This is a genomic window from Stenotrophomonas sp. YJH_SMC_21, assembly GCF_059369555.1.
Genome location: NZ_JCAFSU010000002.1, coordinates 451,181 through 506,957, shown reverse-complemented (window position 1 = coordinate 506,957; position 55,777 = coordinate 451,181). Strand labels below are relative to the sequence as shown.

General features: G+C 67.6%; 53 protein-coding genes and 1 tRNA gene (2 of these 54 cut by a window edge). 25 read left to right on the top strand and 29 right to left on the bottom strand.

Annotated features, from left to right (window positions below; translation table 11 throughout):
• Positions 1-48 carry the start of a thiolase family protein gene (locus AC5P67_RS05230; RefSeq protein WP_111189523.1) on the bottom strand. It extends 1,128 nt beyond the left edge of the window, so only the first 48 of its 1,176 coding nucleotides appear in the window; the start codon lies at positions 46-48; the stop codon falls past the left edge of the window.
• 183 nt (positions 49-231) lie between these two features.
• Here AC5P67_RS05230 and AC5P67_RS05225 point away from each other — a divergent pair, with 183 nt between their 5' ends.
• Positions 232-3,078: an autotransporter serine protease gene (locus AC5P67_RS05225; RefSeq protein ID WP_262094673.1), complete on the top strand. Its 2,847-nt coding sequence runs from the start codon at positions 232-234 to the stop codon at positions 3,076-3,078.
• A 45-nt stretch (positions 3,079-3,123) separates the two neighbouring features.
• On the opposite strand, the gene AC5P67_RS05220 is transcribed toward AC5P67_RS05225, so the two are convergent.
• On the bottom strand, positions 3,124-4,221 hold the full coding sequence (locus tag AC5P67_RS05220; protein ID WP_100438806.1) for a Glu/Leu/Phe/Val dehydrogenase dimerization domain-containing protein: 1,098 nt from the start codon (positions 4,219-4,221) through the stop codon (positions 3,124-3,126).
• A gap of 279 nt (positions 4,222-4,500) precedes the next feature.
• Between AC5P67_RS05220 and AC5P67_RS05215 the strand changes: the two genes are divergently transcribed.
• A complete protein-coding gene (locus tag AC5P67_RS05215) occupies positions 4,501-5,577 on the top strand; it encodes an HDOD domain-containing protein (protein WP_111118437.1) in 1,077 nt (358 codons plus the stop codon).
• 3 nt (positions 5,578-5,580) lie between these two features.
• On the opposite strand, the gene AC5P67_RS05210 is transcribed toward AC5P67_RS05215, so the two are convergent.
• The 3 genes from AC5P67_RS05210 to AC5P67_RS05200 form a co-directional block, all read right to left on the bottom strand.
• Entirely contained in the window at positions 5,581-7,173 is a 1,593-nt protein-coding gene (locus tag AC5P67_RS05210) for a phospholipase D family protein (RefSeq protein ID WP_197634515.1), read from the bottom strand.
• A 130-nt stretch (positions 7,174-7,303) separates the two neighbouring features.
• The gene (locus AC5P67_RS05205; protein ID WP_197634514.1) at positions 7,304-8,002 is read right to left on the bottom strand and encodes an RNA pseudouridine synthase; all 699 of its coding nucleotides are present in this window, start codon (positions 8,000-8,002) and stop codon (positions 7,304-7,306) included.
• 47 nt (positions 8,003-8,049) lie between these two features.
• Positions 8,050-8,550, bottom strand: coding sequence for a M48 metallopeptidase family protein (locus AC5P67_RS05200; RefSeq protein WP_005414217.1), 501 nt, complete (start codon positions 8,548-8,550; stop codon positions 8,050-8,052).
• 62 nt (positions 8,551-8,612) lie between these two features.
• On the opposite strand from AC5P67_RS05200, the gene AC5P67_RS05195 reads away from it, so the two are divergent.
• Together AC5P67_RS05195 and AC5P67_RS05190 are read left to right on the top strand one after the other, a co-directional pair.
• Positions 8,613-9,170, top strand: a complete 558-nt coding sequence (locus AC5P67_RS05195; protein WP_062607877.1) for a DUF2058 domain-containing protein — start codon at positions 8,613-8,615, stop codon at positions 9,168-9,170.
• A gap of 170 nt (positions 9,171-9,340) precedes the next feature.
• A complete protein-coding gene (locus AC5P67_RS05190; protein ID WP_005414219.1) occupies positions 9,341-9,607 on the top strand; it encodes a DksA/TraR family C4-type zinc finger protein in 267 nt (88 codons plus the stop codon).
• 511 nt (positions 9,608-10,118) lie between these two features.
• Here AC5P67_RS05190 and AC5P67_RS05185 read toward each other — a convergent pair.
• Together AC5P67_RS05185 and AC5P67_RS05180 are read right to left on the bottom strand one after the other, a co-directional pair.
• Positions 10,119-10,712 carry a mechanosensitive ion channel family protein gene (locus AC5P67_RS05185; RefSeq protein ID WP_005410571.1) on the bottom strand — a complete coding sequence of 198 codons (594 nt, stop codon included), beginning with the start codon at positions 10,710-10,712 and terminating at the stop codon, positions 10,119-10,121.
• A 36-nt stretch (positions 10,713-10,748) separates the two neighbouring features.
• Positions 10,749-10,928 (bottom strand): hypothetical protein, encoded by a 180-nt coding sequence (locus AC5P67_RS05180; protein ID WP_024958248.1) that lies wholly within the window; start codon positions 10,926-10,928, stop codon positions 10,749-10,751.
• Between the two features lie 126 nt (positions 10,929-11,054).
• Here AC5P67_RS05180 and AC5P67_RS05175 point away from each other — a divergent pair, with 126 nt between their 5' ends.
• From AC5P67_RS05175 to AC5P67_RS05165, 3 genes are read left to right on the top strand one after another with little or no spacing between them, the layout of a single operon-like run.
• Complete coding sequence (locus tag AC5P67_RS05175; protein ID WP_133050371.1) at positions 11,055-11,633, top strand: RNA polymerase sigma factor; 579 nt, start codon at positions 11,055-11,057, stop codon at positions 11,631-11,633.
• A complete protein-coding gene (locus AC5P67_RS05170; protein ID WP_065183439.1) occupies positions 11,630-12,163 on the top strand; it encodes a hypothetical protein in 534 nt (177 codons plus the stop codon). Before AC5P67_RS05175 ends, AC5P67_RS05170 begins: the two co-directional genes overlap by 4 nt.
• 10 nt (positions 12,164-12,173) lie before the next feature.
• Entirely contained in the window at positions 12,174-13,055 is an 882-nt protein-coding gene (locus AC5P67_RS05165; protein WP_005410567.1) for a DUF4097 family beta strand repeat-containing protein, read from the top strand.
• 49 nt (positions 13,056-13,104) lie between these two features.
• Here the strand turns inward: AC5P67_RS05165 and AC5P67_RS05160 are convergent, their stop codons facing one another.
• The 3 genes from AC5P67_RS05160 to AC5P67_RS05150 all read right to left on the bottom strand — a co-directional run bounded on the left by AC5P67_RS05160 (position 13,105) and on the right by AC5P67_RS05150 (position 15,183).
• Positions 13,105-13,287: a hypothetical protein gene (locus AC5P67_RS05160; protein WP_005410566.1), complete on the bottom strand. Its 183-nt coding sequence runs from the start codon at positions 13,285-13,287 to the stop codon at positions 13,105-13,107.
• An 11-nt stretch (positions 13,288-13,298) separates the two neighbouring features.
• Positions 13,299-13,592: a YkgJ family cysteine cluster protein gene (locus tag AC5P67_RS05155; protein ID WP_053462562.1), complete on the bottom strand. Its 294-nt coding sequence runs from the start codon at positions 13,590-13,592 to the stop codon at positions 13,299-13,301.
• A 229-nt stretch (positions 13,593-13,821) separates the two neighbouring features.
• Entirely contained in the window at positions 13,822-15,183 is a 1,362-nt protein-coding gene (locus AC5P67_RS05150; protein ID WP_012480950.1) for an Hsp70 family protein, read from the bottom strand.
• 182 nt (positions 15,184-15,365) lie between these two features.
• Between AC5P67_RS05150 and AC5P67_RS05145 the strand changes: the two genes are divergently transcribed.
• Positions 15,366-15,701, top strand: coding sequence for a zinc ribbon domain-containing protein YjdM (locus AC5P67_RS05145; RefSeq protein WP_005414225.1), 336 nt, complete (start codon positions 15,366-15,368; stop codon positions 15,699-15,701).
• 6 nt (positions 15,702-15,707) lie between these two features.
• On the opposite strand, the gene AC5P67_RS05140 is transcribed toward AC5P67_RS05145, so the two are convergent.
• Positions 15,708-16,859, bottom strand: a complete 1,152-nt coding sequence (locus AC5P67_RS05140; protein ID WP_043035446.1) for a transglutaminase-like domain-containing protein — start codon at positions 16,857-16,859, stop codon at positions 15,708-15,710.
• A gap of 240 nt (positions 16,860-17,099) precedes the next feature.
• Here AC5P67_RS05140 and AC5P67_RS05135 point away from each other — a divergent pair, with 240 nt between their 5' ends.
• The 4 genes from AC5P67_RS05135 to AC5P67_RS05120 all read left to right on the top strand — a co-directional run bounded on the left by AC5P67_RS05135 (position 17,100) and on the right by AC5P67_RS05120 (position 19,964).
• A complete protein-coding gene (locus tag AC5P67_RS05135) occupies positions 17,100-17,702 on the top strand; it encodes an HD domain-containing protein (protein WP_005410561.1) in 603 nt (200 codons plus the stop codon).
• A 34-nt stretch (positions 17,703-17,736) separates the two neighbouring features.
• Positions 17,737-17,925: an oxidoreductase-like domain-containing protein gene (locus tag AC5P67_RS05130; protein WP_012480947.1), complete on the top strand. Its 189-nt coding sequence runs from the start codon at positions 17,737-17,739 to the stop codon at positions 17,923-17,925.
• The gene (locus AC5P67_RS05125) at positions 17,922-18,539 is read left to right on the top strand and encodes a DUF998 domain-containing protein (RefSeq protein WP_043035448.1); all 618 of its coding nucleotides are present in this window, start codon (positions 17,922-17,924) and stop codon (positions 18,537-18,539) included. Before AC5P67_RS05130 ends, AC5P67_RS05125 begins: the two co-directional genes overlap by 4 nt.
• A 78-nt stretch (positions 18,540-18,617) precedes the next feature.
• Positions 18,618-19,964 (top strand): virulence factor family protein, encoded by a 1,347-nt coding sequence (locus tag AC5P67_RS05120; protein WP_223846435.1) that lies wholly within the window; start codon positions 18,618-18,620, stop codon positions 19,962-19,964.
• 98 nt (positions 19,965-20,062) lie between these two features.
• On the opposite strand, the gene mprF is transcribed toward AC5P67_RS05120, so the two are convergent.
• Complete coding sequence (gene mprF / locus AC5P67_RS05115; protein ID WP_005414230.1) at positions 20,063-22,627, bottom strand: bifunctional lysylphosphatidylglycerol flippase/synthetase MprF; 2,565 nt, start codon at positions 22,625-22,627, stop codon at positions 20,063-20,065.
• A 192-nt stretch (positions 22,628-22,819) separates the two neighbouring features.
• On the opposite strand from mprF, the gene AC5P67_RS05110 reads away from it, so the two are divergent.
• Entirely contained in the window at positions 22,820-23,167 is a 348-nt protein-coding gene (locus AC5P67_RS05110; protein ID WP_005410556.1) for a RidA family protein, read from the top strand.
• A gap of 140 nt (positions 23,168-23,307) precedes the next feature.
• Here AC5P67_RS05110 and rnfB read toward each other — a convergent pair whose 3' ends face one another.
• The 9 genes from rnfB to AC5P67_RS05065 form a co-directional block, all read right to left on the bottom strand.
• Positions 23,308-23,721: an Rnf electron transport complex subunit RnfB gene (rnfB, locus tag AC5P67_RS05105; protein ID WP_012480943.1), complete on the bottom strand. Its 414-nt coding sequence runs from the start codon at positions 23,719-23,721 to the stop codon at positions 23,308-23,310.
• A gap of 24 nt (positions 23,722-23,745) precedes the next feature.
• A complete protein-coding gene (locus AC5P67_RS05100) occupies positions 23,746-24,336 on the bottom strand; it encodes an HAD family hydrolase (protein ID WP_005414141.1) in 591 nt (196 codons plus the stop codon).
• Between the two features lie 78 nt (positions 24,337-24,414).
• Positions 24,415-26,481: a methionine--tRNA ligase gene (metG, locus tag AC5P67_RS05095; protein ID WP_043035451.1), complete on the bottom strand. Its 2,067-nt coding sequence runs from the start codon at positions 26,479-26,481 to the stop codon at positions 24,415-24,417.
• Between the two features lie 102 nt (positions 26,482-26,583).
• Complete coding sequence (locus AC5P67_RS05090) at positions 26,584-27,027, bottom strand: DUF2147 domain-containing protein (RefSeq protein WP_005410552.1); 444 nt, start codon at positions 27,025-27,027, stop codon at positions 26,584-26,586.
• A 550-nt stretch (positions 27,028-27,577) separates the two neighbouring features.
• Positions 27,578-27,982, bottom strand: a complete 405-nt coding sequence (gloA2, locus tag AC5P67_RS05085) for an SMU1112c/YaeR family gloxylase I-like metalloprotein (protein ID WP_005410551.1) — start codon at positions 27,980-27,982, stop codon at positions 27,578-27,580.
• Entirely contained in the window at positions 27,979-29,049 is a 1,071-nt protein-coding gene (locus AC5P67_RS05080) for a serine hydrolase domain-containing protein (protein WP_062606126.1), read from the bottom strand. The genes gloA2 and AC5P67_RS05080 overlap by 4 nt, the downstream gene beginning before the upstream one ends.
• 16 nt (positions 29,050-29,065) lie before the next feature.
• Entirely contained in the window at positions 29,066-31,006 is a 1,941-nt protein-coding gene (locus AC5P67_RS05075; protein ID WP_100438799.1) for a DUF885 domain-containing protein, read from the bottom strand.
• A 95-nt stretch (positions 31,007-31,101) separates the two neighbouring features.
• Positions 31,102-31,887 (bottom strand): queuosine precursor transporter, encoded by a 786-nt coding sequence (locus AC5P67_RS05070; RefSeq protein WP_049459669.1) that lies wholly within the window; start codon positions 31,885-31,887, stop codon positions 31,102-31,104.
• Entirely contained in the window at positions 31,884-32,579 is a 696-nt protein-coding gene (locus tag AC5P67_RS05065) for a DUF502 domain-containing protein (protein WP_005414135.1), read from the bottom strand. Before AC5P67_RS05065 ends, AC5P67_RS05070 begins: the two co-directional genes overlap by 4 nt.
• 76 nt (positions 32,580-32,655) lie before the next feature.
• Between AC5P67_RS05065 and AC5P67_RS05060 the strand changes: the two genes are divergently transcribed.
• Positions 32,656-33,972: a hypothetical protein gene (locus AC5P67_RS05060; RefSeq protein ID WP_012480936.1), complete on the top strand. Its 1,317-nt coding sequence runs from the start codon at positions 32,656-32,658 to the stop codon at positions 33,970-33,972.
• Between the two features lie 7 nt (positions 33,973-33,979).
• On the opposite strand, the gene AC5P67_RS05055 is transcribed toward AC5P67_RS05060, so the two are convergent.
• The 4 genes from AC5P67_RS05055 to trxA all read right to left on the bottom strand — a co-directional run bounded on the left by AC5P67_RS05055 (position 33,980) and on the right by trxA (position 38,794).
• A complete protein-coding gene (locus tag AC5P67_RS05055; protein ID WP_100438798.1) occupies positions 33,980-34,432 on the bottom strand; it encodes a DUF4442 domain-containing protein in 453 nt (150 codons plus the stop codon).
• A 73-nt stretch (positions 34,433-34,505) separates the two neighbouring features.
• Positions 34,506-36,131, bottom strand: coding sequence for a CHASE2 domain-containing protein (locus AC5P67_RS05050; protein ID WP_171968549.1), 1,626 nt, complete (start codon positions 36,129-36,131; stop codon positions 34,506-34,508).
• Entirely contained in the window at positions 36,128-37,783 is a 1,656-nt protein-coding gene (locus tag AC5P67_RS05045) for a FecR family protein (protein WP_171968550.1), read from the bottom strand. The genes AC5P67_RS05050 and AC5P67_RS05045 overlap by 4 nt, the downstream gene beginning before the upstream one ends.
• 153 nt (positions 37,784-37,936) lie before the next feature.
• Positions 37,937-38,794: a thioredoxin gene (trxA, locus tag AC5P67_RS05040; RefSeq protein ID WP_005410542.1), complete on the bottom strand. Its 858-nt coding sequence runs from the start codon at positions 38,792-38,794 to the stop codon at positions 37,937-37,939.
• 124 nt (positions 38,795-38,918) lie between these two features.
• On the opposite strand from trxA, the gene AC5P67_RS05035 reads away from it, so the two are divergent.
• From AC5P67_RS05035 to AC5P67_RS05000, 8 genes are all read left to right on the top strand, one after another.
• Positions 38,919-39,521: a DUF998 domain-containing protein gene (locus AC5P67_RS05035; protein WP_049451959.1), complete on the top strand. Its 603-nt coding sequence runs from the start codon at positions 38,919-38,921 to the stop codon at positions 39,519-39,521.
• Positions 39,522-39,626: 105 nt separating this feature from the next.
• Positions 39,627-42,269 (top strand): leucine--tRNA ligase, encoded by a 2,643-nt coding sequence (leuS, locus tag AC5P67_RS05030; RefSeq protein WP_197613958.1) that lies wholly within the window; start codon positions 39,627-39,629, stop codon positions 42,267-42,269.
• A gap of 136 nt (positions 42,270-42,405) precedes the next feature.
• Positions 42,406-42,990, top strand: coding sequence for an LPS-assembly lipoprotein LptE (locus AC5P67_RS05025; protein WP_005410539.1), 585 nt, complete (start codon positions 42,406-42,408; stop codon positions 42,988-42,990).
• A gap of 9 nt (positions 42,991-42,999) precedes the next feature.
• Positions 43,000-44,037, top strand: coding sequence for a DNA polymerase III subunit delta (gene holA / locus AC5P67_RS05020; protein ID WP_043034740.1), 1,038 nt, complete (start codon positions 43,000-43,002; stop codon positions 44,035-44,037).
• On the top strand, positions 44,038-44,706 hold the full coding sequence (gene nadD, locus AC5P67_RS05015) for a nicotinate-nucleotide adenylyltransferase (protein ID WP_005410537.1): 669 nt from the start codon (positions 44,038-44,040) through the stop codon (positions 44,704-44,706).
• 58 nt (positions 44,707-44,764) lie between these two features.
• Positions 44,765-45,175 carry a ribosome silencing factor gene (gene rsfS / locus AC5P67_RS05010; protein ID WP_005410536.1) on the top strand — a complete coding sequence of 137 codons (411 nt, stop codon included), beginning with the start codon at positions 44,765-44,767 and terminating at the stop codon, positions 45,173-45,175.
• Between the two features lie 64 nt (positions 45,176-45,239).
• Positions 45,240-45,710: a 23S rRNA (pseudouridine(1915)-N(3))-methyltransferase RlmH gene (gene rlmH, locus AC5P67_RS05005; RefSeq protein WP_005410535.1), complete on the top strand. Its 471-nt coding sequence runs from the start codon at positions 45,240-45,242 to the stop codon at positions 45,708-45,710.
• 22 nt (positions 45,711-45,732) lie between these two features.
• Positions 45,733-45,809: transfer RNA gene (locus tag AC5P67_RS05000), tRNA-Asn, on the top strand.
• A gap of 73 nt (positions 45,810-45,882) precedes the next feature.
• On the opposite strand, the gene AC5P67_RS04995 is transcribed toward AC5P67_RS05000, so the two are convergent.
• The 4 genes from AC5P67_RS04995 to AC5P67_RS04980 all read right to left on the bottom strand — a co-directional run bounded on the left by AC5P67_RS04995 (position 45,883) and on the right by AC5P67_RS04980 (position 52,067).
• Positions 45,883-47,304 (bottom strand): basic amino acid/polyamine antiporter, encoded by a 1,422-nt coding sequence (locus AC5P67_RS04995; protein WP_012480928.1) that lies wholly within the window; start codon positions 47,302-47,304, stop codon positions 45,883-45,885.
• 130 nt (positions 47,305-47,434) lie between these two features.
• Complete coding sequence (locus tag AC5P67_RS04990; protein WP_043034741.1) at positions 47,435-50,269, bottom strand: TonB-dependent receptor; 2,835 nt, start codon at positions 50,267-50,269, stop codon at positions 47,435-47,437.
• 196 nt (positions 50,270-50,465) lie between these two features.
• On the bottom strand, positions 50,466-51,116 hold the full coding sequence (locus AC5P67_RS04985) for an energy transducer TonB (RefSeq protein WP_241889362.1): 651 nt from the start codon (positions 51,114-51,116) through the stop codon (positions 50,466-50,468).
• Between the two features lie 213 nt (positions 51,117-51,329).
• On the bottom strand, positions 51,330-52,067 hold the full coding sequence (locus tag AC5P67_RS04980; protein WP_005410531.1) for an SIMPL domain-containing protein: 738 nt from the start codon (positions 52,065-52,067) through the stop codon (positions 51,330-51,332).
• Positions 52,068-52,198: 131 nt separating this feature from the next.
• Here AC5P67_RS04980 and AC5P67_RS04975 point away from each other — a divergent pair, with 131 nt between their 5' ends.
• The 3 genes in view from AC5P67_RS04975 to AC5P67_RS04965 are tightly spaced (at most 30 nt apart) and all read left to right on the top strand, a layout consistent with a single transcriptional unit that may run on beyond the window.
• Positions 52,199-52,807 (top strand): Maf family nucleotide pyrophosphatase, encoded by a 609-nt coding sequence (locus tag AC5P67_RS04975; protein WP_032966937.1) that lies wholly within the window; start codon positions 52,199-52,201, stop codon positions 52,805-52,807.
• The gene (gene rng, locus AC5P67_RS04970) at positions 52,800-54,287 is read left to right on the top strand and encodes a ribonuclease G (RefSeq protein WP_005410529.1); all 1,488 of its coding nucleotides are present in this window, start codon (positions 52,800-52,802) and stop codon (positions 54,285-54,287) included. The genes AC5P67_RS04975 and rng overlap by 8 nt, the downstream gene beginning before the upstream one ends.
• A gap of 30 nt (positions 54,288-54,317) precedes the next feature.
• On the top strand, positions 54,318-55,777 hold the beginning of the coding sequence (locus AC5P67_RS04965) for a YhdP family protein (RefSeq protein WP_495214351.1). It continues 2,395 nt past the right edge of the window; 1,460 of the gene's 3,855 nt are visible here — the first part of the coding sequence; the start codon lies at positions 54,318-54,320; its stop codon lies off the right edge, out of view.

Here is a 55,777-nt window from a genome sequence, read left to right as displayed (position 1 = left end):
GGAGCCGATGGCGGTGCGCTTGGCGGCGGCGATGACGATGTTGGACATGGCAATCTCGTTGATGCGTAAGCAATGTTCGGAAAGGAGACCGGAGGCCGTTGGATGCGCCCCGGTTTCCCGGCAGACTGCGTGGGGGTCGGCCCAAGTATAGAGGGTCGGGGAGGGCTGCCGCTGTGCGGCGCCGAACGCCTGCCGGGATGAAGGCAGGCCAACGTTCACGGGAAGGAATCGATGGAGCGAACGATGATGGTGAGGTCTGTGCTGGCAACCGCGCTGGCGATGGCGCTGACGGCCTGTGGTGGAGGCGGCGGAGGCGGCAGCAACGTGCGCGTCGACCCGCCCCCGACCACGCCGACACCTCCAACCACGCCTCCGCCGACGACACCACCGCCGGCCAAGCCGCAGGAGCCGGCCTTTGACGCGCATCTTTCAGTCACCAACGCGCGTGCCGCACAGGCCGCCGGCCTGACCGGGCAGGGCGTGCGCATCGGCATCGTCGATTCGGGCGTGCAGCGCAACGCGGTGGCCTTGAATGGTCGCGTGCTGGCCAACTTCAATTACATCGATCCCGCCAGGAACAACCTGGCGGTTGATGACGTGGTCGGGCATGGCACCGCCGTGGCCAGCCTCGCCGCCGGCGCAGCAGTGGGGACCTGGCCGGGCGGTATCGCGCCAGGCGCCCAGATCGTCTCGGCAAGAATCATTTCCGACAAGCCGCCGACCGATGACGGCAGTGGCCAGGGCAATGCCTTCAGTGGGCCGCTGGGCGTGGCCCAGGTCCACCAGGACCTGATCAGCTACAACGTGAAGGTGATGAACAACTCGTGGGGCGGCCTGTACTGGACCGACCTGCCGACCACCGCGCAGGTAGCCGCCGAATACCGGCCGTTCGTGATCAACCACGGTGGCCTGGTGGTGTTCGCCGCCGGCAATGACGGCCGCAGCGAGCCGAGCAGCCTGGCCGCGCTGCCCAGCCAGAAGGGCGTGGCAGGCACGCTTCCGGCGGCCGATCTGGAGCGCGGCTGGCTGGTGGCCACGGCGGTGGACCCGTTTACGTCGGGCGCGCTGGCCAGCTATTCGAATGCCTGCGGCCAGGCGGCCCGCTACTGCCTGGCAGCGCCGGGCAGCGCGGTCTACCCGGATGCCAACGGTGGCAGCTACTACTGGAACTACGGCACCTCGTTCGCCGCGCCGCTGGTCTCCGGTGCGGCGGCGCTGGTCTGGCAGCGCTTCCCCTACTTCAACAACGATCTGGTGAGACAGACCCTGCTGGGCACTGCCAAGGACATCGGTGCGCCCGGCGTGGATCCGGTGTTCGGCTATGGCCTGCTCGACATCGGTCGCGCGATCAACGGTCCCGGCCGCTTCGACTGGGGCGATGTGGTTGCCAACGTTGATGCCGGCTCGACCAACTCGATGTGGAGCAACGACATCACCGGCAGCGGTGGCCTGGTCAAGCAGGGCGGAGGCAAGCTGGTACTGGCCGGCAACAACAGCTATTCCGGCGCCACCCGCATCGAGCGCGGCATCCTGACGCTGCAGAACGGTGGCGTGATCCGTTCGAATGTGACGATCCTCGCCCAGCCCGACCCGGATTCCACCGGTCTGCAGTTCAACGGTGGCACGCCGCGGGTGATCGGCAATGTGGTCAACGGCGGCAGCGTGTTCCTCACCACCGGCAACACCACCGGCACCATCGAGGGCAACTACACCCAGCAGCCTGGCGCGCAGCTGATGATCGCGCTCGGTGCCAACGCACTTCAGGTCACCGGCAACGCAACGATCAATGGCGGTGTGCGTGTGCACGGCTTCGTCTCCGGCTATGTGCCGCAGAACGGAACGCGCCAGGACCTCATCCACGCCGCGGGGGGCCTGAACGGCACCTTCAGTACCCAAGCCACTTCCACCGGTCTGCAGGGGCTGACCCTGGTGGCACCCACGTATGGCTACGACAGCAACAACGCCTGGTTGAACGTGAACCAGGTCAGCGTCACCGCCGCAGCCAGTGGCCTGAGCGCCTCCGCACAGGCCGCAGCGCAGCGACTGGAAGGCGCATTCGCAGTGCTCGACGGCAATACCGGCCTGCAGGGATCGCCCTTCGGTACGGCAGCCGGTGCGCTGCAGTGGGCCGGAGGCGGCCAGCAGGGCCTGGCCGACAGCCTGCAGAGCCTGTCCGGCCAGGCGCATGCCCGCGCCGAGGCTGCCACCTTCGACAGCATCGACATGTCGCGGCGTGCGATTGCCGAGCGCTTCGATCGTGTACAGGCCACCCCGCGCCTGCGCGGGAGCTGGCAGAGCGCGCTGGGTGAGGCGGGGCAGGGCAGCTTCGCCGGCAACGCCGCCGACAGCCGGGGCTGGATGGCCGGCCAGGATCTGCCGCTGGGCGGCAACGGCCTGATGGGCGTCGCCTTCGGTGAGACCCGCAGCAATGGTGGCAGCAGTTTCGGCGGTGATCGCGGGCGTGATCGCCAGGCGCAGGCACAGTTGTACGCTGGCTGGAACCTGGGGCGTGGCTATGCGCTGGCCCAGTTCGGCAGTGGCCAGTTCACCCGCGCGCTGGATCGCCAGCTGCTGCTGGGTGCGGGCGCCTATGGTGTCTCGGCGCGTTACGGCGGGCGTTTCAGCAGCGCCAGCGTGGAAGGCGGATATCGCCTGGGCCGCGCAGGCGCTTCGTTGACGCCCTACCTCGGTGCCAGCACCACGCGTGTCGATACCGATGCGTTCAATGAGCTGGGCGGTTTCGGCTTCGGCCTGCGGGGTGATGCCACCCGCGCGCAGCGCAGCCAGATGCTGGCCGGCATCCGCGGCGAGCGGGGCTGGGGGCGTTGGAACCTGCGCGGACACGCCGAGTGGCAGCAGCGGCTGGACGGCGGTGACGCCGATTGGCAGGCCAGTTTTGTCGGCGTGGATGCCTGGGCGCCGCTGGCAGGCTGGAATGCGCCGCGCGGCAGTGCGCTGATCGGCGTCGCGCTGGAATCGTGGTGGGGCCGCAATGGCCGCTTGAGCCTGGGTTTCGACCAGCGTATCGGTGGCGAGGGCGCGCGGCAGGCTGCGTTGCGCTACAGCACCGGGTTCTGAGCAATCGGTCGCGCCGGGAAGGATCCCGGCGCGACGTCTGCAGCCTCAGCCGCCGCGCAGGTTGCCCAGGCGCGGAGTGCTGCGGCCCAGCGGCATCTTCAGCTTGCCGATCGACAGGATGCGGCTTTCCGCAATGCGATCGGCGGCCCGCTGCGGCGCGATGTTCTCGCGCTGCGACAGTTCGAAGATGCGGGTGAGGTTGTGGTAGATGCTGCGGATCAGGCGCATCGCGCGTTCGCGGTTGTAGCCGTCGATCTCCAGCGACACGTTCATCACACCGCCGGCGTTGACGGCGTAGTCGGGGGCGTAGAGGATGCCGCGCGCATGCAGTTCGTCGCCGATCTCCAGGCTCGACAGCTGGTTGTTGGCCGTGCCGCAGATGATCTTGGCCTTGATCCGCGGCAGCGTGTCGGCGTTGATCGCGCCTTCCAGCGCACACGGTGCGAACACATCGGCGTTCACTTCGTGGATCTCGTCCGGCTTGACCGCCTCGGCGCCGAAATCGCTGACTGCACGATCAACCAGCGCACTGTCCAGGTCGGTGACATACAGCTTGGCACCGCGGTCACGCAGCAGTTTCACCAGTTCCATGCCGATGTGGCCCAGACCCTGCACCGCGATGCTGGTCTTGCCTACTTCCTCATGGCCGAACTTGAAGCGCATCGCCGCCATCAGTGCCTGCAGTGCGCCGTAGGCCGTGAAAGGCGCCGGATCGCCGGAGCCACCATGGACCTGGTGCACGCCGGTCACGAACTGGCTCTCCAGGTAGATGTTCTCCATGTCGTTGACGTCGGTGCCAACGTCCTCGGCGGTGATGTAGCGGCCGCCCAGCGAATCGACGTAGCGGCCGAAGGCGCGGAACAGTACCTCGGTCTTGTCCGTCTTCGGGTCGCCGATGATCACCGCCTTGCCGCCGCCCACGTTGAGCCCGGCCAGCGCATTCTTGTAGGTCATCGTCCGGCTCAGCCGCAGCACATCGGCCAGCGCTTCGTCGGTGCTGGCGTAAGGGCGCATGCGCACGCCGCCCAGGGCGGGGCCCAGGGTGGTGTTGTGGATGGCGATGATCGCCTTCAGGCCGGCATCGTGGTTGTGGCAGAACACCACTTGTTCGTGGCCGGTGGTGGCGAGGGTTTCGAATAGCATGGCGTCTCCGATGGCGCGAACAGCGGCGAACTGCAGCGAACGGCCAGTGAACGGTAGGGTCCCAAAAACAAAAAAAGCGACGTCGTCAGTGCAGGGGGACGGGTCGCGCGGCGCCATTCTAGTCCATTCCCCCGGTCGCTGCCGTCGACATCGGCGCCCTTCCGGTTAAAGAAGATGAAAGTGCGGCCGATGCTGCGACGACGGCGGGTGGCCGGATTCGCGTGAAGAGGCAGGGCGGTCAGTGACGGCAAGGGCACCACAACGACAGGGCAGGCGGCGATGACGCCGGCCTGGTGGCGATCGCTGCGCGGCTGGCTGGCGCGCTCGACCGGGGCGGCTCCGTTGCGCCTGGCGGCCGTATCGCGACAGGCGGTCGCTGCTGCCGCAGCCAGCCTTCAGGGCGAGGCGCTGCAGGCCGGTGAGATCGCCGCCCACCTGCAGCGCGGCCTGCATGCACTTGCCCTGTACCCACGGCTGGCCGGCGAGCCTGCCCCCGTGCAGGATCCGGCACTGGGCGAAGCGGTGGCGCGCGCGCTGCAGGACCGTGACTGGGCCGCCCGGCACCTGCCGCGGCGCCCGCAACTGCTGCCGCAGCTGATCCAGACCGTCAACGACGATGCCGCCTCGGCACGGGTGATGGCGGCCATCATCGGCCAGGACCCGGTGCTGACCGGAAATCTGCTGCGCATCGCCAACAGCCCGGCCTACAAGGTGCATGAGCGGCCGGTGGAAAGCCTGCAGCGTGCGGTGACCCTGGTCGGTACCGAGGGCGTGCGCCAGATCATCAGCGCGGTGCTGGTGCAGCCGGTGATGCAGGTGCAGTGCGGCATGTTTCCGCAGTTCAGCACGATCATCTGGGAGCACGCACTGCTGGCTTCGCGTGCGGCCGCCGATCATGCGCGCACGGTCACCTTCGGTGATGCCTTCGCTGCGCAGTGGCTGGGCCTGGTGCAGGGGCTGGGGTCAGCGCTGGTGATGCGCCAGCTGCTGCAGGAAGCGCAGGCACGCGACGAAACCGTGGAGCCGGCGCTGGCCCTGCAACTGCTCCAACAATGGTCGTTGCCGCTGGCACAACGCGTGGCTGCAGCCTGGGAGCTGCCCGAGCCCGTGCACCAGGCACTGGCGCCGGAGGCCGATGGCCCACTCGCCGACAGCCTGCGTCTGGCCAGCGCTGCGGCGGCAGCCAGCCTGCTGTGCCGGCATGGACATGCCGGCCAGAGCCGCATGCTGGCCCTGCTCGAACAGTTGCCTTCAGCGCCGCCGCATGCCCTGCGTTGGATCTGGCGGCGCCTGCATGGACGCAGCGTGGAAACACGTGATGAGGCCGGACAGGAAGAGGCGGGTCCAACGCCCTGAGCGCTACAGCTGCGATTCGACCGGCAGCCAGCTGATCACCCGCGACAACCAGCGTTTGCGCGCCGTTGCCCCCGGCTCCTCCTCCACCCAGTGCGGTGGCGGTTCGCGCTCCAGCCAGCGCAACCGGCGACGGTCATCCAGCGCCAGCCACCAGCTGTGCCTGGGATCAGCCAGGCGCAGGTACTCGTCCCGCAGCTGCGCGCCCAGCACCGGATCGTCAAACAGCACGCCCATCTCGGTGTTCAGATAGGCCGAGCGCGGGTCGAGGTTGAACGAACCGACAAAACCGCGGCGGTCATCGACCAGGAACGCCTTGGTATGCAGGCTGGCGCCGCTGCTGCCGAACACGCCGGCATCGCCGGACTGCCCTTGTGCCTTCAATTCGTAAAGGTGGACGCCGGCTTCGAGCAACGGCACGCGGTAGCCCATGTAGCCACCATGCACGGCGGCGACGTCATTGGCGGCCAGTGAGTTGGTGACCACGCCGACCTGCACGCCCCGCCCGGACATGGCCGAAAAGCCATCCAGGCCCTCGTTGCCGGGAACGAAGTAGGGCGAGATCAACAGGGCCTTGTGCCTGGCGGCCTGCAGCTCGCTGATCAGGGTCGACACCAGCCAGGCGGCGCGATCGTCCTTGCGGTGCTTCATCGGCGGGTCGGACACGATGCGCACTGCACCGCTCCAGTGCAGCGGCTCGGGGCTCGGGCGCTGCCGCTTGCGTGATTCGGCCACGCGCGCCAGGTACGGCCGGGCCACGTCCCGCTGCGCCTCATGGTCCGATTCGCGCACCAGCAGGCGCAGCTGTGCGTCGGTATGGAAGGCAAGCGCGGATACCGGAATGGCGGTTTCGCTGTTCCAATAGTCGTCGAAGATGCGGTTGGCCTGCTCCACGGCGGGGCCGGCGACCAGCAGGTCCAGATCCTGGAAGTTCACATCGGTGCGCGCGCTGAAATACTCCTCGCCGATGTTGCGGCCACCGACGATCGCGACGCGGCCATCGGCGATCCAGCTCTTGTTGTGCATGCGGTGGTTCACGCTGAAGAAGCGCTGCACCATCTCCACCATGCGCAGGATGCCGGTCCGGTTGCGGAACGGGTTGTACAGGCGGATCTCGATGTTCGGATGCGCATCGAGCGCCATCATCAGCGCGTCCTTGTCCTTGGCATTCATGTCATCAAGCAGGATGCGCACGCGCACGCCGCGCTCGGCGGCGTCATACAGCGCCTTGGCCATCAGGTGGCCGATCAGGTCGTCGTGCCAGATGTAGTACTGCAGGTCCAGGCTGCGGCCTGCGTGCGTGGTGATCATCGCGCGTGCGGCGAAGGCATCCATGCCATCACTGAGGAAGGCCACGCCGGACTGGCCGGGATGGGCCTCCTGCAATGGCACGATCTGCTGGTCGATGCGGGTCTGCGCCGGCTGCAGTGGCAGCACATGCGAAGGCGTGCCCCGTGCCTGCGGCGTGAGGTGGTCGGCCAGCAGCAGGCCGGACAGCACCAGCAGCACCAGCGCAGCGAGAATGATTGCAGCGATGCGCAGCAGGCGTCGCCACAGCGGCTTGGGCAGGCTCATGCCCCGATGGTAGAGCCACGCCATGCGTGAAGGAATGCCTGCAGGATCGACAGGGGGTCAGAGCCCTTGCCTTCGGCACGGGATCCCACCCCGAGGGGGCGTCACCGATGGGGTCGGATCCCATTCCACAGGAAAGGGCTCTGACCCGCACACCTCAGAACCGCTCGTCGCTGCCCAGGTAGCGCCACTGCCCCGGCGGCAGCGGCCCCAGCGCCACGCGTCCGATACGCAGGCGGCGCACCCCGGTCACCTGCAGCCCGGCGGCTGTCACCGCTGCACGCAGGCCCTTGGCGGTAAGCCCCTTGCCGGCAAAGCGCAGGCGTTGTTCGCTCTGCCAGCTGACCTTGCCGCCGCCGGCCTCCTGCTGCAGACGCGCCATCAGCCATGGCCCACGCTCCGGGCCGCCTTCGGCCACTTCGATCAGGTATTCCTGTTCGGTGCGGCCAAGATTGCGCTGCAGATGGGCCAGCGTGGCCGGATCCTGGCTGACCACCACCAAGCCGCTGTCGCTGGCCGGAAGCGAGGCGGCCAGCTGCAGGCCATGGAAGTGACGCTGCAGCGGACGGATGTCGCTGGCATCGAGTTCGCTGCGGCTGTCACTGCTGACCAGCGCGCAGAGAGTCTCGGCGGCAACGCCGGCCGGCTTGTGCAGGAGCATGCTGACCCGTTCGGCCTTTTCATCGCTGGCCTGCTCGGCTACGACGATCACCGCGCTGTCATCGACCGGGCGCTGCGGCTGTTCCACCACCTCGCCGTTGACCGTGACCCAGCCGCCTTCGATGTAGCGTCGCGCTTCGCCGCGCGGGATGCCGAGCAGGGCGGACAGGCGTTTGTCGAGACGGATCGGTTCCATGGCGGCAAGGTCGGGCAGGGGGCGCGCAGTGTAGCTGCTGCGGCCGGTCAGCGCTGGCCGCGGTTGGCCAGCTCGGTCAGGTACAGGCGGGTATCGAACTCCAGCTGCAGGTACTCCGGCTCCATATGCTGGCACAGCTGGTAGAAGGCCTTGTTGTGGTCGGCTTCCTTCAGGTGGGCCAGCTCATGTACCACGATCATGCGCAGGAACGCTGCTGGTGCCTGGCGGAACACGGTGGCGATGCGGATCTCGCGGCTGGCCTTGAGGCGGCCGCCGTGCACGCGGGAAATGGCGGTATGAGTGCCCAGCGCGTGCTTGATCACTTCCAGCGTGTTGTCGTAGCAGACCTTGTTGAGCGGCACCGACTTGCGCAGGTAGCGGTCCTTCAGCTCCTGGGTGTAGTCGTACAGCTGGCGGTCGCTGCGCACTTCATGCGGGTCGGGGTAGCGCTGCTGCAGCCAGGGGCCGAGCTTGCCCTGCGCCAACAGTTCGCTGACCTGGGCGACCAGGGGTTCGGGATAGCCGGTGAGGTACTTCAGGACTGCCATGCAGGGGCGGCGGGGCGTCGGTAGAATGGGGCATCCAAGATTACACGCGGTACGCACCGACCATGGCAAAGCCCAACGCGCTGCAGGAACAATTGCTCAAGGCCGGCCTGGCCAAGAAGTCGCAGGCCAGCGCCGCCGCGCGCGAGCAGGCCAAGGCCCGGCAGGGCAAGGCCGAATCGACCTCGGCCGACGTCCAGCGCGAGGCTGAACGGGCCCGTGCCGAGAAGGTCGAGCGCGACCGCGCGCTGGCCGCCGAGCGCAATGCGCAGGCCAGGCAGGCTGAACAGAAGGCGCAGGCGAAGCAGATCATCGCGGCCCATGCCGTGCCCCACAAGGGCGATGACGAGTACCGCTTCAGCGATGGCGCGGCGATCCGCACCCTGCTGATCGACCCCAAGCTGCGCAAGGCGCTGTCGGTGGGCGTGCTGGTCATCGTTGCCCACGGCGACGGTTACGCGCTGCTGCCACGTGCTGCTGCCGAGAAGGTGCGTGAGCGCGCCCCGGAAGCGATCATCGTCGACCACGGCCAGCCGGGCTCGACCGCGGAGATCTCCACCGGCAACGCCGAGGACGACGCCTACTACGCGCAGTTCCAGGTGCCCGACGACCTGGTCTGGTAAGCGAAAAGGGGACGGAGGGGATTAAGTCGCGATCGACCTGATTGAAGCCCTCCACGTTCTGCTCAGATTGCTGAAGATCAGCCGGGCATGGCTCGGCTCAACACAGGTCTGCTCCTTTGTGCGCGGGTGTATCGTCCCCATATCAGGCGACACACCTGCGGAGGATGGCCATGGCCACCGGTTGGGCGGGAGACGGCGCGGTCCAGGACCAGATCGACGCCACCGTCGACGATGCGATTGCCCGCGCGCGGCGCCAGCTGCGGCAGGGCCCTGGTCTGGAACACTGTGAGGAATGCGACGCGCCGATCCCGTTGGCGCGGCGCCAGGCTGTGCCTGGTGTTCGACTGTGCGTGGCGTGCCAGCAGGCGCATGACGACGAAGAACAGGCGCATGCCGGCTACAACCGGCGTGGCAGCAAGGACAGCCAGCTGAGGTAAGGGGTGTTTTATTGCAGGGCTGCGCCCTGCACCTGCAGAAGCAACGTCAACATCAAAGGCTGGCATTCCGTGGGTTGGCAGGGCGGTGTCGGAGTGCGGGGACGCCGTGAACCCGTCCATGGAGCCTTGGCCGCGGCATCATGCCGCGGACACCCCGCACTCCGACACCGCCCCGCCTCTGACAGATTTCCGCGATCTGTTGGAACCCGCTGCTGATGCCGACCGTTGGTCGGCACGGGGTCGGATTCAATTTTGACTATCGATATCTGACAGATGTGCCGACCAACGGTCGGCACCCACCAACAGCGCGCGGAATCTGTCAGAGGTGGGGCGGTGTGGGTGGGCAGGACCGTTGGCGCCATGGATGGCGCCATCGAGCCCCCATGGACGGGTTTACGGCGTGTCCTGACCACCCACACCGCCCCGCCATCCCACGGAATGCCGCTCTTGATCTTGCTTCGGCTTCGGCCTCTGCAGGTGCAGGGTGCAGCCCTGCAAAGAAGAACCTCCCTCAGCCGTCGCCTTGGATGCCGCCGGGGGCCTGCGCCGGGTCGCGCCAGCGCCGCACCGTGCGCTGGAAGAACAGGTTGTTCGGCAGCTGCAGTACCGTGCCCTCGTGGCCGTCGCCGGTCTCCTGCAGCGTGGTGTAGATCAGGTTCACGTCGATCACCCGGCCCTTCAGGCCCGGTTTCTCGCCGTTCTCCAGCACCTCGATGTAGTCATGCAGGCGGAATGGGCGCGTGGTGAAGATCAGCAGCGTGCAGAAGATGTTGGAGAGCACGCTCCAGGCCGCGAAGAAGGCCACCGCACCCACCGCCGCGAAGCCGGTGAACGCGGTCCACAGTACCGACGGCGATGCGCCGAGCAGGCTGAGGATGTACAGCACTGCGCTGAAATAGACCACGAAACTGGTGATCCGGCGCGCGCCCATCACCATTTCCGGTGGCAGCGTGTAGTGCTCGGCGAAGCGGCGGATCAAGCGCCGTGCCAGCACCCGCAGCAGCCACGCGGCCAGCAGGGTGAGCAGGATCTTCACGGCGATACCCGCGTCGTGGAGCCAAGGGTAGGTCCAGGCCGGCAGGTGATCCTTCAGCGACAACATCATGGGGGCGACGACGGGTGGCAATAACGGCCCTCGATGTTACCCGGCGCGTGCGGGGGATTCGACCGCCGGGGTCCAGGCCAGGCAGACCAGCTCCTGGCGGTGCTGATGCAGGCAGGCGCGGCCGTTGTCGGGGCGCAGCTGCAGTGACAGGCCCAGCGCCTGCAGCAGGACGCAAGCAGCGATCACCAGCAGGGCGGCGCAGGAAGGGCTGGACATGGCAGGACTCCCGGACGGCAGATTCGCGAAGGACCTTCCATGGATGCAGCAGCCGTCGAAAAGGTTGCATGGCATCGGCCGTCGATCGGCTCTAAACCTTTTCCCGGGTCGCCGCATCCAAGCGATATGCTCGACACCACCATGCCCGCGCTGCCTGCCGCCAACGACGCCGTCGACGAACCCGCCCTGGTGCGGGCGGCCGCCGCCGGCGACACCGCTGCCTACGAACTGCTGTACCGGCGTCACGCGCCGCGTGTATTCGCTGTCCTGTGGCGGTTGTGTGGCGGCCAGCAGGCACGTGCCGAGGATGCGCTGCAGGAGGCCTTCCTGCAGGCCTGGAAAGCCCTGCCAGGGTTCCGTTTCGAGAGCAGCCTGTCCACCTGGCTGCATCGGCTGGGGGTCAACGCCGCACTGATGGAACTGCGTGGTCGCGCCGCAGGGCAGGATCACGACAGTCTGGAGGATGTCGATGGCGGCCTGCTGGAACTGGCGGTGCATGACCGTTGCGCGGGTACCGAGCGTGACCTGGAGCGCGCATTGTCGACACTGCCACCACGGGCGCGTGCGGTACTGGTGCTGCACGATATCGAAGGCTGGAAACACCAGGAAATCGCCGAGCAGCTGCAGATGGCTGTCGGCAGTTCCAAGGCACAGCTGCATCGTGCGCGCGGCCTGTTGCGCGCACGGCTGGGAGACATGACATGAGTACACACGAACACGATTCCGATCACGACCTGCTGGTCCGGCTGCGCGCGCTGCCGAACGAGCGCGATGTACCCGCCGATGGCTGGGCACGCCTGTCCGCCCGGCTGCCGCCGCGTGAATCGCAGGCAGCACCCGCGCCAACGGACAACGTGGTGGTCCTGCCGGTGCGTTCGCGGCGCCGCTGGTGGTTGCCGGCCGGCGCTGCCCTGGCTGCCAGCCTGGCACTGTATGCGGTGGCGCCGTGGCGGCATGCGCAGCCGGATACGCCGGCGCCGTCCGCCCTGCAGCTGCAGGCCGCGGCGATGACCGAGCAGTATCAGCAGGCCGTCGCTTCGCTGCCCGATGGACGGGCGCCGGAATGGCAACCGGCCCTGCATGAACTGGATGAAAGCGCGGCGCAGATCCGTGCCGCCCTGGCGCAGGACCCGCGTGCGCCGCACCTGCTTGGCCAGCTCAAGCGCACCTATGCGCTGCGGCTGGAACTGACCCGGCAGGCGGCCTATGCCGCCGAGTCCGGCCTGACGACCTGAGGAGACCCCCATGACCCGAACCCTGATTTCCTGCTGCGTCGCGCTGCTGCTGACCCCTGCCGTGGCACTGGCCGACACCCGCATCGACGAGCGCCACACCTTGGCTGCGGGCGGTCGCATCGAGCTGAGCAACGTGGCCGGCAAGGTGACCGTGCGTGGCTGGGACCGCAATGACGTGCAGCTCACCGGCACGCTCAGCGACGGCCTGCAGTTGCGCCAGGAAAAAAGCGCCAACCGTGTGCGCTGGGAGATCGAATATCCGCGCCGCAGCAACAGCGGTGGTGCAACGCTGGTGCTGAACGTGCCGCGATCGGTGGAGCTGCTGCTGAGCACGGTCAGCGCCAGCCAGGACATCAGTGGTATCGATGTGCGACGGCTGCAGGCCGACACGGTCAGCGGCAGCCTGAGCGCGGCTGGCCGCAGTGGCGACAGCAAGCTCAACACGGTCAGTGGCAGCGTCAGCGCACGCCTGCAGACGCCGAAGCTGGATGTGAACACCGTCAGTGGCCGCATCGAGGCCGGCGGCGGCGTGTCCGGTGATATCGGTGCGCAGACGGTGTCCGGACGGGTCGAGGTCGACGCCGGGCGCGTGCAGCGACTGGCGGTGGAAACCGTTTCGGGCAGCATCGATCTGGCAGCGGCCGGGTTGGCGCCCGGCGGCCGCATCAATGTCGAATCGGTCAGTGCCTCGGTCACGCTGAGCCTGCCACGCACGGTGTCGGCACAGCTGTCGGTGAACAGCTTCAGCGGCTCGATCAACAGCGACGCCGGTCAGGTGGAGCGGCCGCGCTACGGGCCGGGCAGCCATCTCGATACGCGTCTGGGGGGCGGCGATGGAGACATCCGCATCCAGTCGCATTCGGGCAGTGTGCGGGTACGCCTGGATCGCTGAGCACGGTCCGGCAGGCCGCGGCGGCAGCGCCGCCGCGGTCGGTACTGGGTCAGCTGGCTTTCTTCAGCGCCCAGGTGGTGCCGAGGACTTCGATCTTGCCACCGGCCTTGCGGAACGCTGCCAGGTCCGAAGCGATCGAATCGCTGCTGACCACGGTGCTGGCGGCCGCGCCCTTGCGTTCGCTGCGGATGCTGTTGCTGGCCTTCGCGGGGGTCTTTGCCTTGCGGGGCATGGTTGCTCCTGTCAGGTGGAAGGGGAGGAAAGCGCCCAGGCGTCGGCCTGGCGCAGGTAATCCTGCCGCTCGCGGCGGCAGTCATCGCCGCCCATCGAAAACTGGCGGCAGATCGCCGGGCGCTGCGAATAGATCGTGCAGCGCAGGTGATAGGGATCGATCGCCGCGCACCAGCCTTCCTCGTTGCGCGCCATCACGGCACGGCCGTGGGTGTCGCGTGACAGGAACTGGCCAGGCACGTGGTCGCCGGGCTGCAGCAGCACGGGCAGCCGGCAACAGACCGCGTCACAACGGCGGCAGTCGATGGGTGCAGGTGCTGCGTCAGGTTGTAAGGCCACAGGGGCCTGGCGGGTGCCCAAAGCGGGTCTCGATGGCGGCTCAGGTGCTGCGCGGACCATGAACGAGCCAGGAAGGCATGGCCGCTAGGCCCGCAGGGCGGGCCAGGCTGCACCGTGGACACACACCGGCGTGGCCGGTGGAAGGTGCAGCGGGGTTCTAGCCGACCAAGAGTAACTTAGACCGCGTAACGTTTTGTTAATCCTGGCTGGCTGCCGCCAACGCCAGGCCTTGGACCACGCCCAGCGAGGGCTCGCCGTGGACCATGCGGGCCCCCGGGAAGGCCTCGGCCACGGCCTGGCGCAGGTAGCCGGCACGGGACATGCCGCCGGTCAGGAACACCGCATCCGGGTCGCCCCCGATGTCGCTGCGGACTTGGGCCAGCAGTTCCCGGATCTGCTCCAGGTAGCCGTGGGCGGCGGCGGCCAGGCCATCGGCGCTGCTGTCGGCATGCAGGTCGCGGGCGATGTAGTCCAGCGTGCTGCGGTGCTCGCTGGCGGCGCTGAGGGCGATCTTGGCGCGTTCGACATCGCGGTACAGGCGGGCGGTATTGCCGGTGTCCTGCAGGGCCTGCAGGCGCCCGCCCCACGGCTCGTCGACGTGATCGTATTTGTGCTGGCGGAAGTCGCGCTGGCGCGTCATGTCCTGCACGGTGGCTGCTTCCACATAGTGGTGGGCGGGCACGCGGGTGATGCCGCGGCCGAACAGCGGCATGTAGCTGGACAGGCTCAGCGCCAGATCAATGTCGGTACCGCCGCGGGCGATACCCCACGCGCGGTGGATACGCGGGGCGTCGTCGCCACCGACTTCGGCATGCGCGATATCGGTGGTACCGCCGCCGATGTCGACGATCACCGCCTGGTGCCGCTCGCGGCTTTCGGCGTGGTAGTGCATGGCCGCCGCGGCGGGTTCTTCGAGGAAATCGATCTGGTCGAAGCCGGCCTGGGTGGCGGCCTCGCGCAGGATATCCAGTGCCTGGTCATTGCCGGCCGCGCCGATCGAGCTGCGGAACTGCACCGGGCGGCCGAGCAGAGCGGCACGCAGCGGCTGGCCAAGCTGGGCGCTGGCGGTCAGGCGGATGTGTTCGAGGATGTGCGCGGCGATGCCGGTGATGGTCTGCTTCGCGCGTGGGTGCAGGTTGTAGCCCAGCATCGACTTCGGGCTCTGCACCAGGTTGCCTTCGTGTTCCTCGAAATAGGCTTCCAGCGCGTCGTCGCCGTAGACCGCGTTCTGCAGCAGGTCGCTGGCGCTGCGTTCCTTGCCGGCGCGGGCCTCCATCCATTCACGGCGCAGGGCGCGCAGGGCTTCACGGCGCAGCGCCTGCGGCGTGCGTTCCTGGCCGGCGGCACGGGCTGCACGCGCGGCGCTATCGATCATCTGCTGCAGCTGGTGTTCCTGGCCGTCGTCGAGCTGGAAGTCGTCCGGGTCGGGCACCACGCCGGGGAAGTACACGCTGGTGCGGAACTGTTCGGCGTCACCGAAACGGATCGGCAGCAGTTTCCCCTCATGCACGATGGCGGCGGCGGAGTTGCTGGTACCGAAGTCGATGCCGAGGCGCATGGGGAGTTCCGGGGGCGGTCAGGGGCCGCGCACTCTGCTGCAGTTCGTCGCCGACTGCAAGTTCCAGCGTCACGGCTGCTCCAGCCGCGGTCATGGCGGCGGCCGGGCACCTGCCAGGGAGCCGGGGCCCCGGACCGGGCGGTTACAATGGCGGCTGTTGATTCACTTTGAGGTACTTGCCGATGTCGTCTGTTCCCGCCTGCCCGCAGTGCACCCTGGAAAACACCTATGCCGATGGCGCGCTGTGGATCTGCGCCGATTGCGGTTTCGAATGGACCGCCGAGGAAAGTGCCGGTTCGACCCTGGTCGTGCGTGACAGCAACGGCAATACCCTGCAGGCCGGCGACACCGTCACCGTGATCAAGGACCTGAAGGTGAAGGGGTCTTCGATCCCGCTGAAGCAGGGCACCGTGATCCGCAACATCCGCCTGGTCGAAGATGATGCCGAGCACATCGAAGGCAACTCGGACAAGATCAAGGGCCTGGTCCTGAAGACCTGCTTCCTCAAGAAGGCCTGATCGGTCTCAGCGCCTGGCCTGCTGCTGCGCGCGCCAGCGGGCCAGGCTGTCGAGCTTGGCCTGGTAGCGTGCCTGCTCCGGTGCACCACCCAGCAGCTGCGCGCGGGTCAGTTCACGGTCGGCGCGTTCAAGCTGCCCGGACAGGAAATACACGCGCGCCAGCCCGAAGTGGAACTGGTGCGCGGTGTCATACAGGCGCACGGCCTGCCGGTAATAGCGGATGGCTTCGGCCAGCTTTCCGGCCTGCTCGGCCTGCGTGCCCAGCATGTACTGCGCGAACGGGTCCTCACGCTGCACCGACTTCAAGCGTCGCTCCAGGGCCTTGGCCTGCGCATCCAGCCCAAGCTGCCGATACAGCGCGCTGGCATTGGTCAGCGCCGCATCCTGGCGACCGTCCAGGCGCAGGGCGCGGTCCAGTGCCTGCCGCGCCGCATCGGTGTTGCCCTCACGGTTGTCGAGCACACCCAGGTTGTTCCAGACCGAGGGGAACGCGCGATCCTGCACGACCGAGGCATCGAAGAACGCGCGGGCGCCGACGAGGTCTCCTTCGGCCATGCGTTCGGCACCTCGATTGTTGTAGAAATGGGCCAGTGCACGCGCGCGGCTGACCGGCTGCGGGCCGTGGCGGTCGTAGAGTACGTTGCGATCGAGGTCGACCGTGGCGTAACGCCCCGCGATCTCCACGCCCGCGTTGACGTGGCCCACACTGTAGACCACGCCGGCGTCCTGGTCCTGGTACCAGGACACGACCTGGCCGACTTCCTGGACGCGGGCCTGGATGCCAGCCTCGCGCGCCAGTGCCACGAACATCAGCGTGAAGGCGAGGCAGTTGGCGCGGCGCTGCTGCCAGACTTCGTCCACGGTGTAGGTCGCGTTCGCGTCGTACTGCAGGTCCAGCCCCTGGCGGCCGAAGATCATTTCCACCAGTGCCTGCAGCCGCTGCTCGCGCGATGAACTGCGGTCGATCACCTGCGCCTGCAGCATCGCGCGCATTGCGGGAGGAATCGCGAAGACCTGTTCCGGTGAGGGGACCTCCACCGGGGTGACGCTTCCGATGGGCGGGAGTGCATCGGTGCGCGGGTGGTTCTGTGCGCAGAGCGGCGCGGCCATCAAAGCGGCCAGGACCACGACGAAGATGCGGGCGGCAGGGCGGTACATGACAGTTCCCGGCAGCGGCGGGCGCTCCCGCCTGCAGCGAGTGTAGACCCGGCGGCGCCGCGCTGCAGTGACCGTTGGTCGGCGCGTGGCCGGTACGGCGTTTCATCCACAACCGATGTGGACCAGCGCTCGACAAAGCTGTGGACAACCGCGTCCAGGCCTCACCGGGCAAGCGTTGTGAGTATGTGGTGAAAAAACCATCAGCTTGCCGCGGGGCTGCGCAGGCGGGATGATCCGGGTATGGATTTCTCTCCGCTGACGCTGGCTCCTGCGCAGTGGCAGGCGCTGCAGGACAGCTACGCAACGCCGCCCCGCGCCTACCACCACTTCGGACACGTACGCGCGGTGCTGCAGCACTGCCAGGACGTGGCTGACGGCCCGGGCTGGCAGAGGCCCGCCGAGGTGTACCTGGCCGTGCTCTACCACGACGCGATCTATGTGGCGGGCCGCAAGGACAACGAAGCGCGTTCGGCGGCGCTGGCCCTGCAGGCAATCGCACGGGCCCCGGAACTGGCCGGCGTCGACGCCGCGCGGGTCGAGCAGTTGATCCTGCTGACAGCCCGCCATGGCGATCTGGGCCCGGACGACGTTGATGCCGAGGCCGCGCTGTTCCTGGACTGCGACATGGCGATCCTGGCCGCGCCCGAGCCGGTGTTCGCTGCCTACGATCGTGGCGTGGCCGAAGAGTACAAAGGGGTCGTGCCGGGCTTCCTGTACCGCGCCGGGCGTCGCCGTTTCCTGCAGGGGCTGCTGCGGGCGCCGCGCATCTTCCTCAGTGACTTCTTCCACCAGCGTCTGGATGCGGCGGCTCGGGAAAACCTGCGTCGACAGCTGGCCCGCTGAGCTGGACCGGTACACTTGGGCCTGCTCTCACCGATTGTCGCTTCCCACTGTGTCCGTCCCTGATCCCGACCCCCGCCCGCTGCCCCCCGAAGAGCCCGGTCCCAACGAGTGCTGTGGCAGCGGCTGTCCGCTGTGCGTGCTGGATCTGTATGCCGATGAGCTGCAGCGCTATCGCAAGGCGCTGGCCGAGTGGAAGACGCGGCATCCGGAGGCAACGCCATGAGCCGTGCGCGTCCGGCGGCGGTGCTGGCACTGGTGGCGCTGCTGCTGTTCGTGACCACCGCGCTGTGGACCCAGGTCGCGCGCAGTGATCTGGACTGGGTGCGGGCAACCTTGAGCCTGTACCTGCACGGGCCGTGGGGCCTGGCATTGCGCGCTGCCTACTGCCTGCTGGCGCTGGCCATTGCGGCGCTTGGCATTGCGCTGTATCGCGGCAGCATCGGGCCGCGCCGCAGTGCGGCGGCGCCGCTGTTGTTCACTGTCTCTGCGCTGGGGCTGGCGACGGTCGCCATCGGTGACAGCTGGCTGCCTGAAGCGACCCCGCTGCTTGCACCGTTCATCCATGGACTGGCAGCCAACACCGCGTTCCTGTGTGCCAGCGTCGGCATGCTGCTGCAGGCCTGGTACCTGCGCCGCGAACCGGGTTGGCAGTCCGCCGCGGGCCTGCTCTGGGGCTGGGCATGGCTGGCCTTCGTGCTGCTGTGGCTGCATGTGCTGTGGCGTGGTGGACCACCGCGTGGGCTGGGACAGAAAGTGGTGATCGCGGTGATCGTTGGCTGGCTGCTGTATCTGGCGATGGCCCTGTACCGGCGCAGCCGTCGGGCCGTAGCCCACTGAATCCCCAACGGCCTGCGCCGGTACGTGCCGTGCACGCGGCGGCGGCGTATCGTGTGCGCATTCCATCGGGGATGCGACATGAAGCGTGCAGGGCTGGGCAGGGCAATGGGTGTGGTTCTGGCGTTGGCAGCACTGCCGGCAATGGCGGCGGCCAACGTGCAGCAGTTCAGCCACGGGCGGTTCGAGCAGATTCCGGTGCACATGCCGGCTGGCACGCCGCAGCGTGTGGTGATCTGGTTCCATGAACCCACCGCCGGTGGTGATACCAGCCGCCTTCCGATCGAGGCCCTGCGTGCCGATGGCGCGATGGTCGCTGCCGTGGACATCGCGCATCTGCGCAGCGTGCTCAAGCGCGAGGGGAATCCGACCTGTTCGTTCGGTTCCGGCGACGTCGAGAACTTCTCGCGCTGGTTGCAGGCCTCCCTGCACCTGCCTGGCTACCACCTGCCGCTGGTCGGTGGTGATGGTGAAGGCGCCGAGATGGCCTACACGCTGGCCGCACAGGCCGACACCCAAGTGTTCGCCGGCCTGCTGACCACTGGCTTCTGCCCGGATCGCAGCCACGAGCGCATGGTCTGCGGCGATGGCGTGAAGCACAACAAGCTGCAGCCTGCCGAGTTGAATTCCCCGTGGCTGAGCGCCGCCGGCGACCATGGCTGCAAGGTTGGCGAGGCCAGCCGCTTCGTGCAGCAGGTGGCGATGGCACGCGAGTTCAAGCGCACCGCGCGCGGTGATGCTTCACCCGGCCTGGTGGCGGCGGCGCGGGTGATCGGCGCGCAGGCCGGCGTCAGCCTGGCACCGCCACCAGCCGCGCTGAAGGGCCTGCCGATAGTGGAAGTACCCGCTGCCGGTAATGGCGACACGCTGGCCGTGTTCGTTTCCGGCGATGGCGGCTGGGCCGGCCTGGACAAGGACGTGGCATCGTCGCTCAACGAGCATGGCGTGGCCGTGGTCGGCATCGACTCACTGCGCTACTTCTGGAGCGAACGCACGCCGAAGGGATTTGCCACTGACCTGCAGAAGATCATCGATCACTACCGCCAGCAGTGGCATCGCGACAAGGTGATGCTGATCGGTTTCTCGCAGGGTGCCGACGTGCTGCCGGCCACCATCAACCAGCTCGATGCCGATACCCGCGCAGCGCTGGATCGTATCGTGCTGTTGTCGGTAGGCAGGAAGGCCGACTTTGAATTCCACGTCAGCAACTGGCTGGGTGGTGGCGGCGATGGTCTGCCGATCGCGCCGGAAGTGGCGAAGCTGCCGGCGGCGAAGACCCTCTGCGTGTATGGCGACAAGGATGACGACGCGCTGTGCCCCGGCCTGCCGGCCAACGACGGCGTGCAGAAGGTGAAGCTGCCGGGCGACCATCACTTCAATGGTGATTACGACCGATTGGCCGAAGTGATCCTCAAGGGCGGGGCGTAGCGCCGGGCCACGCCCGAACGCTGTCGCCGCCGTGTCGACCAAGGTCGACACCTACCGGGTGGTTTGCAGCGCCGGGCCATGCCCGGCGGCTCAGGGCTTCAGTTACGCCGCGGGTCCAGCGAGATCAGGCGCGTGGCATCCAGCAACGCGGCCGGCAGATGCATGCCGCCGGGTGCTGCCAGATAGCGCGGTCGCCACTGCGGGTCGAACTTCGACTTGAAGCGGCGCAGGCCACTGAAGCCATAGAAGCGTTCGCCATGCCGCGCGAGCAGGCCGGCCAGTCGGTTCCAGCGACCAGCAAGGCGATGCTGGGCCAGCCCGGACAGCGGCGCCATGCCCAGCGAGAAGCGCGCATAGCCCTGCGCGCGGCCCCACAGGAACAGCTCGATGAACAGGAAGTCCATCGTGCCCTTCGGTGCCTCGTTGACGTGGCGCATGAGGTCCACCGACAGCTCGGCACCGGCCGGTGCCTGCCACAGGTTGGCGAATGCCACGATCTGGCCCTCGGCTTCGACCAGCGCCACCGGGAAGCGCGCCAGGTAATCCGGATCGTAGCTGCCCAGCGAGAAACCCTTCTCGTCGCCGGCCTTGTCTTCCAGCCACGCGTTGGAGATCGCGTGCAGGCGGGGAAGCAGGCTGGGAATCTCTTCCACCGGTGCCACGCGGAACGAAAGGCCCCCGCGCTTGCCACGGTTCCAGGCCTGGCGCAGATCGGCGCGTTCGCGGCCTTCCAGGCCGAAGTCGTGCAAGGGCACGATCGCTTCCTCGCCCAGCTTGACCAGGCCCAGGCCCAGGTCGAGATAGGTCTGCCAGTAGGTCTCGCCCACCTGGTAGAACACCGGGCGCAGGCCGAGCCGGTCAGCTTCCTCGCGGAAGCGCCATATCAGCGCGCGCGCCACATCAGGCGGGCCGACCGGATCGCCCATCGCGATCAGCGAACCGCCGTAGCGCTGCATCATCACGAAGCCCTGTTTCGCATCATCGCGCAGCACCGCCTTGTCGGCGGTCAGTACCAGGCAGGCCTGGGTATCGGTGGCACCGGCCAGTACCGGCGCCAATGATTGCAGCGTGGCCTCGTCGGCGGCTGGCAGCGGGCTGCGCGTACTGTGCAGCAGCCGCGCCAGGCCGAACATCACCAGCGCGATCGCCACCACCAGCAGCGCACGCAGCGCACGCGGTGCGTTGCCGGATATCGCAAACTGCCACCACAGCTCGTTCTGGTACTCGACATGGCTGTAGGTGAAGAACAACAGCCAGGTGACCGCCACCAGTACCAGGCCGAGGTTGCGCAGCCATGGCCACGACCATGCTTCATCGAGCAGCGCGCCCTGGCGGTAGAACTCGCGGCGTGCGGCCCACAGCGCCATCGCCACCAGCAGGGCGGAGACCGCGATCAACGGTTGGCCACCGCGCAGCCACAGTGGCAACGGGGTGATCACGCACACGGCCATCGCCAGCATCCATGCGGCATGGCTGCGCCGGGCCAGGCCCTGGCCGATCAGCAGCAGGGCGACGCCGCTGAGGCTGCCGATCAGATGGGACGTTTCCAGGATCGGCAGTGATGCGTTGACCAGGTGACGGCGCGGCGTGGGCAACGTGCCGTCGATGACCAGCGCAGCACCGATGCTGAACACCGCCAGCGCGATGATCTGCGGCAACCATGGGCGCAGCGCGTTCCAGCCGGCACGGGTTGCCCCGGCACTGGCCTGCAGCGGCTGGCGCAGCGCGGGTGCAAGCGCGAGCAGGGTGGCCAGCAGCAGGGGCAGCACGTAGTAGGTGACGCGGTAGATCAACGCCGCCGCCAGCACCGCAGCCGGTGCCACCTGTGGCAGCAGCTTCAGCAGGCTCCATTCGAACACGCCGAGGCCGGCGGGCACGGTCGAAACCAGGCCGGCCAGCACCGCGACCAGGTACAGGCCGACGAAGCCGGGCAGGCCGGTCGGCGTCGAGTCCGGAAGCAGCACATAGAACGCGGCACTGGCCAGCACCAGCTCGATCACGCTGAGCACGGTCACCCCGATCATCGTGCGCCGGTCGGGCAGCCACAGCGCATGGCCGAACACGCTGAACTGGCGTCCATCGCGGCCGACCAGTAGCAGGGTGGCCGCATAGGCCAGCAGCGCGACGATGCCGACCACGCGCACCGCATCCGGGTCCAGCGGCAGGGCAAGCGCCGCTGCCGCCGGTTCCATGCACAGCGCCACGCTGATCAGCAGCCACGCACCGAACACGAAGCCGAGCGTGCTCATCAGCACGACCTGGCCGATCTGCGCCAGGTCGAGGCCGGCGGTACGGTAGCCGCGCAGGCGCACCGCACCGCCGGTGAGCGCGGCAAAGCCCACGGTCTGGCCGAGCGTGTGTGCCAGGAACGCGGTGATGCCGATGCGCGCCGGATGCACGCGGATGCCGCTGCGGCGCAGGCCGATGGCATCAAAGCCGATCAGGCAGGCATAGCTGGCCAGGCCCAGCACGACAGTAAGCGCGATCTGCGTGCCACTGAGCTGGTGGAAGGCATGGCGGATGGCGCGGTAGCCGTTCTCATCGAACTCGTTGGCCAGGCCGTGCAGCGCCAACGCAAGGATCAGCAGCGGGATGACGATGGTGAGGACCCGCTTCCATGCCGGGGTGGAGGGAGCGGTGGCGGGGTCGGTGGTTTCGGTCATCGGCGCAAGGGTGCGTCAGGGAGGGCGAGGGCGGTGTCAATGCAGCCGTGGCGCATCGTGCGCCTGTCGCTGGCATTTGACCAGCGTCGCTGTCGGAAGCCGGTAGTGACCGTGTGTGGATGGCTGCCCTGCACCCATCGTTGACCGGTTTGGAGGACAATGCAGGCCTGATCACCCGCAGGAGCCACGCCCATGATGGAGCGTTACGACGTCGGACCGCGCATGTCCGAAATGACCGTGTACAACAAGGTCGCCTACCTTTCCGGCCAGATTCCGGAAGACACCAGCCAGGACATCACCGGGCAGACCCGGCAGGTGCTGGCCGAGATCGACAAGCTGCTGGCGCTGGTGGCCAGTGATCGCCAGCACGTGTTGCGCGCCGAAGTGTTCCTGGCCGACATGGCCGATTTCGACGGTATGAACAAGGCATGGGATGAGTGGGTGGTGGAAGGTGCGACCCCGGCGCGCGCCACGGTCGAGGCCAAGCTGGCCCACGCCGACTGGAAGGTCGAGATCGTGGTGACGGCGGCAGTGCCGTAACGGCAAGGTCACCTCCCAGCAGTGGAGGGGGGGTAGAGTCGACTGTCGCGCGCAGCGCGGGGTTTTGCGCCGCCGGAACGAAGAGCAGTCGACTAACAGCCGACTCTACCCCGCCGCTCCACCGCCGGTTGGTCTGGTGGCTAGGCCGGCACCAGCTCGATGCAGTCCACCGGGCACGGCGGGATGCACAGCTCGCAGCCGGTGCACAGATCGGCGATCACCGTGTGCATGTACTTGGCGCCGCCGACGATGGCGTCCACCGGGCAGGCCTGGATGCACTTGGTGCAGCCGATGCAGTCGGCTTCCACGATCAACGCCACCTGCGGCGCCTTGTGCTCGCCGCGCGAACGATCAAAAGGAATCGCCGGTACGCGCAGAACCTGGGCCAGCGCGCGTGCACCGGCATCGCCACCGGGTGGGCAGCGGTCGACGCCTGCCTCGCCGCGCGCCATCGCCTGCGCGTACGGTCGGCAACCGTCGTAGCCGCATTGCCCGCATTGGGTCTGCGGCAGCAGGCGGTCGAGGCGTTCGGTCAGGGGCGGGATCAGGCTCATGCGTGGCGAAGGCTGCGCGTCGGGTTACTTCAGGGGTTTGCCGCGGAACCAGCGCTCGTGGGCCAGCGCCAGCATCGGCTTGTCTTCGGAACTGTCACCGTAGGCATGGATGCGCACGTAACGCGACAGATCGAACTGGCGACGGATGTGCTCGACCTTGCGCGGGCCACAGTCGCCACCGGCGTAACGGCCGGTCAGGCGTCCGTCCTGACATTCCAGCCGGTTGCAGATCAACTGCAGGCCCAGCTGCTCGCACCACGGCCGCAGGTACAGGTCCAGCGAGCCGGACACGATCACCACGGTGTGCTGCTGTTCCTTGTGCCAGCGGATCTGCTCCAGCATTTCCGGGCGCACCACGTCGGGCAGGAACTCACGCGAGAAGCCGGCGGCCAGGGTGGCGATGTCGTCACTGTGGCGGTCGCTGAAGGTCAGGCGGGTGACGCGCGCGCGGATGCGTTCGGCCGAGATCAGCTTCAGCTTGTACGCGAGCAGCCACGGGCCGACCTTCCACCACGCCTGCGCCAGCTGTTCGGCGGTGGCCACGCGGCGCAGGAAACGGCCATAGGTATCGCAGGTGGTCACGGTGTGGTCGAAGTCGAACAGCGCCAGTTCCATTCCGTTGCCTCCCATCGCGTTGCCTCCGCTGGCCAATGCTGCCGGCGGGCGCGGCCGAGGCCACGCCCGCTGCGGGCATCAGCGGACCGGCATGCCCGGCTGCGCGCCGCTGTCGGCGTCCAGCAACGCCAGCGCACCGCCGTCGAAGCCGGCCGACAGGATCATGCCTTCGCTCAGGCCGAAGCGCATCTTGCGCGGGGCCAGGTTGGCGATGAACACCACGCTGCGGCCGACCAGCTTCTCCGGCTCGCCGTAGCTGCCACGGATACCGGAGAAGATCTGGCGCTTGCCCAGTTCACCTGCATCCAGCTCGAAGCGCAGCAGCTTGTCCGATCCTTCCACGAACTCGCAGACCAGCACCTTGCCGATGCGCAGGTCGAGCTTGGCGAAATCGTCGATGCCGATGTAGGCCGGCGCGTCGGCGCTCTTTGCTTCGTCCTTGGCCGGGGCCGGGGCGGCCGGCTTGGCGGCGGGGGCAGCGGCAGCCGCCGGCTGCAGGGTGTCCTTGGAGGCGTCGATCATGGCGTCAATCTTCTTCGGGTCGATACGGGTGAACAGCGGGGTGTAGTCGGTGATGCGGTGGCCCAGCAGCGGCTGTGCCAGTTCGGTCCAGTCGTTCACCGGCGCGGCCAGGAAGGCTTCGGCCTGCGCGGCGGTGGCCGGCAGCACCGGCTTCAGGGCGGTGACCAGCACGCGGAACAGGTTCAGGCCCTGGCTGCATACGGCCTGCAGTTGCGCATCGGCGCCTTCCTGCTTGGCGATGACCCACGGCTTGACGTCGTCGATGTAGCGGTTGGCTTCGTCGGCCAGGGTCATGGTCAGGCGGATCGCCGCGGCCGGGTCGTTGCGCTCGTAGGCTTCACGGATCGGCGCCAGGCCATCGACGAAGCGCTGGTACTGCGCCGCATCGGGCAGCTGCGCGGCCAGCTGCCCGTCGAAGCGCTTGCTGATGAAGCCGGCGCAGCGGCTGGCCAGGTTGACGAACTTGCCGACCAGGTCGGCGTTGACGCGGGCGATGAAGTCACCCAGGTTCAGGTCGAGATCGTCGACGCCACCGCCGGACTTGGCGGCGTAGTAGTAGCGCAGCGCTTCCGGCTCCAGGCCGACATCGAGGAAGGTACGCGCCATCACGAAGGTGCCGCGCGACTTGCTCATCTTGGCGCCGTCCACGGTCAGGTAGCCGTTGACGTGCAGGCGGGTCGGCGCGCGGTGACCGGTGCCGTGCAGCACCGCCGGCCAGAACAGGCCGTGGAAGTTGACGATGTCCTTGCCGATGAAGTGGTGCAGCTCGGTGCTGGTACCGGCGCGCAGGTGCGCTTCGAAGTCCTCGCCGATCCTGCCGCACAGGGTCTGGAAGCTGGACAGGTAGCCGATCGGCGCGTCCAGCCAGACGTAGAAGTACTTGCCCGGCTGGCCGGGAATCTGGAAGCCGAAGTACGGCGCATCGCGCGAGATGTCCCACGCGCGCAGGCCACCTTCGGCGTTGAGCCACTCGCCGAGCTTGGCCTTCACGCCCGGCAGGGCGACGTCGCCGGCCAGCCATTCGCGCAGGAACGCGTCGAAGTGGCCCACCTCGAAGAAGAAGTGCTCCGAATCGCGCATTTCCGGCGTGGCACCGGAGATGACCGAACGCGGTTCCTTCAGATCGGTCGGCGCATAGGTAGCGCCGCACACTTCGCAGTTGTCGCCGTATTGGTCGGGGCTGCCGCAGTTCGGGCAGATGCCCTTGACGTAGCGGTCGGGCAGGAACATGCCCTTGGCCGGGTCGTAGAACTGCGCCACCGAACGGCGGCTGATGTGGCCGGCCGCTTCCAGCTTCAGGTAGAACTGCTCGGTCAGCGCCTTGTTGGCCGCCGAATTGGTCGAGTCGTAGTGGTCGAAGGCCACGCCGAAGGCGGCGAAGTCACGTTCGTGGCTGGCCTGGATGTTGGCGATGAAGGTTTCCGGGGTGACCCCGGCCTTTTCCGCGGCCAGCATGATCGGCGTGCCATGGGTATCGTCGGCGCAGACAAACCAGGCCTTGCCGCCACTCATTCGCCGCGCACGCACCCAGATGTCGGCCTGGATGTAGCCGACCAGGTGGCCCAGGTGCAGCGGGCCGTTGGCGTAGGGCAGGGCGGTGGTGACGAGCGCGGTACGGGTCATGGTCGCGGGGTGAAGCCGAGGGGAACCGCAGAGTATCGCATGCCCGCAACGAGGTGACCCGGCCGAGGCCGGGTCACGGGGATGAAGCGGGGGCCGGGGCGCTTATTCGCGCTGCCAGGTCTGCGCGCGGCAGATGAAGGCGATGCAGCCGGACACGTCCAGCCGGGTGCCGCCGGGCTGCAGTTCCATCTTCGACTTGTAGGTCTTGCCGTTGGCCGGGTCGAGGATGGTGCCACCGGACCACTTGTTGGCGCCGTCGGCCTTCAGGTTCCAGAGGATGGTCATGCCCTTCACCGGCTTGTTCCTGTTGGCGCCTTCACAGCCGTCACAGACCGGGTTGGGGCCCTTGTCCGAGTGCAGGATGTCGACCACCTTGCCGGTCAGGGTGCCGTTGGCGGCCTGGGTGATCTCGACGATCGACTTCACCTTGCCGGTCTTGTCGTCGATGGTCTTCCAGCGGCCGGCGGCGCCATCGGCGGCCTGCGCCGAGAGCGCGGCCAGGCACAGCGGCAGTGCCAGCAGCAGGGTCTTGAAGGTCTTGCGCATGGTCCCCTCCCAGGGTTCATTCCGGCACGATGCCGGTACGGGTCGACTGTATACCCATTCGGCGGGGTATGGGGAAGGGGGGCTTTGCAGGGCTGCGCCCTGCACCCGCGGGGGCAACAGCAACTGCAACTGCAACAGCAACAGCAACAGCAACAGCGGGCTATCCGTGGGATGGCGGGGTGGGTCCGGTTGCGGGGGGCGCTGCAAGTCCCCCTCCGGGGCCCGGCCCAGCCGCTGGCGGCTGTGCGTTCGGGCGCTTGCGAAGCAGTGCTTCGCAAGCAAAGCGCCCTCACCCATGTAAGCTCGGTCGCCGCTTGCTCGTGGGCGCAGTCCTGCGCACACGGCAAGACCGGGGTTGGGCGTCCTGCCCAACCCGCCCGAGGCATGCCTCGGGCCCATGCGGCTCACGCCCCCGCAACCGGACCCACCCCGCCTTCGACAGGTCTCCGCGATCTGTTGGAATGCCACGGCCTGCTCTTGGTGGGTGTCGACCTTGGTCGACACGTAGATCCACGCCATGCGTGGATGGGCCTCCGCGATTGAAAATCGCTCACGCGATCTCGTACAGCTCCAGCGGCAGGTCGTCGGGGTCGGCGAAGAAGGTGAAGCGTCGGCCGGTGTATTCGTCCACGCGGATCGGTTCGCAGGCGACACCATGCGCGGCCAGGCGCTGGATGAAGGGTTCCAGTGCAGCCACCCGGAACGCGAGGTGGCGCAGACCCTGGGCCTCTGGGCGGCTGGGACGGGGCGGCGGCGAGGGGAAGGAGAACAGTTCCAGCTGGCCGCCGTCGGGCAGGGCCAGGTCCAGCTTCCAGGAATCGCGTGCGGCGCGGTGGTTCTCCGCCAGCACGCGCAGGCCGAGGATGCGCACGTAGAAGTCCTTCGAGCGTGCGTAGTCGCTGCAGATCAGTGCGGCGTGGTGGATGCCCAGCAGGGCGTCAGAACCGGGGGTCATTGCAGGGTGTCCAGCCAGCGCTGGGCGATCTTCTGCGCCAGCGGATAGGGTTCGGGGTCGTTGCGGTTGGTCAGCACGATCACGGTCAGGTGCTTCTCCGGGTGGCGCACGATCACGTTGCGGAAGCCGATGCTCTCGCCGCTGTGCCATTGCACCGGACCATTCAGCCGCCAGCCGAAGCCGTAATGCGGCACGTCCGGTTCCGATGTGGTCGTCGCCGGGCTGAACATCGCGCGGCGCGAGGCCTTCGACAGCAGGCGGTCGTCGTACAGCGCCGCATCCCAGCGGGCCAGGTCGTCCAGCGAGGAGTAGATCCCGCCGTCTCCCAGTACGGCGCTGGTAGTGCTCTGGTCGGTGCGCTGCCAGCGGCCATCGATCCTGCTGTAGCCATAGGCGCGTGCGGCGACCGTGTCCACGCCGTCCTGGTGGGCCACGGTATGCGTCATGCCCAGCGGGCGGAAGATGCGTTGTTGCAGGAAGGCGGCGAAATCCTGGCCGGATGCGCGGCCCACGATCAGTGCCAGCAGTGCATAGCCGCTGTTGCTGTAGCGGTACTGCGTGCCCGGCGCGAAGTTCAGCCGGTCCTGGCGCGACAGCAGGGCCAGCACATCGGCATCGTGTACCTGCCGCGTGTCTGCCGGGTCCATCAGGTCTTCGTAGTCGAGCAGGCCGCTGGTATGCGAGAGCAGGTGGCGGAGGGTGATGCCCGCTGCAGCCGGTGGCAGCTCGGGCAGCCACTGCCGGGCCGGCTGGTCCAGCCCGAGCCGGCCGTCTTCCACCAGCAGCAGCACCGCCGCAGCGGTGAACTGCTTGCTGACCGAGGCCAGCCGGAAATTGCTGGCGGCTGTGACCGGGGTGCCGTCTTCGACCACCGCAAGGCCGTAGCCACGGCGGAACACCGGCTGCCCGTCATGCAGCACCAGCACTGCGGCGCCGGGCACCTGGCCATCGTAGGCCTGCATCAGGCCGTCGATACCGGCATCCGGTGGGGTCAGCACCGGTGCGGCGGCGCCCGCCAGAGGCAGCAGGCCCAGCACGGCGGCGAACAGGGCGACGGCAGGGCGCATGGTGGCTCCGGAAGCGTCACGGCGAAGGTGTGGGCGCAGCGCTGGCCGGCTGTGCCATCCAGCGCTCCATCTTGCGGTCCAGCACGTCCAGAGGCATCGAGCCGTCTTTCAGCAGTTCTGCATGGAAGCGGCGCAGATCGAAGGCTGCGCCCTGGCGTGCCTTGGCCTTGTCGCGCAGGGCAACGATGGTGGTCAGGCCGGCGACGTTCGACAGTGCCTGGCCGGGCTGGGCCATGATCCGCTCGACTTCGGCGTTGGCGTCATCGCTGCTCATGTCCACCGTCTTCTGCAGGTAGGCCACGGCCTGCTGCTTGCTCCAGCCCTGTGCATTGACGCCGGTGTCGGCGACGACGCGCGCGGCGCGCAACAGGCGTGAGTACAGGTAGCCGATACGGTCGTAGGGATCGGTGTAGACGCCGAGGTCTTCACCCAGCGTTTCGGCGTACAGGCCCCAGCCTTCGACGAACGCAAGATCGCCACCGAGGCGACGGAAGCGTGGCAGCTTGGCCAGCTCCTGCTGCAGGCCCAGTTGCACGTGATGGCCGGGAATCGCTTCATGCAGGTACTGCACCGGCACGCTCCAGCGCTTGCGGCTGGGCAGGTCGCGGGTGTTGATGTACAGCACGCCGGGCTGCCCGGGCGGCGACGGCTGGTAGGCGGCAGCGGCGGCGGTCAGCGCCCGTTCCGGTTCCACTGCGCGTACTTCCAGCGCGGACTTCGGCAGCGTATCGAGCACCTGCGGCAGGCGCGCGTTGACCTGCTGCTGCACCTGGCGGTAGCGGCTGATCAGTGCATTGGCATCGCTGTACTGGAACTGGCGATCGTTGCGCATGCTGCGCAGCAGCTTTGCCGGCGTGCCACGCAGCTTGGCGTCCTTCATCACCGTGGCGATCTGTGCCTGCAGTTCCTGCACGCGTTGCTCGCCCAGCGCGTGCAGCTGCGCGGCGGTCTGGTCGCTGGCGGTGGTCTGCACGATCAGGTTGGCGTACCAGGCCTGGCCGTCGGGCAGCGCGCCCATGCCGCTGCTGGCGCGCGTGGCCGGCAGGTACTCGGTGGCGATGAAGCCGCGCAGGGCGCGGTAGGCGGGCATGATGCGCAGTTCGATCATGCGCTTGTACTCGGCACTGATGCGCGCCTTGTCTTCGGCCGCAATCGTGTTCGGCATGGTGCGGATCGGCGACCAGAAGATGCTCTCTTCAGCGGTCGGCTTGATCACTGCATCCAGCTGCGGCAGCACCTTCTCCATCAGGTCGCGCGGCTGCACCACGTCGGCCTTCATGCCCTGGCGCATGTTGTCGATGGCCTGGTCGAACAGTTCGGGAATGCCGAGCGAGCGGCGCGACCAGGTGTCATAGTCCTGCACGGTGTTGAACGGCTGCGCGCCCGCGCCGGAGCCGAGGATCGCCATGATGCTGCCGATGTTGTAGTACTGGCTGATCGGCATCATCCAGCTCGGGTAGCGCTCGGCAGCCAGCGAGGCGCGCGCGTCACGTACGAAGATCTCGTAACTGAGCAGGTCCTGGCCCTGCAGGCCATCGCTGCCGAGTTTTTCGACCTTGCCCAGCCACTGCGTGGTGAAGTCGTGCGACTGCTGGCGCCAGGCGGCGGACAGGATGTTGGGCAGCTGGTCGTTGTAGCGCGGTTCGCCCTGGAACGTGGCCTGCAGCGGGTTCAACCGCATCGAGGCATCCCAGTACTCGTCGTACAGCCGTTCCAGCTGCACCTGCTTGGGCACGGCACGGGCCGGTGCGACCGGACGCGGCGCAGCGCGGCGCGCCGAACTGCCACGGGCCGGTGCGGTGGCACGGGCGGGCCTGGCCTTGGGCTTGGCGGCCTGGCGGGTCTGCGCAGCGGCAGGGCGGCTGGCCTTCTTCTTCGCTGCTTCGGCCGACGGCACGGCACTGAACAGGAACAACGCGGCAATGGCAGCGGCCAGGACGCGGGGGGAATACGGCATCAAGAAGCTTCCGTGGAACACAGATCGTGGAGCTTGCACGATCCGCGCGCGTACGGCCAGCGTGAAGACGCAGTCAGCTTGGTGGCGCTGGGGCTTCAGTCAGCCGCAGCGGCGGCGCGCAGTGCCGCCGCGCGATCGGCGCCCAGATAGCGGGTGATGGCACGCCGCATCAGGTAGAGCAACGGAATCAGGGCAATCGCAAAGCCCATCTTGTACACGTAGTTGACGCTGGCGACCGCAAGGAACAGCGAGGTCGGCCAGTGCTGCGGGCCCAGCACGAAGGCGATCCAGATCACCACGAAGCTGTCCACCACCTGCGAGATCGCAGTCGATCCGGTCGCACGCAGCCACACGTGGCGTTCGCCGGTGGCCTGGCGGATGCGGTGGAACACCGCCACGTCGATCAGCTGGCCGAGCAGGAAGGCCACCAGCGAACCGGCGATGGTCCACATGCCCTGGCCGAACACGGCTGCGAACGCGGCCTGGTAGTCGGGCACACCATGGTCATCCATCGACGTGACCCACCAGCTGGCCGGCGCCAGCGAAATGGCCGCGAAGGCGAACAGGAAACCGTAGCCGATCAGCACCACCGCCAGCCACGAGATGAAGCGCACGCCGCGCTTGCCGAAAAACTCGTTGATGGTGTCGGTCATGATGAACACCACCGGCCACAGCAGGGTACCGGCGGTGAAGCTGAGCGAGCCGGTCTGGCCGAACAGGTTCCAGTTCAGCGGGGCGATGCCCAGCGTGTCTTCCAGCGCGAAGATCTTCACCCCGATCAGCTCGGCCAGCACCGCATTGCCGCAGAAGAACGCGGCCAGCACGATGAACAGCAGGACCGCGCGGTCCTGCAGCGGGCGCTCGATCGGCGCCGGGGTCATTCGGTGCGTTCGCCGGTGCGTTCGCCGGCGCGGGTGAACGGCACGCTGGACGGTGCGACGGCGCCGCCGGAAATGATGAAGCTCATGGCCTGGTCGACGGTCCAGTCAGTCGGGGTCAGCAGTTCCACCGGCACGATTTCCAGGTAGCCCGAGGTCGGGTTCGGCGTGGTCGGTACATACACCGCGGCCAGCTCACGGTCGGTGCCGTGTTCCTTGATCACGCGGGTGACCAGTCCGACCGATTTCATGTCGCGGTGCGGGAAGTCGATCAGCACCACGCGCTGGGTGCTGCCCGGTTCGGTCTGCAGCATGTCCAGCAGCTTCTTTGCGCTGTCGTAGATGATGCTGGCCAGCGGAATGCGCTTGATGACCGCGCCCACCCAGCGCAGCAGGCGCTGGCCGAGCACGCGGCGGCTGGCCACGCCCACCGCCAGGATCACCAGCAGGGTGGCCAGCAGGGCGATGGTGTCCTGGATCCATTCGGCGCGGACCCAGCCGAGGTAGTGCGGGAAGCTTGTCGCGATCTGCTCGGACAGCGGTACCACCAGCGGGCTGGAAATGCCCGACAGCAACACGAACACGAACTTGACCACGACCCAGGTCAGCCAGATCGGCAGCAGGGTCAGCAGGCCGGTCAGGAACAGGCGCTGCAGGGAGGGGCGGGGGACCAGGGCGGGGGCTTCGAGCGACATGTGCGCATTGTAGCGGTCACTGCCGGTCGATTACGCTGGTGGATCGACTGCGGCAACGAGCCATGGAAGGGAAGCTGTGTTGAAGATTCTGCGCGGACTGGGCTGGACCCTGGCGGGCCTGCTGCTGTTGACCATCGTGGTGTGGTGCGCCTCACGCATGTGGCCGGTGCCGGAATCGCGGTTGCAGGCGCAGCACCGGCTGGAAGCGCGGCTGCCGGCGAGCGGGCGCAACGGTTATGCCCTGTTGTGGACGCTGCCGTTCGACGATCTGGATGCCCGCCAGCGCGAGCAGGCGTTGGCCGAGGACGTGCGCCGTTGGGAGGCCGACCTGCTGGGCAGCAGCGGCGGCCAGACACACCTGGTGGCCAACCATGCCGAGCTGCGCTCGCGGCCCGGTGCCAGTTGCGGGCCGGCCGCCCGCGGCTGCCTCGCCCAGGTCCGCGCGGACCCGCAACGCTTCGTGGAGGCCCATGCCGGGCACCAGCAGTTGCACGCGCGGCTGGATCAGCTCGCCGAAGCAGACTACTTCGTATCGCCGTTCCAGCCGAAGGGCGAGGGCATCCTGGTGCCGATGCCGACCTACGGGCTGGTGGTCGATGCCACCAGCGCACGTGCGCTGGCGTTCGTACAGGGTGACATCGACGGTGCCCTGCGCGGCAGCTGCCGGGGAGTGCAGCTGGGCCGGCGGCTGGTGCCCGGTGGCAGCTATCTGGTCGAAAGCATCATCGGCGCCAGCCTGGTACAGGCCAACGCGCAGCTGCTGGCCGACATGCTGGTCGAACTGCCTGCCGATCACCCGCTGCCGGCCGAATGCGAACAGGCCATGCAGCCGATGCGGGCCGACGAGCAGAGCCTGTGCCGTGCGATGCAGGGCGAGTATGCGATGAACCGGGTGGCGATCGAGACCTCGGCGCGGGAATTCGGCGGCGCGCTGGTACTGGACCGCAGCAGCACCCTGGCCCGTGCGGCCGGCAATCTCGGTTGGGCCTGTGGCGCGACGGCGACCGCTGCGCTGGAGGCGGACCGTCCGTTGCCGGCACCGGCGCCGCCGCAGCGTGACTTTGGTTGCCTGTCGAACGTCATGGGTTGCCTGTTGACCGACATTGCGGGTCCGGTCTATCCGGCCTATTCGTCGCGCACCCAGGACGCCGCGGCGATGCTGCGCCTGCTGGGTGCACAGCGCTGGCTGCGGCAGCAGCCGGGGGATCCGGTGGATGCCCTGCAGCGGTTGCCGGCACAGTTCGCCTCGCCGGTGCGGGTGCCGCGCTTGTCGGCGGATGGCCGCCATCTGCAGGTGCCGCGCCGCTCGCCGTCCCGCAGCAACGACGAAAGCCCGTGGCTGTCGGTGCCGCTGCAGGCGGAGCCAGCTTCGACTGCGTTGGCGCGCGATTGAGGCGCGCTCAGCGCGCGTGCGGCTTCAGGCGCAGGTACACCTGCTTGCGGACCTGTGCGACCACTTCGCCGCTTTCATCGATCACGTCGTTGCTGAACCAGCGCAGCACCTTCTCGCCACTGGCCGCTTCGGCGCGCAGTTCATCCAGCAGCGCGTCGTCGATGCGGAACGACGTCCGCACGATGCCACGGCCCGGCGTGAGGAAGTCGATGGCGCCGGCGCGGTCCCACACGTAGTAGTCGCGGCCGAGGATGTGCAGCAGGCCGAGCATCCAGAACGGATCGGTCATCGCGAACAGGCTGCCGCCGAAGTGGGTGCCGACGTAGTTGCGGTTCCATGGCCGCAGGCGCAGCTCGACATCAATCTGCCGGTAGTCGGGGGTGATGCGGGTGACGTGGATGCCGGTGAACAGGAAGGGCGGCCAGAGGTTGATGCCGAAGCGGAACAGACGGGCGTTCATGCGGATCCGGGGGCGCTGGGCGAGGTGCCCAGTCTAACCATTCGCATGCGTATGTTGCACCCGGTGGCACCGGTCACGCGCCGCCGTCCATCACATACCCGTCGCGTCCATTCGCTTTGGCCTGGTACAGCGCGGTGTCGGCCCCTTCGACGAAATGATGCGGTTGCAGCTCGCCTTCCGGTACCCGGGTAAACACGCCGATGGTGAGCGTCACCCGATCGTCGCTGCCGTCACCGTGTACCGGCAACGCACGTACGCAGTCGATCAGGTCCTGGATGACAAGCCGCGCGCCTTCGGCCGGGGTATCGGGCAGTACCAGTGCGAATTCATCGCCACCGTAACGCGCGGCCATGTCGCGCGGCCGCCGCGCATGCGCGCCGATCAACCGGGCGACGTCCCGCAGCACGCGGTCGCCGACCTGGTGGCCATGGCGGTCGTTGTGGCGCTTGAAGTGGTCGACATCGATCAGCGCCAGGCTCAGTGGCTTGCCGTTGCGTCGTGCGGCGTCGCATTCCTGCTGCAGCGCCTGTTCGAAACGCAGGCGATTGCCAAGGCCGGTCAGTGCGTCGCGGTTGGCCTGCCGGTGCCAGGCCGAAATCCGCCAGATCGCCCAGGCCAGCAGTACCAGCAGGACGCCCAGCAGGGCGGTGGCTGGCGCCCACCAGAGGTTGCTGGTGCGCAACAGCAACCAGCTCAGCAGAGGAGCAAGCGGCAGCGAACACAGCGCCGCCAGCCACGGCAGGCGCAGGCCGAGCAGGATCACACACAGCGCCACCAGCACCGCGCTGATGGTGTGCTGCCAGAAGCGGGGCAGCACCTCGATCTGCTTGTGCTGCAGCAGCATCGAGGCGATGTTGGCCTGGTACTCGCTGCCGCTCATCCAGAACTCGCGGGTGGTCGGGGTCAGCAGGCGCGGTGCGATGCCGCTGGCGGTCATGCCGACGATGATGCGGCGGCCATGCAGCATCGCCATGTCCACGTGGCCATCGAGTACGTCTGCGTAGGAAACCTGCGGCAACTGCTCGGGAGGTCCGGCATAGCGCACCCGCACGTAGTCGTTGCGCCGCCATTGATAAGGCGAGCCCACCTCGGGATCAGGGTCGGGCAGTCCGCGCACCGCGCCCGCAGGCAGGCCGGTCAGGGCCAGCCCGAGCGCCGGCCAATGCGCCTTGCCGATGCCCGCATGCAGGTAGATGCCGCGGGCGACGCCGTCGCTGTCCACCTCAACGTCGGTGTGGCCGATGGCGGCGGCACTGGCCGCGATCTGCGGAACCGGCAGCATTTCCTCGGCCATGCGATCACCGGCTGCCGGTGCGGCCAGCACCGGCAGCACCACCCGGCCATTGCGACGGATGGCCGCGGCCAGCGCCTCATCCTGGCGGCTGTCGCGGCGGTCCGGCTCGGACAGCATCAGATCCAGCGCGACCCGTTCGGCACCGGCATCGGTCAGGCGATCCAGCAACCGGGCGTGGACCGAGCGCGGCCACGGCCATTGGCCGATGCGTTGCAGGCTGCCTTCGTCGATGGCCACGATCAGCACGCTCGGGTCGGGTCGATAGTCCCAGTTGCCGACCATCGCGTCGTAGGTGGCCTCGTCCTGCCGCCACAGCCATTGGCCCTGGCTGGCGACGAGGGTCAGTATCCCGGCCAGCATGGCCAGCAGGATCCGCTTCGACCACGGCAGCGGCGAACGCCTCACAACAGCAGCCACAGCAGCAGGGCACCGCCACCGGTGCCATAGCAGAGGCGACACGGCAGGGCGATCTTCTGGGCAGGCGAGAACTCGCCAGCATGGCCGTCATCGTCGATGTACTGCACGCGCACATGCAGGGTGCCGCGCCACGGACGCTTGAAGCTGACCTGCGGTTCGGCCACGGTTTCGTCGACCAGGGGTGCCTTGAAGTCGCCGCGGCGGTCGACCTGCACGCGATAGCGCTGGCCTTCGCTGCTGGCCTGCCAACGCAGGGTCAGCTCACCGTGCGCGGCCTCGGGCGGTTGCAGCGCAGGATCCACCGGCTCGTTGCTCAGCTGCAGTGGCAGGGCCTGGCCATAGCGCCCCTGGTGCCCATCGGCGCTGCGGGAGGCGATCCGCCAGAAGTAGTGACCCGGCGGCAATGGCTGCGCCAGGCGCAGGTCGGTGCCGGTGCTGGTCTGTTCCTGCAGTGGCTGTACGAAGGTGGAATCAGCCGCGATCTGCAGCACGCTGCTGCGCGCACCGGGGGCTTGGCTCCAGCGGAAACGCGGGCGGTCGCTGTTGATTGTCTGTCCATGCAGCGGGGCCAGGGTCAGCGGCGGTGGAGGCTGGTCGCTGAGTTCGAAGTCGGCACTGGCGTCGATGCCTTCCACACCCTGCGCATCGACCGCGCGCAGCAGGATGCGCAGCTGGCCCGGCGGCAGATCGCCGATGGCCAGGCGGGTATCGGGGGTGGTGGCAGCGAACAGCAGGATCTCCGGCGTGGCTGCCTCCACCACTTCAACGCGGTAATGCGCGGCGCCGGCGACCGGAGTCCATGCCAGCAGCGTCGGCAACGGGGCCAGGCGCAGTTCATCGTTGCGCAGCTGCGGTGCCGGCAGCAGTACGGAGACTGTGTCCGGAGCGGCGTCTGCGCTGGCGCTGCGGGTGGCCTGTCCGGGCTGGACCATGCGCTGGCCATGGGTGTTGCCGACCTGCACCTTGCCCTGCAGGACCTCGGTGGCCGCGACATCACGACCGTCGCCGGCACTGACCCGGAAGACGGTGCCGCGCACGCTGCTGGTGGCGGTGGGCGCATCGATGATGTAGCGCGATGCCGGGCCGCGCGCGGGCGTCACCCGATTGCTGGCGCGGCCCTGCTGCAGGCGCAGGCGGGTGTCGACCATGCCGGTGTGGCCATAGCGGCTGAGCTGGTCCAGGCGCAGGCGCGAGTACTCACGCAGCTGCAGGCGCGACGCATCGGCAAATTCCAGCGTGACGCTGGATTCGCCCTCGGTCTGTACGGTGTCTCCGATATGCAGCTGCTCGCCGGCCTGGATGGCGCGGCTGGCGCTGCCGTCTCCACTGGACAGTTCGACCTTGCCGCGGACCGAGAGCACCCGCGCCGGTGCCGGTTCGATGCGCAGCCAGCTGATGGGGAAACGCAGCAGCTGGCCGGGCGGCAGCCGGTAGGGGTTGTCGATTCGGTTGTGCTGCTGGAGCTGTTGCCAGCGCACCGAGGGTTTCAGATACACGCCACCCAGATCCCACAGGGTGTCGCCGGGGCGGACCCGGTAGTTCCAGTCCTGCGCGGCGGCGATGGCCGGCAGCAGAAGCAGGGCACAGAGCAGGGCGCCCTGGAAGCGCATGGCAAACAACAGCGAGCGGACGAAGGTCACAGTTTTGCAATCCCGGCAATGCGGGGGTGCAGCTGCAAGACCCCATGGCCCCGACCTCATCCCCCCGAACGGATCGTGGCGGCCGTACGGCCGCCATCGTGCGCATTATTGCCCGCGTCCAGTGCAGGGATTCTGAACGAACCCGGCTTCCGTTCAGAACAGCAGGGAGGCCATCCTGCGGCGGTACTGGCCGACCAGGTCCTCGTCGGAGATCACATTGAAGGCATCGATCAGCGCCTTGCGCGGCAGGCCTTCCTCGAAACTCCGGTCGATCCGCAGCATTTCCAGGAACTGCGCCAGCGCGGCTTCGTCATGGCCGCCGAGCAGCAGCTGCACGCCGCGCAGGTGGCGGGCCTTGAGGTCATTGCCGTTGGCGGCGATGCGCGCGTCCAGCACCTCGGCGGCCGGGGCGTCCTTCAGGGCGGCGGCAAAGGACAGCCGAGCGCGGGCGCGCACGGCGCGGTCGTCGGTGGCCAGGTTGGCGGGCAGGCCGTCGATCAGCGTACCGGCTTCGTCCACGCCGCCGATCTGCAGCAGGGCCAGGGCCAGGTCGAGCTTCAGCTCGTCCTTGTCCGGCTCGGCGGCGATCTGCGCACGCAGTACGTCCACCTGTGCCTGCGGATCCAACGGCGCTTCGTCCTCGGCGGCAGTGTCGCCGACGTCGGCCGGCACGATGCCGTGCTGGGCCAGGAACTCACGCAGCTGGCCTTCCGGGATGGCGCCGGGGAAACCGTCCACCAGCTGGCCGCCCTTGACCAGGAACACGGTGGGCACCGAGCGGATCTGGAAGGCGGCGGCAATCTGCTGTTCCTTGTCGACATCGACCTTGGCCAGCTCGAAGGCACCGTTGTATTCGGCGGCCAGCTTTTCCAGCATCGGCCCCAAGGTCTTGCAGGGGCCGCACCACGTGGCCCAGAAGTCGACCAGCACCGGCGTCTGCAGCGACTTCTGCAGGACTTCGGCCTCGAAGGTCGCAGTGGTGGCGTCGAATACGTAGGTCGTCTCGGTCATGGGGGAGGCATCGATTGGCATCTGGAGACCGATTCTATGATGACGATCGATGCCAGTCTCAACCCGGACTGCGGCAAATGCCCGACAATGCGTCGTTCCCGCCGCCGTTGCTCCTGGAGCCTGCATGACCTCCCCGTCTTCCCTGTTGCGTCTGTCCGGCCCTGCCGCCGCACTGCTGTTCGTGCTGGCGGTGCTGGGCTTCGGCACCGGCCTGGAAGGTTATGCACAGGCGCGGCACCCGGTGGCCCTGCTGGGCGCACACGGCGTGCCGCACGCGTTGGCCTTCAATCTGCTGGGCTTCGTACTGCCGGGCCTGTTGGCGGTGGTCGTGGCCGAGTGCCTGCGCCGACAGCTGCCGGCCAGTGCTGGCTGGGCGCCGCGGGTGGGCAGCCAGATGCTGTTGCTGGGCGGACTGGCCTTCACCGCGATGGGCTTGATGCCGCTGGATGTGGACGATCTGCACGGGCCGGCCAGCCAGCTGCACGCCAGTGCCTGGATGATCTGGGTGCTGGGCTTCGTCGCCGGCACCCTGTTGCTGGGCATCTCCCAGCTGCGCCAGACGCACGGCCGCGCCCTGGGCGGGGTGGCGCTCGCCTGTGGCGTGCTGGCGGCGCTGGCTGCCTTTGCGCTGCAGGGCGTGCTGCCGGCGCCGCTGGCACAACGGCTTGCATTCGCCTGCTGGGCGGTCTGGCTGGCGCTGGCCCTGCCTCTGTCGCGACCGCGCTGAGACCGGCTCCGGGCGCTGGCGGGGCCGGCGGTCGGCGGGCAGGATTGGAGACGTTTGCCGCACTGCGGTACGCTGTACCGCTTTGCCGCCGCATCCGCGTGTTCCATGACCAGCGCTGAAACCAACGCCTACGACCCGCAGCAGGTTGAATCCGCCGCCCAGAAGTACTGGGACGCCACCCGTGCCTTCGAAGTCGACGAGACTTCGGACAAGCCGAAGTACTACTGCCTGTCGATGCTTCCGTACCCGTCCGGTGCGCTGCACATGGGCCACGTGCGCAATTACACCATCGGCGACGTGATCAGCCGCTACAAGCGCATGACCGGGCACAACGTGCTGCAGCCGATGGGCTGGGACGCGTTCGGCCTGCCTGCGGAGAACGCGGCAATCAAGAACAAGACCGCACCGGCGGCCTGGACCTACAAGAACATCGAGCACATGCGTGGCCAGTTCAAGGCCATGGGCTATGCGGTGGACTGGTCGCGCGAATTCGCCACCTGCCGCCCGGACTACTATGTCCACGAACAGCGCATGTTCACGCGCCTGATGCGCAAGGGCCTGGCCTACCGCCGCAATGCGGTGGTGAACTGGGATCCGGTCGACCAGACCGTGCTGGCCAACGAGCAGGTCATCGATGGCCGTGGTTGGCGTTCCGGTGCGCTGGTCGAGAAGCGCGAGATCCCGCAGTGGTTCCTGCGCATCACCGATTACGCCCAGGAACTGCTGGACGGCCTGGATGAACTGGACGGCTGGCCGGATTCGGTCAAGACCATGCAGCGCAACTGGATCGGCCGCTCCGAGGGCCTGGAAATCCAGTTCGACGTGCGTGATGTCGACGGCACTGCGCTGGATCCGCTGCGCGTGTTCACCACCCGACCGGATACCGTGATGGGCGTGACTTTCGTGTCGATCGCCGCCGAACATCCGCTGGCCCTGCATGCGGCGAAGAACAACCCGGAACTGGCTGCGCTGCTGTCCGAAATGAAGCAGGGTGGCGTGTCCGAGGCCGAGCTGGAAACCCAGGAAAAGCGCGGCATGGACACCGGCCTGCGTGCCATCCATCCGGTCACCGGCGAAAAGGTGCCGGTGTGGGTCGCCAACTTCGTGCTGATGGGCTACGGCACCGGTGCGGTGATGGCTGTTCCGGGCCACGACCAGCGCGACAATGAAGTGGCAAACAAGTACGGCCTGCCGATCAAGCAGGTGATCGCGCTGAAGGATCCGCGCAACGACGACGAGCGCACCTGGGATGGTGCCCGCTGGCAGGACTGGTACAGCGACAAGAACCGTGCCTTCGAGCTGGTCAACTCGGCCGAATTCGATGGGCTGGATTTCCAGGGCGCCTTCGAAGCCCTGGCCGAACGCTTCGAGCGCAAGGCCCAGGGCCAGCGCCGCGTCAACTATCGCCTGCGCGACTGGGGCGTGAGCCGCCAGCGCTACTGGGGTTGCCCGATTCCGGTGATCTACTGCGACAAGTGCGGTGCGGTGCCGGTGCCGGAAGAGCAGCTGCCGGTGGTGCTGCCGGAGGACGTGGCGTTCTCGGGGACTGGTTCGCCGATCAAGACCGATCCGGAATGGCGCAAGACCACCTGCCCGGAATGCGGCGGCGCGGCCGAGCGCGAGACCGACACCTTCGACACCTTCATGGAGTCGAGCTGGTACTACGCCCGCTACACCTCGCCGGGTGCCCGAGATGCGGTCGACAAGCGCGGCAATTACTGGTTGCCGGTCGACCAGTACATCGGCGGCATCGAGCACGCGATCCTGCACCTGATGTATTTCCGCTTCTACCACAAGCTGCTGCGCGACGCGCGGATGGTGGACAGCAACGAACCGGCACGCAACCTGCTGTGCCAGGGCATGGTGATCGCCGAGACCTACTACCGCCCGAACCCGGACGGCTCGAAGGACTGGATCAATCCGGCCGATGTGGAAGTGCAGCGCGACGAGCGCGGCCGCATCACTGGCGCCACGCTGATCGCCGACGGCCAGCCGGTGGTGGTCGGTGGCACTGAAAAGATGTCCAAGTCGAAGAACAACGGCGTGGACCCGCAGGCGATGGTCGACAAGTACGGTGCCGACACCGTGCGCCTGTTCTCGATGTTCGCCGCCCCGCCGGAACAGTCGCTGGAGTGGAACGAAGCCGGCGTGGACGGCATGGCGCGCTTCCTGCGCCGCCTGTGGGCCCAGGTGCAGAAGCACGCCGCCGACGGTGCCGCCCCGGCGCTGGACGTGGCCGCGCTGGACGCCAGCCAGAAGGCACTGCGCCGCAAGACCCACGAGACCATCGGCAAGGTCGGTGACGACTATGGCCGTCGCCACAGCTTCAATACCGCCATCGCGGCGGTGATGGAACTGATGAACGCGCTGGCCAAGTTCGAGGACGGCAGCGAGCAGGGCCGTGCGGTGCGCCAGGAAGCGCTGCAGGCCATCGTACTGCTGCTGAACCCGATCACCCCGCATGCCAGCCACGCCCTGTGGCAGGTGCTGGGCCATGGCGAGACGCTGCTGGAAGACCAGCCGTTCCCGCAGGCCGACGCCGGTGCGCTGGTGCGCGACGCGCTGACCCTGGCCGTGCAGGTCAACGGCAAGCTGCGTGGCACCATCGAGGTGGCCGCCGATGCTGCACGCGAGCAGGTCGAAGCACTGGCTCTGGCCGAGCCGAATGCGGCCAAGTTCATGGAAGGCCTGACCGTGCGCAAGATCATCATCGTGCCGGGCAAGATCGTGAACATCGTCGCTGCCTGATGCATCCTGGGCCGGTCACCCACGCGGTGGCCGGTACCTTCCCGGTGCGGGGCCATGCACTTGATGGCCCTGCATTCACGCGGCTTCGGGCAGGCTGTGTGTTGCCGTGATCGCCCGGCTCCGCCAGACTGTCTCCATGACCCGAATCCTGCTTGCCCTCGTTCTTGTCCTCGGCCTTGCCGGCTGCGGTTTCCATCTGCGCAACAAGCTGATGCTGCCGACCGACACGGCGCCGGTGAAGGTGGTCTCCACCGCGCCTTACAGCGAACTGGTCAAGCTGCTCAATCGCAGCCTGCTGGCATCCGGTGCCAAGCTGGCCGACGAGGACAGCAAGGGGCCCAGTACCCAGCTCCAGGTGCTGTCCGAACGCTGGGGCGACCTGCCGATCGCCATCGACTCGCAGGGCCGTGCGCAGGAGTACAGCCTGCGCTATGCGGTGATCTTCATCTTCCGTCGCGAGGATGGCAGCGAGCTGGTGCCGCAGCAGGTGATCGAACTGTCGCGCGACTACGTTTCGCCGCCGACCGACGCCACCGGTACCACCACCGAACGCGAAATCCTGGCCGATGAGCTGCGACGGGAAATGTCCGCGTCGATCATCCGCCGCATCGACAGCGTGGTGCGCGCCGAGATCGAGAAGGGCGGCAGCCTGACGGCGCCGAAGGCCAAGCCGATCGAAGGGGCGGAGCCGGCCGAGCCGGTTCCCGCAGCCAAGCACTGAGTCGCGACGATGGAACTGCGTCCGGAGCAGCTGGCCAGCCAGGGCGCTGACACCCCGCTGGCGCCGGTCTACCTGATTGCCGGCCCGGAAACCCTGCGCGTGCTTGAGGCGGCCGACGCCATCCGTGCACGCGCACGCGCCGCCGGCATTGCCGAGCGGGAAGTGTTCGACGCCGATGGGCGTGATTTCGACTGGAACCAGCTCGACGCCAGCTTCAACGCGCCCAGCCTGTTCAGTGCCCGCCGCCTGGTCGAGGTGCGCCTGCCCAGCGGCAAGCCGGGCAAGGACGGGGCCGAGGTGATCAGCCAGTTCTGCGCCAACCCGGCGCCGGACGTGGTGCTGATGATTACCGCCAACGAATGGAGCAAGGCCCACCAGGGCAAGTGGGCCGAGGCAGTCAATCGCATCGGCGTGCTGTCGGTGGCGTGGGCGATCAAGCCGCACGAACTGCCGGACTGGATCGAGCGCCGCCTGCGTGGCAAGGGCCTGCGTGCCGATCCGGCCGCCGTGCAGCGCCTGGCCGAGCGGGTCGAGGGCAACCTGCTGGCCGCTGCGCAGGAAATCGACAAGCTGGCGTTGCTGGCCGACGGCCAGCCGCTGGACGTGGAACGGATGGAATCGCTGGTGGCCGACGCCGCCCGCTATGACGTTTTCCGGCTGCTGGAAGCCACGTTCTCCGGCCAGCCGCCGGCGGTGCTGCGCATGCTGGCGGGCCTGCGTGGCGAAGGCGAGGCGGTGGCCGCCCTGATGCCAATGGTGATCCGCGAGCTGTTGGCTGGTTCCGGCCTGGCCCGGGTACAGGCGCGTGGCGGCAATCTGGCCGCCGAAATGAAATCGCGCGGCATCTGGGAATCGCGGCAAGCGCCCTACAAGCGTGCGCTGCAGCGGCACCCCGAGGGCAAGCGCTGGGAGCGTTTCGTGGCCGAGGCCGGACTGGTCGACCGCATCGCCAAGGGGCGCGCCGACGGTGATGCCTGGCTGGCGCTGGAGCGCCTGCTGGTGGCCGTGGCCGAACCGCGTGCCGTGCGCCTGCTGGCGCGGGCCTGAGTGATGAGCCTGCGGATCTATTACGGGGGCACCTTCGATCCGGTGCACCTCGGGCACCTCGCCATCGCGCGTGCTGCCCGTGACGAACTGCAGGTCGCTGTACGCATGCTGCCGGCGGCTGATCCGCCGCATCGCGCGGTGCCGGGCGCAACCGCTGACCAGCGCTTCACCATGCTCTCGCTGGCCATCGGCGATGAGCCAGGCCTGCTGCTGGACCACCGTGAACTGGACCGCGCCATACGCTTTCCCGGCCGCCCGTCCTACACCGTCGACACCCTGCGCGAACTGCGCGGCGAGCTGGGCCCCAGCCGGCCATTGGCCTGGCTGGTCGGGGCCGACAGCCTGCTGGGCCTGACCCGCTGGCATGAATGGGAGGCACTGTTCGGGCTGGCCCATTTCGTGGTGGCCGAGCGCCCGGGCAGTCCCCTTCAGGCCTCGGTGGATGGCGAACTTGGCCGCGCCCTGGAAGGCCGCTGGGCCGACAACGAGCAGGCCCTGTTCGCCAGTCCGGCCGGGCGCATCCTGCGCCTGCATCATCCGCTGCGCGAGGAATCGGCCAGTGCCGTGCGTGCGCAGATCGCCGCCGGCGGCCCCTGGCGGGCGTTGCTGCCGCCGGCCGTGGCCGACTATGTGGCCGCCCATGGCCTGTACCGCTCCCCTACGCCGTGAATGCCGCCGCCCCGGCTTGCCCGTATAATCGCCCCCACGTTTATCGAGTCGATCCACTTTGAGCAACCAGACCCAGCCCCAGACCATCAAGGTCGATCTGCCCAGCCCGCCGCCGTCCGTGCCGGAACTGCTGGCCAGCGTCCGCCAAGCCACCGAAGACCTGAAGGCCAAGGACCTGGTCGAGATCGATGTGCGCGGCCGGTCCAGCGTTGCCGACTACATGATCGTCGTTTCGGGCACCTCGACCCGCCACGTCAAGTCGATCGCCGATGAAGTCGTGCGCTTTGCCAAGAATCTCGACGTGATGCCGCTGGGTGTTGAAGGCGAGCGCGAAGCCGAGTGGGTACTGGTCGACCTGGGCGACGTGATCGTGCATGTGATGCTGCCGCGCGTGCGTGAGTTCTATGCCCTGGAGCGCCTGTGGACCGTTGGCGATCAGCCGCCGTCCAGCGACGACGAAGTGGCCTGAGCCGCACGTTGATGCATCCCTTCGACGGCGCCGATGGCGCCGTCGACGTTTTGGAGGACCGTTGATGAAAGCCCGCCTGATTGCTACCGGCGAACGCGCACCCAGCTGGGTGGCGCAGGGCTTCGCCGAGTACCAGAAGCGGCTGTCGCACTGGCTGCCGTTCGAGCTGGTGGAAATCGAGCCCGGCCTGCGCGGCAAGGGCCGCGATGCGCGCCGCGCCACCGAAGACGAAGGCAGGCGCGTGATCGCCGCACTGCCGAAGAATGCCTATGTGGTGGCGCTGGATGTGCCGGGCCGCCAGCTCAGTTCCGAACAGCTGGCGCAGCGGCTGGAGCATTGGCGTGGGCAGGGCAGGGACCTTGCCTTCCTGATCGGTGGCCCGGAAGGGCATTCGCCGGAAGTTTCCGCGCTGGCCGACGAAAAGTGGTCGATTGGACCATTGACGCTGCCGCACATGCTGGTACGCCTGGTGGTGGCCGAGCAGTTGTACCGGGCCGCCGCAATGATTGCGAATCACCCCTACCATCGCGCGTGAAGAGTGGTTATACTAGTCGTCTGCCCGAATAGCTCAGCCGGTTAGAGCACTTGACTGTTAATCAGGGGGTCGTTGGTTCGAGTCCAACTTCGGGCGCCACCTTGAAGAGACCTGCATCGCAAGATGCAGGTCTTTTTTTTGCGTTGTTGTAGAGCCGAGCCCGCGCTCGACTCTACAGTGCCAGCTCACCTCTGGAGAACGCCACCAGCGTAGCGATGGCCACCACCAGAATGGCGCCGAACAACACCCATTCCCAACGCGTGAATACCTGCTCACCGCGTTGCAGCCGGGTCAGTGCGAACACCACCACGCCGGGCACATACAGCAGCACCGACAGCAGCAGGTTGTCGAGGCCTCCTGCATACACCAGCCACAACGCGTAGGCACTGGCCAGCAGCGCCACCGCGAAATCACGCCAGCGCACGCCCGGTTCACCCGCATAGGCGTCCCCGCGCCACGCCAGCTGCACGCCGAACGCGGTGGACAGGAAGTAGGGCACCAGGCTCATCGAGGCCGCCAGCAGCACCAGGCCCGTGTAGCTGCCGGAGTTGACCAGCACCAGCAGCAGGAACAGCTGGATCAAGCCATTGCTCAGCCACAGCGCGTTGGCGGGCACGCCGCGCGCATTCTCGCGTCCCAGGAAGGCCGGCATGGTGCCGTCGCCTGCAGCGGCGTACAGCACTTCGGCACACAGCAGCACCCAGGCCAGCAGCGCGCCGAGTACCGAAATGATCGAGCCGACGATGATCACCGTCGCGCCCCACTCGCCGACGATGGCGCGCAGCACGTAAGCCATCGACGGATTGGGCAACCCCGCCAGTTCGGCCTGCGACAGCACGCCCATCGACAGCAGGCTGACCAGCACCAGCAGCAGCCAGACGCCGAGGAAGCCGATCACCGTGGCGCGGCCGACATCGGCGCGACGGGCCGCGCGCCGCGAGTAGATGCTGGCGCCTTCGATGCCGATGAATACCCACACGGTCACCAGCATCATGCCGCGCAGCTGCTGGCCGAGATCGCCGAGTGCGGGCGCGCCAAGGAAATCGGCACGGAACACATCCATGCGGAAGGCACCGGCGGCCAGGATCAGGAACAACGTGATAGGCAGCAGCTTGGCCACCGTCACCAGGCCGTTGACGATGGCGGCGGTGCGCAGGCCGCGCAGCACCAGCAGGTGCACGGTCCAGAGAAGTAGCGACGAAGCGGCCACGGCGGCCGGGGTATTGCCTTCACCGAAGACCGGCATGAAGTGGCCGAGGCCACTGAAGATCAGCACGAAGAAGCTGGCGTTGCCGAGCACCGAGGCAACCCAGTAGCCCCACGCGGCGGAGAAGCCGATGTAGTTGCCGAAGCCTTCGCGCGCGTATGCGTAGATGCCGGTATCGAGATCCGGCCGGCGGTTGGCCAGGGCCTGGAACACGAAGGCCAGCATCAGCATGCCGGCGCCGCTGACCGCCCAGCCGAGCAGCGCCGCCGCCGGACCGGCGCTGCGCGCCACGTTCTGCGGCAATGAAAAGATGCCGGCACCGACCATCGAGCCGACCACCAGTGCGGTCAACGCGGGCAGCCCGAGGCGTTGTGATGTCGCGGCCATGATGTCCCCTGCGGCGCTGATGCCGCTGACCCACGGTAGCGGTGGGCCCGTGAACATGCCTGCAAGGGGCGCACAACGACGAAGGCCCGGGCAGGTGCCCGGGCCTTCGACGGTGGTGCGTTGAGCGGTATTACTTGAAGGTGTACTTGGCGCCGACAGTGAAGTAACGGCCGATGGCGCCGCTGAAGTGCAGCGGGTTGTAATTGACACCGCCGTAGGTGGACGGATCCAGCGGCGCGATGCGATCGAACACGTTCTGCACCGAGGCGTTCAGCTCGAAGGCTTCAGTGATGTTCCAGCGGCCCGACAGGTCGAAGGTGGTGAACGAGGAGATCTTCTTGACGTCCGTACCGTCTGCATACGCGAAGAGGTAGGAGCCGTTCGGACCACGGAAGTCCTTGTTGTCCATCTTCGAGATGTAGTTGGCAACGCCGCTGACGCTCCACGGACCCTGCCTCCAGGTGGTGCCGAAGTTGATGCGGTCCTTTGGCGTGCCGATGCAGTTGGTCACGTCGCAGTTGCCGTGGGTACCGGCGTAGTCGACAGTCACGTCGGCATCGGTGCGCTCGAACTTGAGCACATGGCTCCACTGCAGGTCCATCTCCAGCTGACCTGGGCCGATATCGAAGGTCTGGCGGATATCGGTATCGATACCCCGGACCCGGGTCGATGCGGCATTGATGTACTGCGTGTTGACCGCCAGGATGCTGCCGGTACCGGGTACGCCATTTAGCAGGTTGTTGTCACGCAACACGTTGCCGGCGGCAATGGCTTCGGAGGTGCTGCCCTGGGCGATTTCGTTGGTGCGCTTGATCTGCCAGGCATCGATGGTCAGCGAAGTCGTGGACGTGGGCTGCAGGACGATACCCACCGAATAGCTCTTGGACTCTTCCGGTTTCAGGTCCTTGTTCGGGCGGGTGATGATGGCGACCGGCAGAGCGCCACAGTCGTCGTCGTTTGCACCTGGTGCCGGATTGCCGCCCGGGCAACGCACGGGGTCGGACGCATTGGAGAATGCTGCCAGACCACCATCGCCGTTCTCGGCGGGGTTCGGTGCACGGAAGCCTTCCGCATAACTGCCGCGCAGTGCGATCCAATCGGCCGGCGTCCACTTGATGCCGATCTTCGGCGTGGCCTTGCCTTCACCGCTCTCGTACTTGTCGTAGCGCACCGCACCGGACAGTTCCAGGGTTTCCAGCACCGGTGCGGACAGCTCGACGTAACCGGCGTACACGTTCTGGGTGCCGTCGTAGGCCGAGTAGCCCAGGCCGATGATCTGGCCCTGGTCGGTGTAGGTCTGCGGGGTCAGGCTGTTGCTGGTCTTGCGCCATTCAGTACCCAGCGCCAGGCCCAGCGGGCCACCCTTCAGGTCCATCAGGCTGCGCGACACGGTGAAGTCGAACATGTCCAGGCTCGACTTCGCACGTGCGCTGATATCCGGCGAAATGAAGTCGTACAAGGCCTGCGAGTTCATACCGGCATTGTCACCGATGCGCCAAACACCACCAGCGCAGTTTGGGTTGGCCAGTGCACAACGTACATTGTCGTAGTTGAGGAAGCCGGTGCGCTTGTTGACCAGGTCGGTGCCGGAGTGCAGATACGCGGTGTCGTAGCTCCAGTCGCCCCAGTTGCCCTTGACGCCGACCAGGAAGCGGGTGAACTCGTTGGTGTTGTTGGTTACACGCGGACCGACATCCCAGGCCGAATAGCGCAGGCGCGAGGCCTGGCCCGGAATCGGATTATCTGGATGGTTCGGTCCCAGCACCGTAGCGCCGTCGCCACTGTTGGCGTTGACCGGGCCACCCGGATAGCCCCAGCCGCCTGAAACGCCAGACGGGGTGTTGCTGAAGGTGGTTTCCTTCTTTGAGTAGCCGATTTCGGTGTAGATCTCACCACCTTCACCAAAGGCGAAGCTGGCACGTCCAAACACGTTGACGTACTTCTCTTCCGGGGTGAGATCGCGATACAGCTGGTTCGGATCCCACAAGCAGCCCTGCGCCTGCGCGGATGCCTCTGTCTGGCCCGGAATCGTGGTAAGACCAGCACAACCGGGCAAAGCGACCAGGAAGGCCGGATTCTCTTCGGTCACATTGCGATCGTCGTACACCGAACCGTTCGGACCAACACCGCCGCGGGTCTTTCCACTGAGGAAAGCGCCGCCGAGGAACTGGGCGTTGTTGCCATAGCCCCACGGGCGGGTATCGCCGGTACCGATCCACTTGCGGTTCTTGCGATCGCTGATCTTGATCGCGTCGGTCTTTGCGACATCCAGGCTGAAGAAGGCATTCCAGCCGTCGGTGGCCAGATCGCCGGTACCGGCGGTCAGGGTCGCCTTCTTCGCGTCGCCATCGCTGTCGCCGGACAGGCCGTAGGAACCGCGAAGGATCGCGCCCTGGAAATCACTGCGCAGGATGATGTTGACCACGCCGGCGATGGCATCGGAGCCATAGATCGCCGAGGCGCCGTCCTTCAGCACTTCCACGCGTTCAACGGCGTCGAGGGGGATGGTGCTCAGGTCGGTGAAGACCTTCTGGCCGTCATCGGCCAGGCCGTAGGTGGCCATGCGGCGGCCGTTCAACAGGACCAGGGTCGAGCCCGCGCCCAGGCCGCGCAGGGAGATGCCGGCGCCACCGCCGGCAAAGCCGTTGCCGAAGGTCTTCGGGATCGAGCCGGAACCATCGGCGGTCAGTGTCTGCAGGTATTCGGCGACCGTGGTCTTGCCGGTGCGGTCGATTTCCTGGCGGGTCACCACCTGCACCGGGGACGGTGTTTCGGTGTTGGTGCGCGGAATGTTCGAACCGGTAACCGTGATGCGGTCCAGGTTGGTGGCCTTCTCCTGCGCGAAGGCGGAGGTGGAAGCCACGGCGCCAACCAGCAGCAGAGTGCCGCCGGTAAGGATGTGGGTGATGGACGATGCCAGGGTGCAGCGGCGGCGGCTGGCGGGCCGTTGGATCAGGTGTTTCACAGCTTCTCTCCTAACTGGAAAACCGTAGCGTTGAGGGCTGTCTCCGGAGTGTCCGGGACGGGCCAATCTAGGTTTCCGACGGGTGACGAAGTCGTGAAATTTTGCTTAATCCGTAACGTTTGAACTGGAACTTTGCCGAGTTTGGCAGTTCGGTCCCGAAGGCCGGTCCGACAGGCGGTCGGACCGGCCCGGGTCGTCAGTCCGGCAACGAGAACTGCACCGGCACCAAACCGATGGCCGGTACCGCTACACCATCACGCTGGGCCGGTTCAAAGCGCCAGCGCTTGAGCACCTGTTGGCGTGCAGCCTGGTCCAGGTGGCGCGAGCCACTGCTGCGCTCGATGCTGACCGCGACCGGCTGGCCGCTGCTGTCGACCTCCACCCGCAGCAGCACCGTGCCCTGCTCATGGTTGCGCAGTGCGGCGACCGGATAGGCCGGTGGCGGGGCACTGCGGTATTGCAGCTGGGCGCCGGCCAGCGGTGCATGGGTGTCGACGCTCGGCGCGAGTTGCGGCGGGGCCGGTTCGGCGGCCGGCAGCGTGATGCCCTGCGTTTCCTCCACGGTCGCGGTTGGGGCCGGCAGTGGCGGTGTCGCCGGCTGTGCCTGCGGTTTCGGCACGACCCGGGCAACTTCCTTCGGTTCCTGCAGCACCGGTGGGGGCGGCGTTGGCGGGATCTTCTCGATCAGCCTGACCGTGGTCTTGTCACGCGGGACCTGCACGGCCTGGTAGGTCGCCGGGATCAGCAGCAACAGGAACGCGAGCAGGTGCAGGGCGATGGCCGCGCTCCAGGCGGCAACGCGGGCGGGGTCGAAGTGCGGGGATGCAACGGGATACGTACGAACCATGGTCCACCTCCATGCCAGTGACGAAGTCCTCAACGCACCAGGGCCCGTGGCGGGGTTGCCGCACGCGGCTGGCAGCCAATCATTAGCGCCAGGCCCCGGCCACTGCCTAGAGGCAGGGGCAGGATCGTTGGGCTGGCCTTCAGCCAGCCGCCCTGGCCCATGAAAAAGGCGGGCCCCTGCGGGACCCGCCTCCGTCTACCGGAACGGATGGGATCAGCGACCCAGCTCGAACACCACGTCCAGATTGACCGACACAGTGGATTCGCCCGGGGCGACCGGCGTGGCCTTGTCCATCGCCGCGCCGGCGGCCATGGTCCGCATCATCGGCATCGGGCGGTAACCACCCCCGGCATTCTCGGAGATGCTGACGATGCGGCGCACCTGAAGGCCGAGCGACTTGGCATAGGTCTGGGCGCGGGCCTGGGCCTTCTTCAGCGCGGCCAGGCGCGCTTCGTCATAGACCGGTTCCGGCTGGTCGATCTCGAAGCTGGGGCCGTTGATCTGGTTGGCGCCCTGAGCGGCCAGCGCGTCCAGCACCTTGCCGAGCTTGGCGATGTCACGGACCTTCAGGCTGACCGTGTTGCTGGCCTGGTAGCCGGTGATCTTCGGCGCTTCGTTGTCGGCATAGCGGTATTGCGGGTTGAGGCTGACGCCGCTGGTCTGCACGTCGCGCTCGGCGATGCCGGCGGCCTTGATCGCGGCGAGCACCTTGTCCATCTGCTGGGCGTTCTGGCGCATGGCGCTGTTGCCATCGGCGGCCTGGGTGACCACGCCGGCCGACAGGGTGGCCACGTCCGGTACGCGGGTGGCTTCGGCATTGGCCGAGATGTTCAGCAGCGTGCCTTCGGCCGCGGCGGCGATCGACGGCGACGACGGGGCGGCATGGGCAGTCATCGAGGTTCCAAGGGCGAGGGACAGGGCAAGCAGCAGCGGGGTGGCGGTCAGGCGCATGGAGAACTCCTTGTTGTGCCGTTGAGGGTGGTGTCGTAGCGATGAACGCGCTGTGAGCCCGTTCGGGGTTGAACGCGTTCCGGGACGGGTTGCCGACGATTCAGGTGGCGGCCTCAGGTTATGCTGTGCCGATGCTCTATCTTGCTTCCCGCTCCCCCCGACGCAACCAGTTGCTGGCCCGACTCGGACGCCCCTTCCAGGCCCTGGACCTGGAGGTCGTCGAGCAGCGCGCGCCCGCTGAAAGCGCCGAACAGTATGTGTGCCGGGTCGCCGCCGACAAGGCGCGCGCCGGCCTGGCCCGGGTGCTGGCCGATGATCCGCAGGCGCGGGTGCTTGGCTCGGACACCGAAGTGGTGCTGGACGGCGAGGTCTTCGGCAAGCCGGCCGACGCCGCCGGCGCACGCGCGATGCTGGCGCGCCTGGCCGGGCGCACCCACCAGGTGATGACTGCGGTGGTGGTGGTCGGCGCCGACGGGCTGGACAGCGAACTGGTCATTTCCGAAGTGACCTTCGCCCCGATCGCCGCCGCCGACATCGCCGCCTATGTCGCCACCGGCGAGCCGTTGGACAAGGCCGGGGCCTACGCCATCCAGGGCGGGGCCGAGCGCTGGATCGAACATCTTTCCGGCAGCTACTCCGGCGTCATGGGGCTGCCATTGCTGCATACCGATCGTCTGCTGGCGCGCTGTGGCGTGCCGGCCCCCACTGCCGATGCCGCCAGGGAGGCTGCCGATGTCTGAGGAAATCCTGGTCAATGTGACCCCGCGCGAGACCCGGGTCGCGGTGATCGAGAACGGCATGCTGCAGGAACTGCACATCGAGCGCGGTTGGCGCCGGGGTGTGGTCGGCAACATCTACAAGGGCAAGGTGCAGCGGGTCATGCCCGGCATGCAGGCCGCGTTCGTCGAGGTAGGCCTGGAGCGCGCCGCGTTCCTGCACGCCAACGACGTGGTGCGCCCGGCCCCGGTGGCCAGTGCAGACACCGAGAACACGACCCTGCCGCCGCCGGCCAGCGTGCCCATCGTCGAGCTGCTGCGTGACGGCCAGGACATCGTGGTGCAGGTGGTGAAGGACCCGATCGGCACCAAGGGCGCACGCCTGACCACCCAGATCAGCATTCCGTCGCGCTACATGGTGCTGCTGCCGCAATCCAAGGTGGTGGGGGTGTCCGCGCGCATCGAGGATGAAGCCGAGCGCGCCCGCCTGAAGGCCCTGGTGACCGAGCTGTCTGCGCAGCATGGCGGCTACGGCTACATCGTGCGTACCAATGCCGAGGGCCAGCCGGCCGAGGCCATCGCCGAGGACATCGCTTACCTGTCGCGGGTCTGGAACGTGGTCGAGCGCCGCGGCCGCGAAGCGGCCTCGTGCAGCAACATCTATGAAGACCTGAGCCTGCCGCTGCGTTCGGTGCGCGACCTGATCCGCAAGGACGTGGACAAGGTGAAGGTGGACTCGAAGGAAACCTTCGCGCAGCTGCAGGCGTTCGTCGCCAAGTACATGCCGGTGCTGGCCGAGAAGCTGGAACTGTATTCAGGCGATCGCCCGATCTTCGACATGTTCGGGGTGGAGGACGAGATCGGCCGTGCGCTGGACAAGCAGGTGCCGCTGAAATCCGGTGGTTACCTGGTGATCGACCAGACCGAGGCGATGACCACCATCGACGTCAATACCGGTTCGTTCCTCGGCCAGCGCAACCTGGAAGAGACGGTGTTCCGCACCAACCTGGAAGCGGCACAGGCGGTGGCCCGCCAGCTGCGCCTGCGCAACCTGGGCGGCATCATCATCATCGACTTCATCGATATGGACGATGCCGAGCATCGCCGCCAGGTGCTGCGCACCCTGGAAAAGGCGCTGGCCCGCGACCATGCCAAGACCACGGTGTACGACTTCTCTCCGCTGGGGCTGGTGGAGATGACGCGCAAGCGCACGGTGGAAAGCCTGGAGCGCCAGCTGTCGGAAACGTGCCCGCAGTGCAGTGGCCGTGGCAGCATCAAGACCACCGAAACGGTGACCTACGAGATCTTCCGCGAGATCACCCGTGCCGTGCGCCAGTTCGATGCCGCACGCCTGCTGGTGATCGCCTCGACCAAGGTGGTCGCGCGCATCACCGACGAGGAATCCTCGGCGGTGGCCGAGCTGGAGGAATTCCTCGGCAAGAGCATCCGCTTCCAGGCGGACGAGCAGTACCTGCAGGAGCAATTCGATGTCGTTCTGCTCTGATCCTCGCCGGCCGCAGGCCGGCGGTGGCCGATGAGCGCGCCGCCGCGCCTGCGACTGCGAAGGATCCGCCGTCATTTCATTGCCGCCTGCGCGGTAGGCCTGGTCGGGCTGGCACTGCTGGTGGGTACCCTCAGCCAGCTGCTGCCGCTGGCCGAGCGTCACCCCGACAGGATTGCCGCCTGGCTGAGTGAGCGTGCCGGCCAGCCGGTGCATTTCGACCAGCTGCAGACGGCCTGGACCCGGCGTGGTCCGCTGCTGCAGCTGAAGGGCCTGCGCATCGGCGCCGGTCAGGGCCTGGCCATCGGCGAGGCCGAAGTGCTGGTGTCAATGTACAGCGGGATGCTGCCTGGTCGCTCGCTGACCGAGCTGCGCCTGCGTGGCCTGGCACTGGACCTGCAGCAGGGCAAGGACGGCCGCTGGTCGGTGCGTGGCCTGCCGAAGTCAGACACGGGCGGTGACCCGCTGGACGCGCTGCGCCGGCTGGGCGAGCTGCAGGTGATCGATGGCCGCCTGGGTGTGCATGCACCGGGACTGGGTATCGATACCACCCTGCCGCGTATCGATCTGCGCCTGCGCGTCAATGGCGACCGCCTGCGTGTGGGCGTGCGTGCCTGGGCGCAGACCGATGCCCTGCCGCTGACCGCAGTGCTGGACGTGGACCGCGCGCGCGGCAACGGGCAGGCCTGGCTGGGTGCCGATCCTGTTGATTTCCATGCCTGGTCGCCGTTGCTGGCAGCTGGTGGCGTGCGCCTGCGCGAAGGCAAGGGTGAGCTGAACCTGTGGCTGACCCTGCGCGACTTCGCGCCGGTGGCGCTGACCACCGATTCGGACCTGCGTGACGTGCGCGTCGACGGTGCACCGATGCCCGACGTGGCAACGCCGCGGTTGCAGCTGCAGCGCTTGCAGGCGCGCCTGCGCTGGCAGCGCCAGGCCGATGGTTGGGCGCTGCAGGTACCGCGCCTTCGTTTGAAGACCGAAGACGGCGAACAACAGCTCGATGGCCTGCAGTTGCAGGTTGGCAGGCAGCTGCGGGTGAGTTCCGGCGAAGTACAGGCCGGTACGGCGCTGCGTGCGCTGGCGCTGAGTGATCGCCTCGAGCCAGGCCTGCGCCATTGGTTGTTCCTGTCCAAACCGCAGCTGGATGTGCGAGAGCTGCAACTGGCCGGCGAACGTGATGGCCCGTTGCGGGCACAGGGCGAGCTGCAGTCGCTGGGCTTTGCCAGCGTTGGCAATTCTCCGGGTCTACGCGGCCTGGGGGGACATTTCGAGGGCGACGCCGATGGCTTCAGCCTGCAGCTGCAACCGCAACGGCAGCTGCAGTTCGATTGGCCCACCGGCTTCGGCGTGCGGCACGACCTGCACCTGGCTGGACAGATCGTGGGCTGGCGTGACGAGGGCGGTGGCTGGCGTATCGGCACTGCGGCGATGCGCGTGGAAGGCACCGACTACGCGGCCGATGTGCGCGGTGGTGTCTGGTTCCAGGGCGACGG

Excerpts from the sequence above, each read along its gene's own strand:
- AC5P67_RS05205 (WP_197634514.1), bottom strand. The coding sequence starts at position 8,002 with ATGGAACCGATCCGTCTCGACAAACGCCTGTCCGCCCTGCTCGGCATC.
- AC5P67_RS05145 (WP_005414225.1), top strand. The coding sequence starts at position 15,366 with ATGTCGTCTGTTCCCGCCTGCCCGCAGTGCACCCTGGAAAACACCTAT.
- AC5P67_RS05070 (WP_049459669.1), bottom strand. The coding sequence starts at position 31,887 with ATGACCCCGGCGCCGATCGAGCGCCCGCTGCAGGACCGCGCGGTCCTG.
- mprF (WP_005414230.1), bottom strand. The coding sequence starts at position 22,627 with ATGACCGAAACCACCGACCCCGCCACCGCTCCCTCCACCCCGGCATGG.
- AC5P67_RS05110 (WP_005410556.1), top strand. The coding sequence starts at position 22,820 with ATGATGGAGCGTTACGACGTCGGACCGCGCATGTCCGAAATGACCGTG.
- trxA (WP_005410542.1), bottom strand. The coding sequence starts at position 38,794 with ATGACCGAGACGACCTACGTATTCGACGCCACCACTGCGACCTTCGAG.
- AC5P67_RS04995 (WP_012480928.1), bottom strand. The coding sequence starts at position 47,304 with ATGGCCGCGACATCACAACGCCTCGGGCTGCCCGCGTTGACCGCACTG.
- AC5P67_RS05100 (WP_005414141.1), bottom strand. The coding sequence starts at position 24,336 with ATGGAACTGGCGCTGTTCGACTTCGACCACACCGTGACCACCTGCGAT.
- AC5P67_RS05065 (WP_005414135.1), bottom strand. The coding sequence starts at position 32,579 with ATGTCGCTCGAAGCCCCCGCCCTGGTCCCCCGCCCCTCCCTGCAGCGC.
- metG (WP_043035451.1), bottom strand. The coding sequence starts at position 26,481 with ATGACCCGTACCGCGCTCGTCACCACCGCCCTGCCCTACGCCAACGGC.
- rlmH (WP_005410535.1), top strand. The coding sequence starts at position 45,240 with ATGAAAGCCCGCCTGATTGCTACCGGCGAACGCGCACCCAGCTGGGTG.
- AC5P67_RS05150 (WP_012480950.1), bottom strand. The coding sequence starts at position 15,183 with ATGCGCCTCGGCATCGACTTCGGTACCAGCAACTCCGCCGCCGCCATC.
- AC5P67_RS05090 (WP_005410552.1), bottom strand. The coding sequence starts at position 27,027 with ATGCGCAAGACCTTCAAGACCCTGCTGCTGGCACTGCCGCTGTGCCTG.
- AC5P67_RS05125 (WP_043035448.1), top strand. The coding sequence starts at position 17,922 with ATGAGCCGTGCGCGTCCGGCGGCGGTGCTGGCACTGGTGGCGCTGCTG.
- AC5P67_RS05220 (WP_100438806.1), bottom strand. The coding sequence starts at position 4,221 with ATGCTATTCGAAACCCTCGCCACCACCGGCCACGAACAAGTGGTGTTC.
- AC5P67_RS05025 (WP_005410539.1), top strand. The coding sequence starts at position 42,406 with ATGACCCGAATCCTGCTTGCCCTCGTTCTTGTCCTCGGCCTTGCCGGC.
- AC5P67_RS04980 (WP_005410531.1), bottom strand. The coding sequence starts at position 52,067 with ATGCGCCTGACCGCCACCCCGCTGCTGCTTGCCCTGTCCCTCGCCCTT.
- AC5P67_RS05165 (WP_005410567.1), top strand. The coding sequence starts at position 12,174 with ATGACCCGAACCCTGATTTCCTGCTGCGTCGCGCTGCTGCTGACCCCT.
- AC5P67_RS04985 (WP_241889362.1), bottom strand. The coding sequence starts at position 51,116 with ATGGTTCGTACGTATCCCGTTGCATCCCCGCACTTCGACCCCGCCCGC.
- AC5P67_RS05035 (WP_049451959.1), top strand. The coding sequence starts at position 38,919 with ATGACCTCCCCGTCTTCCCTGTTGCGTCTGTCCGGCCCTGCCGCCGCA.
- AC5P67_RS05215 (WP_111118437.1), top strand. The coding sequence starts at position 4,501 with ATGACGCCGGCCTGGTGGCGATCGCTGCGCGGCTGGCTGGCGCGCTCG.
- AC5P67_RS05175 (WP_133050371.1), top strand. The coding sequence starts at position 11,055 with ATGCTCGACACCACCATGCCCGCGCTGCCTGCCGCCAACGACGCCGTC.
- AC5P67_RS05120 (WP_223846435.1), top strand. The coding sequence starts at position 18,618 with ATGAAGCGTGCAGGGCTGGGCAGGGCAATGGGTGTGGTTCTGGCGTTG.
- AC5P67_RS05210 (WP_197634515.1), bottom strand. The coding sequence starts at position 7,173 with ATGGCGTGGCTCTACCATCGGGGCATGAGCCTGCCCAAGCCGCTGTGG.
- gloA2 (WP_005410551.1), bottom strand. The coding sequence starts at position 27,982 with ATGACCCCCGGTTCTGACGCCCTGCTGGGCATCCACCACGCCGCACTG.
- AC5P67_RS05140 (WP_043035446.1), bottom strand. The coding sequence starts at position 16,859 with ATGTACCGCCCTGCCGCCCGCATCTTCGTCGTGGTCCTGGCCGCTTTG.
- AC5P67_RS05225 (WP_262094673.1), top strand. The coding sequence starts at position 232 with ATGGAGCGAACGATGATGGTGAGGTCTGTGCTGGCAACCGCGCTGGCG.
- AC5P67_RS05135 (WP_005410561.1), top strand. The coding sequence starts at position 17,100 with ATGGATTTCTCTCCGCTGACGCTGGCTCCTGCGCAGTGGCAGGCGCTG.
- AC5P67_RS05170 (WP_065183439.1), top strand. The coding sequence starts at position 11,630 with ATGAGTACACACGAACACGATTCCGATCACGACCTGCTGGTCCGGCTG.
- rng (WP_005410529.1), top strand. The coding sequence starts at position 52,800 with ATGTCTGAGGAAATCCTGGTCAATGTGACCCCGCGCGAGACCCGGGTC.
- rnfB (WP_012480943.1), bottom strand. The coding sequence starts at position 23,721 with ATGAGCCTGATCCCGCCCCTGACCGAACGCCTCGACCGCCTGCTGCCG.
- AC5P67_RS04975 (WP_032966937.1), top strand. The coding sequence starts at position 52,199 with ATGCTCTATCTTGCTTCCCGCTCCCCCCGACGCAACCAGTTGCTGGCC.
- leuS (WP_197613958.1), top strand. The coding sequence starts at position 39,627 with ATGACCAGCGCTGAAACCAACGCCTACGACCCGCAGCAGGTTGAATCC.
- AC5P67_RS05075 (WP_100438799.1), bottom strand. The coding sequence starts at position 31,006 with ATGCCGTATTCCCCCCGCGTCCTGGCCGCTGCCATTGCCGCGTTGTTC.
- holA (WP_043034740.1), top strand. The coding sequence starts at position 43,000 with ATGGAACTGCGTCCGGAGCAGCTGGCCAGCCAGGGCGCTGACACCCCG.
- AC5P67_RS05195 (WP_062607877.1), top strand. The coding sequence starts at position 8,613 with ATGGCAAAGCCCAACGCGCTGCAGGAACAATTGCTCAAGGCCGGCCTG.
- AC5P67_RS05160 (WP_005410566.1), bottom strand. The coding sequence starts at position 13,287 with ATGCCCCGCAAGGCAAAGACCCCCGCGAAGGCCAGCAACAGCATCCGC.
- AC5P67_RS05055 (WP_100438798.1), bottom strand. The coding sequence starts at position 34,432 with ATGAACGCCCGTCTGTTCCGCTTCGGCATCAACCTCTGGCCGCCCTTC.
- AC5P67_RS05200 (WP_005414217.1), bottom strand. The coding sequence starts at position 8,550 with ATGGCAGTCCTGAAGTACCTCACCGGCTATCCCGAACCCCTGGTCGCC.
- AC5P67_RS05190 (WP_005414219.1), top strand. The coding sequence starts at position 9,341 with ATGGCCACCGGTTGGGCGGGAGACGGCGCGGTCCAGGACCAGATCGAC.
- AC5P67_RS05080 (WP_062606126.1), bottom strand. The coding sequence starts at position 29,049 with ATGCGCCCTGCCGTCGCCCTGTTCGCCGCCGTGCTGGGCCTGCTGCCT.
- AC5P67_RS05185 (WP_005410571.1), bottom strand. The coding sequence starts at position 10,712 with ATGATGTTGTCGCTGAAGGATCACCTGCCGGCCTGGACCTACCCTTGG.
- AC5P67_RS05180 (WP_024958248.1), bottom strand. The coding sequence starts at position 10,928 with ATGTCCAGCCCTTCCTGCGCCGCCCTGCTGGTGATCGCTGCTTGCGTC.